General features: G+C 73.3%; 49 protein-coding genes (1 of these 49 cut by a window edge). 23 read left to right on the forward strand and 26 right to left on the reverse strand.

What is annotated here, in order from left to right:
• Positions 1 to 242, forward strand: the end of a protein-coding gene (locus IE295_RS10540) for a multifunctional oxoglutarate decarboxylase/oxoglutarate dehydrogenase thiamine pyrophosphate-binding subunit/dihydrolipoyllysine-residue succinyltransferase subunit (RefSeq protein WP_190063290.1). Its footprint begins 3,550 nt before the window's first position; the window shows 242 of its 3,792 coding nt (coding positions 3,551-3,792); its start codon lies off the left edge, out of view; it ends in the stop codon at positions 240 to 242.
• A 69-nt stretch (positions 243 to 311) separates the two neighbouring features.
• Here IE295_RS10540 and IE295_RS10545 read toward each other — a convergent pair whose 3' ends face one another.
• Both IE295_RS10545 and IE295_RS10550 read right to left on the reverse strand, forming a co-directional pair.
• A complete protein-coding gene (locus IE295_RS10545; RefSeq protein ID WP_190063291.1) occupies positions 312 to 560 on the reverse strand; it encodes a DUF6255 family natural product biosynthesis protein in 249 nt (82 codons plus the stop codon).
• Positions 557 to 877: a hypothetical protein gene (locus IE295_RS10550; protein WP_190063292.1), complete on the reverse strand. Its 321-nt coding sequence runs from the start codon at positions 875 to 877 to the stop codon at positions 557 to 559. The genes IE295_RS10545 and IE295_RS10550 overlap by 4 nt, the downstream gene beginning before the upstream one ends.
• A 138-nt stretch (positions 878 to 1,015) precedes the next feature.
• On the opposite strand from IE295_RS10550, the gene IE295_RS10555 reads away from it, so the two are divergent.
• Positions 1,016 to 1,315, forward strand: a complete 300-nt coding sequence (locus tag IE295_RS10555) for a DUF397 domain-containing protein (protein WP_190063473.1) — start codon at positions 1,016 to 1,018, stop codon at positions 1,313 to 1,315.
• Here the strand turns inward: IE295_RS10555 and fxsT are convergent.
• The 7 genes from fxsT to IE295_RS10590 all read right to left on the reverse strand — a co-directional run bounded on the left by fxsT (position 1,285) and on the right by IE295_RS10590 (position 12,883).
• Complete coding sequence (fxsT, locus tag IE295_RS10560; RefSeq protein WP_190063293.1) at positions 1,285 to 4,275, reverse strand: FxSxx-COOH system tetratricopeptide repeat protein; 2,991 nt, start codon at positions 4,273 to 4,275, stop codon at positions 1,285 to 1,287. The genes IE295_RS10555 and fxsT overlap by 31 nt on opposite strands.
• Before the next feature lie 61 nt (positions 4,276 to 4,336).
• Entirely contained in the window at positions 4,337 to 5,650 is a 1,314-nt protein-coding gene (locus IE295_RS10565) for an aKG-HExxH-type peptide beta-hydroxylase (RefSeq protein WP_190063294.1), read from the reverse strand.
• Positions 5,651 to 5,712: 62 nt separating this feature from the next.
• Positions 5,713 to 5,931: an FxSxx-COOH-like cyclophane-containing RiPP peptide gene (locus tag IE295_RS10570; protein ID WP_190063295.1), complete on the reverse strand. Its 219-nt coding sequence runs from the start codon at positions 5,929 to 5,931 to the stop codon at positions 5,713 to 5,715.
• Between the two features lie 100 nt (positions 5,932 to 6,031).
• Positions 6,032 to 9,193, reverse strand: coding sequence for a tetratricopeptide repeat protein (locus tag IE295_RS10575; protein WP_190063296.1), 3,162 nt, complete (start codon positions 9,191 to 9,193; stop codon positions 6,032 to 6,034).
• A 6-nt stretch (positions 9,194 to 9,199) separates the two neighbouring features.
• Positions 9,200 to 10,204 carry an AAA family ATPase gene (locus IE295_RS10580; protein WP_190063297.1) on the reverse strand — a complete coding sequence of 335 codons (1,005 nt, stop codon included), beginning with the start codon at positions 10,202 to 10,204 and terminating at the stop codon, positions 9,200 to 9,202.
• A gap of 157 nt (positions 10,205 to 10,361) precedes the next feature.
• Entirely contained in the window at positions 10,362 to 12,518 is a 2,157-nt protein-coding gene (locus tag IE295_RS10585) for a VMAP-C domain-containing protein (RefSeq protein ID WP_190063298.1), read from the reverse strand.
• Positions 12,515 to 12,883: a CU044_2847 family protein gene (locus tag IE295_RS10590; protein ID WP_190063299.1), complete on the reverse strand. Its 369-nt coding sequence runs from the start codon at positions 12,881 to 12,883 to the stop codon at positions 12,515 to 12,517. Before IE295_RS10590 ends, IE295_RS10585 begins: the two co-directional genes overlap by 4 nt.
• A gap of 237 nt (positions 12,884 to 13,120) precedes the next feature.
• On the opposite strand from IE295_RS10590, the gene IE295_RS10595 reads away from it, so the two are divergent.
• The gene (locus IE295_RS10595; RefSeq protein WP_086567929.1) at positions 13,121 to 13,300 is read left to right on the forward strand and encodes a DUF6104 family protein; all 180 of its coding nucleotides are present in this window, start codon (positions 13,121 to 13,123) and stop codon (positions 13,298 to 13,300) included.
• A 90-nt stretch (positions 13,301 to 13,390) separates the two neighbouring features.
• Here IE295_RS10595 and IE295_RS10600 read toward each other — a convergent pair whose 3' ends face one another.
• Positions 13,391 to 14,233: a hypothetical protein gene (locus IE295_RS10600; protein WP_190063300.1), complete on the reverse strand. Its 843-nt coding sequence runs from the start codon at positions 14,231 to 14,233 to the stop codon at positions 13,391 to 13,393.
• 111 nt (positions 14,234 to 14,344) lie between these two features.
• Here IE295_RS10600 and IE295_RS10605 point away from each other — a divergent pair, with 111 nt between their 5' ends.
• Both IE295_RS10605 and IE295_RS10610 read left to right on the forward strand, forming a co-directional pair.
• A complete protein-coding gene (locus IE295_RS10605) occupies positions 14,345 to 15,208 on the forward strand; it encodes a DUF4097 family beta strand repeat-containing protein (RefSeq protein WP_190063301.1) in 864 nt (287 codons plus the stop codon).
• Positions 15,208 to 16,191: a PadR family transcriptional regulator gene (locus IE295_RS10610; protein WP_190063302.1), complete on the forward strand. Its 984-nt coding sequence runs from the start codon at positions 15,208 to 15,210 to the stop codon at positions 16,189 to 16,191. The genes IE295_RS10605 and IE295_RS10610 overlap by 1 nt, the downstream gene beginning before the upstream one ends.
• A gap of 42 nt (positions 16,192 to 16,233) precedes the next feature.
• Here the strand turns inward: IE295_RS10610 and IE295_RS10615 are convergent, their stop codons facing one another.
• On the reverse strand, positions 16,234 to 17,010 hold the full coding sequence (locus IE295_RS10615; RefSeq protein WP_229922948.1) for a VC0807 family protein: 777 nt from the start codon (positions 17,008 to 17,010) through the stop codon (positions 16,234 to 16,236).
• Between the two features lie 207 nt (positions 17,011 to 17,217).
• A complete protein-coding gene (gene sodN / locus IE295_RS10620) occupies positions 17,218 to 17,613 on the reverse strand; it encodes a superoxide dismutase, Ni (protein ID WP_190063303.1) in 396 nt (131 codons plus the stop codon).
• A gap of 147 nt (positions 17,614 to 17,760) precedes the next feature.
• Here sodN and sodX point away from each other — a divergent pair, with 147 nt between their 5' ends.
• Positions 17,761 to 18,228: a nickel-type superoxide dismutase maturation protease gene (gene sodX / locus IE295_RS10625; protein WP_224323050.1), complete on the forward strand. Its 468-nt coding sequence runs from the start codon at positions 17,761 to 17,763 to the stop codon at positions 18,226 to 18,228.
• On the opposite strand, the gene IE295_RS10630 is transcribed toward sodX, so the two are convergent.
• The 4 genes from IE295_RS10630 to IE295_RS10645 all read right to left on the reverse strand — a co-directional run bounded on the left by IE295_RS10630 (position 18,117) and on the right by IE295_RS10645 (position 22,042).
• Positions 18,117 to 18,761, reverse strand: a complete 645-nt coding sequence (locus IE295_RS10630; protein ID WP_190063304.1) for a CGNR zinc finger domain-containing protein — start codon at positions 18,759 to 18,761, stop codon at positions 18,117 to 18,119. The genes sodX and IE295_RS10630 overlap by 112 nt on opposite strands.
• A 141-nt stretch (positions 18,762 to 18,902) precedes the next feature.
• Positions 18,903 to 19,664, reverse strand: coding sequence for an amino acid ABC transporter ATP-binding protein (locus tag IE295_RS10635; protein WP_308013106.1), 762 nt, complete (start codon positions 19,662 to 19,664; stop codon positions 18,903 to 18,905).
• Entirely contained in the window at positions 19,661 to 20,545 is an 885-nt protein-coding gene (locus IE295_RS10640; RefSeq protein ID WP_190063477.1) for an amino acid ABC transporter permease, read from the reverse strand. Before IE295_RS10640 ends, IE295_RS10635 begins: the two co-directional genes overlap by 4 nt.
• A 528-nt stretch (positions 20,546 to 21,073) precedes the next feature.
• Entirely contained in the window at positions 21,074 to 22,042 is a 969-nt protein-coding gene (locus IE295_RS10645) for an ABC transporter substrate-binding protein (protein WP_190063305.1), read from the reverse strand.
• A 575-nt stretch (positions 22,043 to 22,617) separates the two neighbouring features.
• On the opposite strand from IE295_RS10645, the gene IE295_RS10650 reads away from it, so the two are divergent.
• The 4 genes from IE295_RS10650 to IE295_RS10665 all read left to right on the forward strand — a co-directional run bounded on the left by IE295_RS10650 (position 22,618) and on the right by IE295_RS10665 (position 27,152).
• Entirely contained in the window at positions 22,618 to 23,832 is a 1,215-nt protein-coding gene (locus tag IE295_RS10650; protein ID WP_190063306.1) for an NAD(P)-dependent malic enzyme, read from the forward strand.
• Between the two features lie 187 nt (positions 23,833 to 24,019).
• Positions 24,020 to 24,982 carry a zinc-binding dehydrogenase gene (locus tag IE295_RS10655; protein ID WP_190063307.1) on the forward strand — a complete coding sequence of 321 codons (963 nt, stop codon included), beginning with the start codon at positions 24,020 to 24,022 and terminating at the stop codon, positions 24,980 to 24,982.
• A gap of 7 nt (positions 24,983 to 24,989) precedes the next feature.
• Positions 24,990 to 26,399: a cellulase family glycosylhydrolase gene (locus tag IE295_RS10660; protein ID WP_190063308.1), complete on the forward strand. Its 1,410-nt coding sequence runs from the start codon at positions 24,990 to 24,992 to the stop codon at positions 26,397 to 26,399.
• A 96-nt stretch (positions 26,400 to 26,495) separates the two neighbouring features.
• Positions 26,496 to 27,152, forward strand: coding sequence for an HAD family acid phosphatase (locus IE295_RS10665; protein WP_190063309.1), 657 nt, complete (start codon positions 26,496 to 26,498; stop codon positions 27,150 to 27,152).
• A 40-nt stretch (positions 27,153 to 27,192) separates the two neighbouring features.
• Here IE295_RS10665 and IE295_RS10670 read toward each other — a convergent pair whose 3' ends face one another.
• Positions 27,193 to 27,456, reverse strand: a complete 264-nt coding sequence (locus IE295_RS10670) for a GlsB/YeaQ/YmgE family stress response membrane protein (RefSeq protein ID WP_190063310.1) — start codon at positions 27,454 to 27,456, stop codon at positions 27,193 to 27,195.
• Between the two features lie 232 nt (positions 27,457 to 27,688).
• Between IE295_RS10670 and IE295_RS10675 the strand changes: the two genes are divergently transcribed.
• A complete protein-coding gene (locus IE295_RS10675) occupies positions 27,689 to 28,018 on the forward strand; it encodes an ArsR/SmtB family transcription factor (RefSeq protein ID WP_224323070.1) in 330 nt (109 codons plus the stop codon).
• Positions 28,002 to 30,617, forward strand: a complete 2,616-nt coding sequence (gene mgtA / locus IE295_RS10680; RefSeq protein WP_190063312.1) for a magnesium-translocating P-type ATPase — start codon at positions 28,002 to 28,004, stop codon at positions 30,615 to 30,617. Before IE295_RS10675 ends, mgtA begins: the two co-directional genes overlap by 17 nt.
• On the opposite strand, the gene IE295_RS10685 is transcribed toward mgtA, so the two are convergent.
• Positions 30,512 to 31,903, reverse strand: coding sequence for a hypothetical protein (locus IE295_RS10685; RefSeq protein WP_190063313.1), 1,392 nt, complete (start codon positions 31,901 to 31,903; stop codon positions 30,512 to 30,514). The two genes, mgtA and IE295_RS10685, sit on opposite strands and share 106 nt — an antisense overlap.
• An 88-nt stretch (positions 31,904 to 31,991) precedes the next feature.
• Entirely contained in the window at positions 31,992 to 33,191 is a 1,200-nt protein-coding gene (locus IE295_RS10690; RefSeq protein WP_190063314.1) for an LCP family protein, read from the reverse strand.
• Positions 33,192 to 33,348: 157 nt separating this feature from the next.
• Here IE295_RS10690 and tatA point away from each other — a divergent pair, with 157 nt between their 5' ends.
• The 3 genes from tatA (at position 33,349) to IE295_RS10705 (ending at position 36,168) form a co-directional block, all read left to right on the forward strand.
• Complete coding sequence (tatA, locus tag IE295_RS10695; RefSeq protein ID WP_190063315.1) at positions 33,349 to 33,534, forward strand: Sec-independent protein translocase subunit TatA; 186 nt, start codon at positions 33,349 to 33,351, stop codon at positions 33,532 to 33,534.
• Positions 33,535 to 33,631: 97 nt separating this feature from the next.
• Complete coding sequence (locus tag IE295_RS10700; RefSeq protein WP_190063316.1) at positions 33,632 to 35,002, forward strand: alkaline phosphatase; 1,371 nt, start codon at positions 33,632 to 33,634, stop codon at positions 35,000 to 35,002.
• A gap of 227 nt (positions 35,003 to 35,229) precedes the next feature.
• Positions 35,230 to 36,168, forward strand: coding sequence for a beta-ketoacyl-ACP synthase III (locus tag IE295_RS10705; protein WP_190063317.1), 939 nt, complete (start codon positions 35,230 to 35,232; stop codon positions 36,166 to 36,168).
• 316 nt (positions 36,169 to 36,484) lie between these two features.
• Here IE295_RS10705 and IE295_RS10710 read toward each other — a convergent pair whose 3' ends face one another.
• On the reverse strand, positions 36,485 to 37,396 hold the full coding sequence (locus tag IE295_RS10710) for a glutaminase (protein ID WP_190063318.1): 912 nt from the start codon (positions 37,394 to 37,396) through the stop codon (positions 36,485 to 36,487).
• Between the two features lie 50 nt (positions 37,397 to 37,446).
• Between IE295_RS10710 and IE295_RS10715 the strand changes: the two genes are divergently transcribed.
• Positions 37,447 to 38,385, forward strand: coding sequence for a 1-aminocyclopropane-1-carboxylate deaminase/D-cysteine desulfhydrase (locus tag IE295_RS10715; RefSeq protein ID WP_190063319.1), 939 nt, complete (start codon positions 37,447 to 37,449; stop codon positions 38,383 to 38,385).
• A 149-nt stretch (positions 38,386 to 38,534) separates the two neighbouring features.
• Here IE295_RS10715 and IE295_RS10720 read toward each other — a convergent pair whose 3' ends face one another.
• The gene (locus IE295_RS10720; RefSeq protein ID WP_190063320.1) at positions 38,535 to 40,139 is read right to left on the reverse strand and encodes a Na+/H+ antiporter; all 1,605 of its coding nucleotides are present in this window, start codon (positions 40,137 to 40,139) and stop codon (positions 38,535 to 38,537) included.
• 64 nt (positions 40,140 to 40,203) lie between these two features.
• Between IE295_RS10720 and IE295_RS10725 the strand changes: the two genes are divergently transcribed.
• From IE295_RS10725 to IE295_RS10740, 4 genes are all read left to right on the forward strand, one after another.
• The gene (locus tag IE295_RS10725; RefSeq protein WP_190063321.1) at positions 40,204 to 40,464 is read left to right on the forward strand and encodes a UBP-type zinc finger domain-containing protein; all 261 of its coding nucleotides are present in this window, start codon (positions 40,204 to 40,206) and stop codon (positions 40,462 to 40,464) included.
• Between the two features lie 52 nt (positions 40,465 to 40,516).
• The gene (locus IE295_RS10730; protein ID WP_190063322.1) at positions 40,517 to 41,062 is read left to right on the forward strand and encodes a GNAT family N-acetyltransferase; all 546 of its coding nucleotides are present in this window, start codon (positions 40,517 to 40,519) and stop codon (positions 41,060 to 41,062) included.
• Between the two features lie 199 nt (positions 41,063 to 41,261).
• Positions 41,262 to 41,678: an ATP-binding protein gene (locus IE295_RS10735; protein ID WP_126915983.1), complete on the forward strand. Its 417-nt coding sequence runs from the start codon at positions 41,262 to 41,264 to the stop codon at positions 41,676 to 41,678.
• Positions 41,679 to 41,694: 16 nt separating this feature from the next.
• Positions 41,695 to 42,633, forward strand: a complete 939-nt coding sequence (locus IE295_RS10740; protein WP_224323049.1) for an RNA polymerase sigma factor SigF — start codon at positions 41,695 to 41,697, stop codon at positions 42,631 to 42,633.
• 34 nt (positions 42,634 to 42,667) lie between these two features.
• Here IE295_RS10740 and IE295_RS10745 read toward each other — a convergent pair whose 3' ends face one another.
• Positions 42,668 to 43,144 carry a hypothetical protein gene (locus IE295_RS10745; RefSeq protein WP_190063323.1) on the reverse strand — a complete coding sequence of 159 codons (477 nt, stop codon included), beginning with the start codon at positions 43,142 to 43,144 and terminating at the stop codon, positions 42,668 to 42,670.
• A gap of 82 nt (positions 43,145 to 43,226) precedes the next feature.
• On the opposite strand from IE295_RS10745, the gene IE295_RS10750 reads away from it, so the two are divergent.
• Together IE295_RS10750 and IE295_RS10755 are read left to right on the forward strand one after the other, a co-directional pair.
• The gene (locus IE295_RS10750; RefSeq protein ID WP_190063324.1) at positions 43,227 to 44,195 is read left to right on the forward strand and encodes a diacylglycerol/lipid kinase family protein; all 969 of its coding nucleotides are present in this window, start codon (positions 43,227 to 43,229) and stop codon (positions 44,193 to 44,195) included.
• 321 nt (positions 44,196 to 44,516) lie between these two features.
• Positions 44,517 to 44,774, forward strand: coding sequence for a WhiB family transcriptional regulator (locus IE295_RS10755; protein WP_004937597.1), 258 nt, complete (start codon positions 44,517 to 44,519; stop codon positions 44,772 to 44,774).
• A 137-nt stretch (positions 44,775 to 44,911) separates the two neighbouring features.
• Here IE295_RS10755 and IE295_RS10760 read toward each other — a convergent pair whose 3' ends face one another.
• The gene (locus IE295_RS10760; RefSeq protein ID WP_190063479.1) at positions 44,912 to 46,381 is read right to left on the reverse strand and encodes a sensor histidine kinase; all 1,470 of its coding nucleotides are present in this window, start codon (positions 46,379 to 46,381) and stop codon (positions 44,912 to 44,914) included.
• Positions 46,382 to 46,756: 375 nt separating this feature from the next.
• Here IE295_RS10760 and nagB point away from each other — a divergent pair, with 375 nt between their 5' ends.
• A complete protein-coding gene (nagB, locus tag IE295_RS10765) occupies positions 46,757 to 47,542 on the forward strand; it encodes a glucosamine-6-phosphate deaminase (RefSeq protein WP_190063325.1) in 786 nt (261 codons plus the stop codon).
• Positions 47,543 to 47,625: 83 nt separating this feature from the next.
• Here nagB and IE295_RS10770 read toward each other — a convergent pair whose 3' ends face one another.
• From IE295_RS10770 to IE295_RS10780, 3 genes are read right to left on the reverse strand one after another with little or no spacing between them, the layout of a single operon-like run.
• Positions 47,626 to 49,128, reverse strand: coding sequence for a glycoside hydrolase family 3 protein (locus IE295_RS10770; protein WP_190063326.1), 1,503 nt, complete (start codon positions 49,126 to 49,128; stop codon positions 47,626 to 47,628).
• A gap of 10 nt (positions 49,129 to 49,138) precedes the next feature.
• Entirely contained in the window at positions 49,139 to 49,999 is an 861-nt protein-coding gene (locus IE295_RS10775) for a carbohydrate ABC transporter permease (protein ID WP_190063327.1), read from the reverse strand.
• Complete coding sequence (locus tag IE295_RS10780) at positions 49,996 to 50,976, reverse strand: carbohydrate ABC transporter permease (protein WP_190063328.1); 981 nt, start codon at positions 50,974 to 50,976, stop codon at positions 49,996 to 49,998. Before IE295_RS10780 ends, IE295_RS10775 begins: the two co-directional genes overlap by 4 nt.
• Positions 50,977 to 51,023 lie beyond the last annotated feature (47 nt).

A 51,023-nucleotide genomic window follows, 5' to 3' on the forward strand; every position in this document is an offset into this window, starting at 1 on the left:
CCAAGTTCCCCAACGCCGAGAAGTACATCTGGGCGCAGGAGGAGCCGGCGAACCAGGGTGCGTGGCCGTTCATCGCGCTCAACCTGATCGACCACCTGGACCTGGCGGTCGGCGCCGACGTCCCGGCCCGCGAGCGACTGCGCCGGATCTCCCGTCCGCACTCCTCCTCCCCGGCCGTCGGCTCCGCCAAGCGCCACCAGGCGGAGCAGCAGGCCCTGGTCGCCGAGGTCTTCGACGCCTGACCTGATGTGACCCGGTAGCACGACACCACTGGGCCCCCACCGCGCGAGCGGCGGGGGCCCGGTGGCGTTTCAGGCGACGGCGCCCCGGCGCCAGGGGCGGTAAGCCGTCCGCGAGATGAGCCGGGCGGCGTCACGGTCGGCCCTGGCACGGTCCCTGGGTGAGGGGACCGTGCGCTCCGGCAGCCCCGGGGGCCTCAGGGCCCCGTAGCCGGTGAAGCGGCGGGTGCCGCAGTCGTCGCAGCGCTGCTCACCCTCGGCGGTGACGACCCAGCCCCTACGGTGCGCGCAGTGGTTCACCAGGCGCCCGACGGCCCTCACCGGCGAGCCTCCGCCGCCGAGTGCTCCACGATCCAGCGCGTACGCGCGGCGGCGGTGGCCCGAGGACGCTCGCCGGGACCCGCCTTCTGCCGGGCCGCCTCGAGCTCCACGCACTCGGCGCACCCACTGAGATAGGGCCGCAGCCCGGCCGCCTCCCGCTCCTCACGAGTCGCCAGCCGCAGCGCGGACGCGGGCACCTCCCACTGCAGGCCACCGCCCGGCGTCCGGACCTGCACCATGGTGTCGGTGCGCCCGATGGCCTGGGCGATTCTGTCCTCGCGGGTGTCCATCACGTAGGCACCGTTCCGGTACGTCACGTCACTACGCCTTTCACTGGTTCCTCACCACCTCCCCTGCATGACTGTCCGTGCCGGGGTCCTTACAGCGTGACGGCGCCGGTCTATCTGAGCCTGCTGTGGGAGCTGGCCAAGGCAAGTGATGGAGGACAGCTCGAAATGCGGCCCCCGCGAGCAGACCTGAGCAGCGTTCGATGGCGCAAGTCGTCCTACAGCAATTCCGACGGGGGCGACTGCGTCGAGGTCGCCGAGTGGCGAAAGTCTTCCTACAGCAACCCCGACGGCGGCAACTGCCTGGAGGTCGCCGACAACATACCCACCGCCGTCCCGGTCCGTGACAGCAAGAACCCGGACGGCCCCGCGCTCGTCTTCGGGGCCGCCGCGTGGGCCGCCTTCGTGTCCGGCCTCAAGGGAACGACCGCGCAGGCTCACCCCATATACGGCTCGAAGTCCCAGTAAGGCCGCATCCGCTGGCGTGCTGCCAGCGTGTGGGGGTGTTGGGCGCCCAGGGTGCGGGTGAGGCGTTGGAGGGCGCCCTCTTCGACCTTGCCGGCTTCTTCGTGTTCGCGGAGGCCGCGTAGGTCCATGGCGAGGGCGACCTCGCAGGAGAGGGTGAAGGGGTGGTCCTCGCCCAGGGCGTGGCGGGCGCGGCGGAGGGTGTCGCGGCTGAGGTCCTGGGCGCTGTCGAGGCGGCCGGTGAAGTTGCGGCCGGCGGCGGCGTTGAGGGCGCAGCCGAGGACCCAGGGGTGGTCGGGGCCGAGGGTGGCGGTGAGGCCGGCGAGGGCGGCCTCGAACATGGTGAGGGCCTCGGCGCGTTCGCCGGCGGCCTGCAGGACGAGGCCGGTGTTGGAGAGCATGCCGGTGCTGATGGGGTGGGCGGGGCCGAGGAGTTCGCGGAGGCCGTTCTCGCCCTCGGCGATGAGGGCGCGGGCCTGGCCTAGGTCGCCGTGTTCGCGGGCGTAGTTGCCGTAGTCGACGACGAGGCAGATGGTGGCGTAGTGGCGGCGGCCGTGGACCTGTTCGGTCTGTTCGAGGAGGCTGGCCATGACGCCGCCGACGTCCTGCAGGGCGCCGGCGCGGCGCTCGCACAGGACGAGGTTGTGCCGGGCGCGCAGGGTCTGGGGGTGCTGGGGGCCGAGGACCTGGACGTGGAGGCGCATGCCCAGCTCCTGGCGGGCCAGGGCGTCGCGGTAGCGGCCCATCAGGCGCAGGTCGCGGGCGCAGGCGATGCCCGAGACCAGGGTGGTGGCGTGGCGGGCGCGCAGCAGGGACTCGCGTTTGCGCAGGGTCTCCAGGTCGACCTCGTAGGCCTCGGCGTAGCGGCCCAGCAGGCGCAGGCCGGCGCCGAGGTTGTGCTGGGCTAGGAGGGTCAGGTAGTCGTCGGGGCCGAGGAGTTCGAGGGCGGTCTCCAGGACCTCGCGCTGGGCCTGGAGGGCCTCGGAGAACTGGCCGAGGTAGCGCTGGTCGGCCGCCAGGCAGCTGGTGGCGGTCATCAGGTGGGTGGGGTCGGTGGCGGGGGCGGCGCGCAGCCGGTCCAGGAGCTCGCGGTCGAGTTCGTAGGCGGCGCGGAAGCCTCCGTAGGCGCGCAGGATGTTGCCCTGCTGGGTGGTGAGCTCGACCATGCGCGGGTGCTCCGGGGGGAAGAGCTCCGACCAGTGCTCGCGCACCTGGTCGGCCAGCTCGACGCCGGTGCGGAACTCGCCGCTGCGGAAGCAGTAGCGCAGCAGGTTGAGGATGGTCTCCTGGACGCGGTCGTCGCGGCTGCCGAGCGCGCCCGAGGGCTCCAGGTGCGGCAGCAGCTCGGCGTAGCGGGGCCACAGGCGGGAGTCCTGGGGGTTGCCGGGGTCGGCGGCGACGAGCATGCGGCGGACGACCTCGCGGTGCCGCTTGCGGTCCTCGGGTGAGGTGAGGCGGCCGACGATGTCGTGGACGATCCGGTGCATGTGCACGGACTCCTGCTCGGGGCCCGGCTCCTCGCCCGCGAGGGCGCTGCGGGTGTCGCGGGTGAAGACCGAGTAGTTGACCAGGGTGTCCAGGGCCCGGGTCCAGCCGGCCAGGTCGGTGGCGAGCCAGCCGAGGCCCTCCGGCAGGTCGGCGGCCGCGAGGTGGCGGACCAGGCCGATGGGGATGCGGCCGGGGGCGAAGGAGGTGCACAGGGAGAGCAGCTCCACGGCGTGGGGCTGGGACTCGCGGAGCCGGTTGATCAGTATCGACCAGGAGGTGAGGGAGGAGCGGGGGACGCCGTCGAAGCCGCCCTGGTCGGCGAGTTCGGACAGCTCGCCGTCGCGCACCATGCGGAGGTAGTCGGCGACGTCCATGTCCGACTCGCCCAGCCAGGCGGCGGCCTGGACGAGGGCGAGGGGGATGTCGCCGAGCTCGGCGGCGACCTCGTCGGCCTGGTCGGCGGTGATGCGGGGCGCGCGGCGCATCAGGTAGCCGGTGCTCTCGTGGCGGTCGAAGCCGGGCACCTCCACCAGGGTGGTGCGGTTGTCGTTCCAGCTGCGGTTGCGGGAGGTGATCAGGACGTGGCCGGGGCCCTCGGGCAGCAGGTCGTCGGCGCCGTCGATGTCGTCCCAGCCGTCGAAGACGATCAGCCAGCGGCCGTAGGGGTCGCCGCGGCGCAGTGCCTCCCCCACGGCCCGGATGCGCTCGCCGGGTTCGGAGCCGCTGGCCAGGCCCAGCTCGGGGGCCAGCTCGCCGAGGCGTTCGCGCAGGGTGCCGCGGGTGTCGGAGTTGACCCACCAGACGACGTCGTAGTCGGAGCTGAAGCGGTGGGCGTACTCGGCGGCCATCTGGGTCTTGCCGATGCCGGACATGCCCAGGAGCGTGACGACGGCGGTGCCCTGTTCGGCGTCCATCAGGTGCTGCTGGAGGCTGTTGAGGAGGTCGTCGCGGCCGGTGAAGCGGACGTTGCGGCGGGGGACTTCGCCCCAGACGGCCGGGGGGTCGTTGGGGAAGCGGGAGCCGGGCGCGGCGGGCAGGGCGCGGCGGCCGGAGGCCGGCGGCAGGCCGAGGCGGCTGAGCAGGCGGCGCTCGGCCTCCGCCGCGCCCACGCTCCACAGGTCCACGGGCTCCAGGACGGCGGTGGCGGGCAGCAGCGTGCGGTTGGTGAGGTTGACGGCGGCGAAGCGGTGGGCGTTGGCGGCGACGATGCCGCGCAGGGCCTCGCTCCACTCGCCCTCGCGGCGCGGCCCGAGCTGGAAGAACCAGTCGCTGAGGACGAGCAGTATCCGCCCGGAGGCCAGCAGCAGGTCGCCGAGGGCGCTCTCCAGGGGGACCTCCCGCCTGGGGTCCCAGCGCTGCAGGGTGACCCGGTGGCCGTGGCTCTCCAGCCGGTGGCCGATCCAGGTGGCCCAGGGCCGGTGGTACCCGGCGAAGACGACGACGAAATGCTCGCTGCCCTGCCCTTGCGTGGCCATCCGCACGTCTCCCTCTGTTCCTTCGCCCTGCGTCGGCCGAGGGGCCGGCACGGACACGAGATTACCGTACGTCACCAGACGGTGACGCGCTGCCCATCGCCGCGGACGGATCGCGGAACCGCTCCAGGTCCGCGAGGTGCCGCTCCATGCCTTCGGTGAACTCCCGGCCTGCAGACGTCAGTTCACCCGATTCAAGCAGGATGGGCAGGGCCTGCGCGACCTGCCGGAGGTAGGAATCGCGGCGCGCCCGGGCCTCGCGCCGGACGGCTTGTGTGCTGGTGCGACCGCCGGCCGCGCGGGCCCAGAAGTCGGCCAGGGCCAGGTGCGCGTACGTGCCCTGCAGCACCCCGGCGAAGGGCCGGGGGTCGGCGCGCCAGGCCACGCGGTGCACGGCGTGCGGCCCGGCCCGGTGCAGCGGTACGAGGTCGTGGAGCACCGAGAGCTTGCCGTGCTGCGTCTCGTGGACGAGGACCTCGGCCAGGTCCTCGGCGGTGTCCGGGGCGGAGGTGAGGACGGCGCCGGGTGCCACCCGGTAGGTGGCGCTCACGCGGGTGACGGCGCGTCCGTACGGGCCGGAGCGGGCGAGCGGCACCAGGCAGCGCAGCAGCGCCGTCACCTCCGCGGCGCGGGCCCCGTCGGTGGCGCGCAGCAGGTCCAGCGCCGCCCGCCAGTGCCGGGTCCAGGGCTCGCGGCCGGTCTCGGAGCGGGGGGCGGCGGGCAGGGCGGCGCGGCTGACGCCCTCGGGCGGGGCACGGTAGGGGTCGAGGTCGTCGACGAGGGCGTCGCTGCCGGGCAGGGTGCTCAGTCCGCGCCAGCCGGGGCCGAGGCCGCCGACGCGGCCGGGGACGCGCAGCAGCACGGGCCCGGCGCGGCGGCCGGCGGCGGTCAGGCGGGCGGTGCGGCCGTGGGCGGTCAGCCGGACGGCGTCGGTGCCGGTCTCGGCGAGGCCGGCGCCGGGGAGGACGAGGACGCCGCCGGGGGTGGGCGTCTCGAGGGTGAAGGAGCCGCCCGCGCGCAGGGCGGCGGCCGCGACGACGGCGCCGAAGTGGCCGAGGCCGGCCGCCAGGGCGTCGCCGTCGGGGGACGTCAGGGTGCGGGCCAGCCAGTGGCCGACGGAGGGGTAGTCCAGGGTGTCGCGCACCGAGCGCCGGTCGCGGGCCTCGGTGCGCTCGAGTAACCGCCAGTGCTCCTCGAAGCGTTCGCGGACGGGGCCGGGCACGGCGCCGGGGCGCCGTTCCAGCCGGGTCAGCAGGGACTTCAGGAGCACCAGCCGCAGGCTGTGCGCGCCGTCGCGCAGGGCGGCGTGGTCGCCGGGGGCGGACCGGGTCCGGGCCAGGCGGGCCAGGGCCCCGGGGGGCAGGCGTTCGACGGTCATGCGGGCCACCTCATTCCGCCGCCCCGGCGCTTGTTGTCCGGAACCGGCATGTCGCGGCGGGGTCAGCGCGCGGCGCCCGTCGCGCCCGCCTCGCTGCCGCCGGAGTACCAGGTCTCGGCCAGCTCCGCCGGGCGGGAGAGCGCGCGCTCCACGGCGGCCGCGAGAGCGCGGTCCCCCGCCTCGCGCAAGGCCCGCAGGCCGAGACCGGTGAGGTCGGGCAGCGGCGGCACCCGCGGGACGTCGTCCCGCGCGACCGTAGCGGCGTTCTCGTGCTCAGGCACCTTCTTCTCCTCCCTGCCGCCCTCCGCCGGGAGCGGCCCCCGCGGCTGCACGGTTCTTCCCAGGGCCCATGGCGCAGAAACACGCCCGGACCACCTCCGGTCATCCGTCGCTGAGGCGTGCCACGCTCTCCCGGGTCGCCCGGACCTCGTCCCAGGGCACCTCGGCCAGCCGGCCGGTGAGGTGCTGCCATTCGCGCCGCGCCTCGCGGTAGGCGTCCAGCGCCGCCCGCGGCATGCCCATGCGCTCGAGGGCCAGGCCGCGGCGGTGCAGGGCGCGCGCGGCGGTCACCGAGCCCGGCTCGCCGTCGGCGGTCAGCCGCCGGGCCTCCTTGGCGGCGGTGTCGAAGGCGGCGGCCGCGTCGTCCACGGGCAGGCCGGCGGAGTGGTGGCTCAGCGTCAGCCGGGCGGTGCCCAGCGCCAGCCAGGCCTCGGCGCGGGTGTGGCCGTCGGGGGCCTGGCGGGCCGCCTGTTCCAGCAGGTGGCAGCTCTCGTAGAGGTCGGGCAGGAAGCCCTGCCGGCCGAAGCGCAGCACCAGGGCGCGGCCCAGCATCAGCTGGGTCCGCGCGCGCAGGGGCGAGCGGCCGGGGCTGACCGCGAAGGCCTCGCGCAGCACCGCCTCGGCCCGGCCGACGACCTCCACGGGGCCGTCCTCGCCGGCCGCCTCGGCCCGGTCCAGCAGCGACGCGCCCCACTCGGCGAGCAGGTCGCAGCGCCGGGTGCTGTGCCGGCCGGTGAGGGCGACGGCGGCGGCGTAGGCGTCGTCGGCCTCGGGCCAGGACCGGGCGTCCGCGTGGGCGCGGGCCTGTTCGGTGCGGCAGCTCAGCCGCTGGAGGTCGTCGACGGCGCGTGCGGCGGCGCGTTCGAGGACGGCGAGCGTGCCGGCGGCGGGCGCGCCGGACAGCCGCAGGGCCCGGGCGAGGTCCAGCAGGGCGGCGCAGCGCCGGATGTCCGGGGCGTCGGCGGCCTCGAGCAGGGCGTGGCCCTCGCGGAGTTCGGCGGCCGCCTCGGCGGCGCGCCCGGCCGTGTCGTGAGCGGACGGGTCGTGGCCGGACGGGTCGTGTACGGACGTGTCGTGTACGGACAGGCCGCGGCCGGTCGGCTCGTGGCCGGCCCGGGCGAGGTCCAGCAGCACCCGCCCCAGGCGCAGGTGGCGTTCGGGTGTGCCGCCGGGCAGGGCGCGCAGGGTCCGTTCGGCGGCGAGCAGCCGCTCGCGGTCGCCGTCGGCCAGCCAGGCGGTGTGCTGGGTGGCGGCGAGCTCCAGGGCGGCCTCGGTGTGCCGCTCGCTCGCCGGGTCGGTGTGGTCGTGGGCCTCGGTGAGCAGGGCGACGGCCTCCGTCAGCATCGTGTGCCGCTGGGTGGGGTCATGGCGTACGGACTCGGTGCCGGCCAGGGCGCGCAGGACCCGGCCGAGGACGAGCCGGGCCCGTATCCCCTCGGCGGAACCCGGGCCTTCGGCGGGAGGGGCCGTCGCGGCGGGTGCGGCGCGTTCGCGGGCCTCGTGGAGCAGGGTGGGGTCGGCCTGGACGTCCCACAGGCGCAGCAGGCGTTCCGCCTCGGCCACGGGCCCGCTGCCCACGGCGGACGGCTGGTACCAGCGCACCACGCGGGCGGGGACCTCGGCGAAGAGCTCCGGCTCGGCCGGGGCGTCCGGGCGCGGGGGGCCGGCGAGGTGGGCGTCGTCGTGGAGGGGGCGGCCGGAGAGCTGGGCGGCGGCGAGGGCGGAGAAGTTGCGGGCGCCCTTGCCGAAGTGGCGCTCGACGTAGTCGGAGCAGTGCTTGAGGACGAGGGCGGCGGCGCTGCGGTCGAGGGACTGCAGCAGCATCTCCCGCACCCCGTCGGCGAATTCGTAGCGGTGCCCGGCGCCGGGGTCCGGGCCGGGGCCGGGCAGCCGCCACAGCAGCCCGCTGAGCAGCACCTCGGCCAGCTCCATGGGTCCGGTGTCGGGCAGCATCGCGCGCTGGACGACCTGCATGACCGGCAGCGTCAGCGGCACGGCCGCCAGGTGCACGGCCAGGCGCAGGGCGCCCGGGGAGGCGCCGGCGCGGAAGGCGCGCAGCAGTTCGCCGGCGTCGTGCGCCGCGCGCTCGCCGGGTCCGGGCACCGGCACCTCGCGGGGCGGGTGGTCCGGCAGCAGCCAGGCGGCGGCGCCGCGCACGGCCGGCCGGCCGGGGCCGGACAGCAGCCGGGCCCAGGTGCCCAGCGCGTCGCGGGTGGGCGGCAGGACGGGTACGGGCAGCGCGGCGGCGGGGGGCGGCGGGCCGTAGCCGTCGGGCTCGAAGTGCGGCCTGCCGCCCGTGGCGGGGTCGCGGGTGAGCGTTCCGGGCTCGGCGGGCAGGGCGGTGCGCGGCCACAGGCGGGGCGGCAGGGGCTGGACGACGGCCAGCGGGGCGGTGCGGGCCCAGTCGTGCAGCAGGCGCTGGGCGCGGCCCTCCTGCCACAGCCGGCCCACGCAGTCGCTGACGACCAGGGTGAGGCTGCGTCCGGTGGGGTCGCGGAACTGCTGGGCGGCGCGCGGGTGGGGGCGGCCGGCGGCGCCGGGCTGGGCGGTGGTGCCGATCAGGGGGTCGCCGTCGGCCCCCCGGTGCAGATAGCGCACCTGGACGTCCCGGAAGACCCCGAGCTGGGCGCAGGTCTGGCGCAGTTCCTCCAGCATGCGTTCCCAGACGGCCATCGAGGCGGAGGCGTCCATGAGCAGCTGCATGGTGGCCGCCCGCCGCTCCCCCGGGCGGTAGACGGGCTCCAGTACGCCGGAGGAGGCGCCGGCCTCGGCGGTGGCGTCCTCGTCGAGCGGGCCGCGGGGGCGGGCGCCGGGGACGCGGTAGCCGCGCAGGGGCCGCAGGGCGCGCTGGAGGCCGAGCAGGCCGGGCAGGGACGCGGCCATCGGTATGCGGATCGGGAAGGTCTCGCCCCGGCCCTCGGCGGGGTCCGTCTCCGGGCCGCCGTGGGCGTAGAGGGACACCGGACCGGACCGCTCCGCGCGGCCGGGGCCCGTGTGGTCCGCCCGTCCGCCGGGCCCGGTCCGGCCGGGCCCGTGCCGGGCGTCCGGCGGGGCGGTGCGGCCCTCCCCGGCGGGGCGGGCGGCCGAGGCGGGTGCCTCACCCGCCGGGCGCTCCCCGTCCGCCGCCGGCCCGGGCCGGGTGTCCGGGGTGACCCACTGGGCCAGCCACACGGCGTCCGCGAGCTCCCGCGCGGTGAGGTCCCAGTGCGCGGACCGCAGCCGGGCGACCAACTGCCCCAGCCGATGGTCGGGGGGCGCCGTCATCTCTCATCACCTCGGACGGTCCAGTGGCTGCATGAGCATGTTCGCGAGCCGCTCGCGCGTGACGCGTTCGGTGCGGGGCGCGTGCTGGGTGAGGAAGAGGGCGTTGAGCAGCTGGTCGGCGGCGATCACCTCGCCGGGCTCCCGTTCGAGGAAGCGCTGGATGAGGGCGTCGCCCTCGGCCACCGCGTCGTCGCCCAGGTGGGCCCTGATCATGGCCGTGACCTGATCCTCGCGCGGTGGCTCGAGGTCGAGCTGGATGCAGCGGCGCAGCAGCGCGGCGGGGAAGTCGCGCTCGCCGTTGGAGGTGAGGACGATCAGCGGGAACGTGGTGCAGCGCACCCGGCCGCCGTGGATGACGGCCCGCTCGCTGTCGTCGGTGAGGACCTCGACCTCGGGTTCGCGGTCGGCGATCCGCTCCAGCTCCGGAAGGCGGAACTCCCCTTCCTCCAGGGCGTTGAGGAGGTCGTTGGGCAGGTCGAGGTCGCCCTTGTCCAGCTCGTCGATCAGCAGCACCCTCGGCCGCGACACGGGCAGCAGGGCCGTGCCGAGCGGGCCGAGCCGGACGTACGAGCCGATGGAGCGCCGTCCGTCGCCGTCGCCGCCCGCGCGCTCGAGCTGGACGTCCTGCAGGCGGGCTATGGCGTCGTAGTGGTAGAGGCCGTCGCGCAGGGTGCTGCGGCTGACGATGGGCCAGCGCAGCACGCGCCCCAGGCGCAATTCGTGGGCGACGGCGTGGGCCAGAGTGGACTTACCCGTTCCGGGGGTGCCCGTCACCAGGAGCGGACGGCGCAGGTAGAGCGCGGCGTTGACGGCCTCCACCTCTTCGGGGCGCGGGTGGTGGTTCTCCACCAGGCGGCGCAGCACGCCGAGCCGGCGGGCGGCGCTGGGGTCGCTGCCGGCGCCGGTGTCGGGCCCGGCGGAGGCGAAGTCGCGCCAGGGCGGGGGCGGCGGCAGCCGCCGGATCTCGTCGTGCGGCAGGCCGGCTCCCCGATAGATGCGCCAATCGTTCACACTGGGCTCCTCGTAGCTGGTGATGACCTTGAGGCCTGCCGTGCCCGGGGCCCCGCGTCCCTGCCGCGACCCGCTGCCGTCCCCCGCTCGACGGTACCGTCAGGACACTGCCCTGCCGAGTCCTCCGGGACTCTCCTGGCACGTACTTGACGTGGCGTCATGGCGCGCTCCCGGGCCGGACGCCGGGGGCGTACAACGGCGTGTCGGGCCCCGGCGGACGGTCCGGATCGTCGAACAGGAGCGCGATGGAGCGCGCCCACAAGGCCTCCGGATCGGGGAATTCGGGGTCGCCGCAGCGGATCCGGAGGTTGCGGATGCGCCGGTGGAGCCCCTCGGCGTTCCCGGCCTCGCACACGAGCGCGGCCGCCTGCTCGTGGAATTCGGCGCAATCCGTATGGCCGGTGGCGCATCTGCGCCAGATCACCACCCCGTGCCCGGCGGCCAGGGCGGCGTCCAACGCCGTCGCGCCCGCGCCCCGGGCGACCTCGCCGCAGTACACCGGCACGGCCGCGCCGGGCGCCTCGGACAGCCGCCCGTACGCCGCGTGGCCGCCCTCCCGGCGCGGGCCGTCGTGGCCCAGCTCCGGCGCCTCGCGGCGCAGCGGTACGGCGGTCATCGGGCCGCAACTCGCCCGTTTGAAGCGCTTCTTCCACTCGGGGGTGGCGGGGTGGTCGCGGCGCTTGCGGTCCTTGAGGATCACCACGCGGCGCAGGCCGAGGGGCATGGTGCGGGGGTCGAAGCCGTCCTCGGCGGCGCCGGGCGGCGCCAGCCGCCAGTCGTCGAGCGGCTCGTCGAACAGCTCGCGCGGCAGCACCACGTGCAGCTCGGCCAGGTGTTCGCCGACGTCGCCCTGGTCGAGCGCGGCGGCGACGGGCTCGCGCAGCTTCTCTCGCAGCAGGGCCCGGGGGACGCCCTCGTCGTCGGCGTGCAGCGGGGTGACCACCCCGTCCTCGAGCAGGAGTTTGACGCGCCAGGGGTAGCGGTCGCCGTAGAGCACGGGGTCGATCTCGACGATCACATCGCCCCGGCGGCGGGTGGCGGCCCCGGCCGGGCCGGGCTCGACGTCCCGGCGCTCGGGCTTGCGCAGCTCGACCGTCCCCGGCGGGGCCGCCGCGCGCGGCGCGGCGGGCGTCATGGAACCGCCGTGCAGGATCTGCCGTATCTCCTCGCGGATGACGTACGACAGGGGCTCGGCCTCGTCGGTCAGCCATCCGCTCAGGTCGCGCAGGTGGGCCACGTCCCGGTCGTGGCCCCGGCGGCTGACGGCCGCCGCCACCCGGGCGGCGTAGAGCAGCACCGCCTCCAGCTCCAGGTCCCGCCCGCCGCCCGGCTCCCGGGCCCGGCCGGCGCCGTCGCGCAGGTCGTACAGCAGGCCCACGCCCTCCCGCCAGGTGCGCGGGTCGTGCTCGACGCCCGGGTGGTACGGCTCCTGGATCACCCGGCGCTTGGTGTCCCCGACCAGCTGCATCACCTCGCCGGGCGTGCCGGGCGGGGTCAGTTCGGCGAGGCGGGCGAAGAGGTGGGTGCGCAGCCGGGGGGTGAAGCCGCCGGCCGGGGCCCGCAGCGCCGCCTCGCGCAGGCGCTGTTGCAGGCCGGGCCAGCTGCCGCCGGTGCCCAGGGCGCGGTAGCGGTCGTAGTGGTGGCGGTCGTGGGCGCGGACGATCGCGTGCAGCCGGTCCCGGCCGGGCCGGTCGTCGGCGATGCGGCGCAGGGCGGTGATCGGCACGGCCAGTCCGGCGGTGTCCTTGCCGCGCCCCTTGCTGACGCCGATGACCGCTCCCCTGCCGGTGTCCACGACGGGACCGCCGGAGCAGCCGGCGACGGGGATCTCGCCGCGCAGCAGCAGGGCGCTGCCGTCGCGGCCGTCGCCGCCGCTGGCGGTGCCGAGGCCGTGGCGGGGGGCGAGCTCGCCGGTGTCCCGCGACCAGCCGTGCAGGCTGATGTCGGCGGGCACGATCGTCGAACGGTCGCTCAGCCACAGGCATTCGGCGTCGTCCGCGCCGTCCACCTCCACCAGCGCCAGGTCCGGCATGGGCCAGGGCCGGGGCGGGCGGTCGAGGTCGCCGGGGGACGGCAGGGCGAGCGCGACCCGGCCCGCGGTGGTGCGGTCCCGCCAGTCGGTGACGTCGATGACGCTCCTGCCGCGGAGCACGTCGCCACCCCCGTTCCCCACGACATGGGCACAGGTCAGGACCCAGCCGGGGGCGATGAAGAAGCCACTGCCCCAGAACCGGGCGCCGCTTCGGTCATACCCGCCGTCGCGCTCCGAGATGCGTACGACCGCACGGCGCGCGGTCCCCTCCAGGGCGCTCAAGGAGCGCCGGGGGCGGCGGGCGCCCCCTGCTCGGCCCGCTCCGTCCAGCGGAGCGAGACGGTGACCGACGCCTTGCCGCTGCCGTCCGCGATGAGGCTGATCACCTGGCCCGCCTGAGCGGCCAGTTCGATGCCGAACTGCACCGTGACCTCGTGCGGCCGCGCCGCCACGAGGCCCATGCGCAGGGATCCGACGACGCCGCGCACGACCTCGGCGAGACCGCCCGCCATATCGGCCACGCGCCGGGCGGCGCTCGAGTCTTCGTACGCGCCCCCGGACGATTCCGCGAGCTCCTGTGCCTCCGTGATCCGCGCCCAGACGACCGTGCCGTCGTCGAGCCTGACCTGAGTGATGCCCTCGGCCACGCGCCACCCCCGTTACCGCGTCCGCGGCCGGTCGCCGCGGATGTCCCCGTCGCTGCCGTTGTCGCCGGTGCCGCCGCTGCGGGCGGTGTCGCCGTTGCCGGCGTTACCGGCGCGAGTGAGGCAGCAGGCTAGTCCTCTGATCGCACCGGCGCGAGAGGTCGTGGCCAAGGCCGGGGGGACCGCCGCCTATCCTGGGCTGAACCGCAGACCCGCCCACCATCCCCAACGGAGATCACGTTGTACTTCACCGACCGCGGCATCGAGGAGCTGGAGAACCGGCGCGGCGAGGAGGAGGTCTCGCTCGGCTGGGTGGCCGAGCGCCTGCGCGAGTTCGTCGACCTCAACCCCGACTTCGAGGTCCCGGTCGAGCGCCTCGCGACGTGGCTGGCCCGGCTGGACGACGAGGACGACGAGTAGTCCGTCCCCCGGGCGCCGAGCCCGTCCCCTCGGACGAACGGTCCGTCCCTTTGGCCGGACCGTCCCCACTTCTCCCGGGCGCGCGGGGCGCTACACCCCACTCCCCCGCGTCCCGCGCGAGCGCCACGCGTCGTAGGCGATCGTCAGCGCCCCGTCCGCGACGAGCAACGCGCCCGCCGCCGACCAGCGCCGCCGTGAGCGGGCACCCCGCCGGGCGAGGACCAGCAGCGAGACGCCCGCCGCGATCTCGGCGGCCCCCAGGGCCCGCGCCTTGGGACCCCGTATCCACTCCCCCATGAACCCCTGCTCGGACGCGTCGAGCCCGCCACGCACCGCCTCCCGCCAGCCGGGCCACTCGACCGCCTCGGCCTCCGGCGCCGTCTCGGCCGCCGTGCGCAGCGCCTCCGCGCCCGCACCGGGGGCGAGCCCGGGCGGCAGGTGCAGGCCCGAGCGCGCCAGCACCGCGATCACCCCGAGCACGCGCGCCGCCGCGTCGGCGTCGGAGTCCGGCCGGGTCAGCCGGTCGAATGCCTCGGCGTCCAGCACCGGGTCCAGGCCCAGCCGGGCGCGCAGGGCGGTCATCGCGCCCTCCTCGCCCACCGGCGCGCCGTCGGCGAGCCAGGTGTAGCCGACCGTGCGGCGGAAGCCCGCCGCCACCACGAAGCCCGCGCCCTCCTCGTCCCACCACAGCCCCACCGCCGGCCAGGACTCGGCGACCGTCAGGGCGTGCGCCCACTCGGCCGTGACGGCGGCGAGGTGGCTGCCCTCCTGCCGCCAGGCCTCCTCCGCCGGCACCAGCACGCTCCAGTCCTCGCCGGCGGGGGCGAGGAGCAGCGGCTCGCGCAGGAGCTGCGCGGACGGACGGACACGGTCGGGCTCGGCCCGGCAGAGCAGCAGTACCCCCGCCGCCCGGCTGTGATCAGTAGCGGACATGCGTCAACGCTAAGCCACCCGGACGACGCTTGACTTCCCGAGGACGCGATATATCGTGTTTAGCGACAGACGCGATATGTTGCGTCCCGTCCACCCGCAGAGGAGCCCGGAATGTCGGACCGGTCCGAGTGGTCACTCACCGCGCCGCAGAAGCTCACCTTCGAGGAGCCCGTCACGGCCCTGAACGTGCGCGTCGTCGGCGGCACCGTCAACGTCGTCGGCACGGACGGCGGGCCGGCCGGCCTGGAGCTGTCCGCGATCGACGGCCCGCCCCTGATCGTCACCCGCCAGGGCGGCACGCTCACCGTCGCGTACGAGGACCTGCCCTGGCAGAACTTCCTCAAGTGGTTCGACCGCAAGGGGTGGAAGCGCAGCGTCACGGTGACGCTCACCGTGCCGACCGCCACCCGGGTCGAGCTCGGCGTCGTCGGCGCGAACGCCGTGGTCTCCGGGATCACCGGCGCCACGGACGTACGCGGCGTCACCGGTGACACCACGCTCGTCGGCGTGCGCGGGGACGTCCGCGCGGAGACCGTCTCGGGCCACCTCCAGGCCCAGGCGCTCGGCGGCGGCCTGCGCTTCAACTCCGTCTCCGGCGACCTCACCCTCATCGAGAGCGCGAGCGCCTCGGTCAAGGCCGAGACCGTCAGCGGCGACATGACGGTCGACCTGTCCGCCGGCGCCCCGGCCCACCCCACGCTGGAGCTGACCAGCGTCTCCGGCGAGGTCGCCGTCCGGCTGCCGCACCCGGTGGACGCCGAGGTGAACGCCAACACCACCAGCGGCCGGCTCTCCTGCGCCTTCGACGACCTGCGGGTCAGCGGCCAGTGGGGCGCCAAGCGCATCACCGGCCGGCTCGGCGCGGGCCACGGCCGGCTCAAGGTCACCACCATCTCGGGCGCGGTGGCGCTGCTGCGGCGGCCCCCGTCCCCGGAGGACGTCGCCGACGTCCCCGTCCAGGGAAAGGTCCTCTGATGCCTCCCGTCTTCGCCCACGGCCGGCTGCGGCTGTACCTGCTCAAGCTCCTCGACGAGTCCCCGCGCCACGGCTACGAGGTCATCCGGCTGCTGGAGGAGCGCTTCCAGGGGCTGTACGCACCCTCGGCCGGCACCGTCTACCCGCGCCTGGCCAAGCTGGAGGCCGAGGGGCTCGTCACCCACACCAGTGAAGGCGGGCGCAAGGTCTACTCCCTCACCGACGCCGGGCGCGCCGAACTGGCCGAGCGCCAGGGCGAACTGGCCGACCTCGAGCTCGAGATCCGCGAGTCCGTCGCCGCGCTCGCCGCCGACATCCGCGAGGACGTCCGGGGCGCGGCGGGCGACCTGCGGCGGGAGATGCGCGAGGCCGCGCGCCAGGCCCGCGCCGGCACCACTGCCGACGGCCACCCCGGTGACTACTTCGCGACGGCGAAGGAAGAGCTGCGCAAGGCCAAGGAGGAGTGGAAGGAGCAGGCCCGCCGGGCGAAGGAGGACAGTCACCGCGCCCGCGAGGAGGCCCACAGCGCCCGCCGCCAGGCCCGCGCCGCCCAGGAGCACGCCCGCGAGGAGATGCTGCGCATCCAGGAGCGCGTACGCGAGCAGATGCGCGAGCACGCCCGCAAGGGCGACTGGCCCGCCGGCCTGGTCGAGGGCTTCGGCGCCCTGGCCCGGGAGCTCGGGGCGCTGGCCGGCCAGGCCGCCCGCACGGAACCCTCCCCCGTGACCGTCACGGTCGAGCGCACCGACCGCGACGAGCCGGCCGCGGACGGGATCCCGCTGCCCGACTGGGCCACGGCCGACGACGCGTTCTCCAAGGACCCGGCCCGCGACCTCGACCGTCTGCTGGATCGTTTCCGCGACGAGGTGCGCGACGCGGCCCGCGACCACGGGGTGACGGCCGATCAGCTGGCCGAGGCCCGCCGCCACCTGGCGGCCGCCGCCGCCCGCGTCGGGGCGCTGCTGCGGGAGCCGCGGGGCTGAGGGAGCGGCGGGCCCGAGGCGGGACCGAAGGAGTGGGAGCGGTCAGGCGGCGAGCTCGGCCGCGACCATCTTCTCCATGGGGTCGGCCGCCGCGCCGCCCGCGACGACCATCGCGCCGACGACCGCGACGCCCATGATGACGCTCCCCAGCCACACCATCGTGTCGGCCGGCAGCGTGTAGGCGCCGACGACCCGGGCGACGGACTCGGCCAGCAGGGCACCGCCCCACACCGCCGAGAAGGTCCGCTCGGCACGCCGGAAACGGGCGGACCGGACCATCAGCCGGTCCCAGGCGGCGCTCTTGGCGGCGTCCCCGCGCGTGACCCACGGCCGCAGGCCCGCGGTCATCAGCGGCCGCCCGGCCAGGACGGACAGCAGCACCGCCACGCCGACCACACCGCTCCCGGCGCTCTCCTTGGCGAGCATCAGGCGGACGTCACCGGTGACCGTGGTGAGCAGCAGGCCCAGGGCATTGACGGTCAGGATCAGGGCCGCGAGACCGTTGAGCCGGCGGTCCCTGACGAGCCCCCAGACGGTGCGCAGGGCCGGCAGCGCACTGCTCCAGGCCAGCGCGGCGAAGGTGCTCATGCCGAAGCCCTCGCGCAGCGCGTAGTACGCCGCCATGGGCAGGAGCGCGTCCACGACCAGCGGCGCCAGGCTCTGCACCACCGCCCGGCGCCGGTCGGCCGCGCTCGCCGCGGCCGGCGCGTGGTCCGTCGCCGTGGCCGCAGCCGGAGCCGCGACCGCATTCGTGGCCGCGTCCGTGGCCGCCGTGGCCTGTGCCGCAAAGGTGTCCGTCGTCGCCGTGACCGTCCGCATGGTGGGCCTCCCCCGTGAGTCGTACGGGCCCCTTTCCGGAGCCACGTACAGCATCACGACAAAGGCCCCCGCCGCGGCAGAGCAGACCGTCCACTGCTCGGCATGACTTTTGTCAGGCCCCGGGCCATGACCGAACGCCACCTGCCCGCACGAACGACCGCGCCCGGACCATCGTGCGATGGTCCGGGCGCGGTCGCGTGGCCTGCGTCAGGCCTTCTTCGTCTCCCAGAAGATCCGGTCGATCTCGGCGATGAGCTCCAGCGCCTTCTCGCCCGTCTTCGGGTCCGTCGACGCCTTGGCGGCGCTCAGGGCCTTCAGGGTGTCGTTGACCAGCTGGTGCAGCTGGGGGTACTTCTCGAAGTGCGGCGGCTTGAAGTAGTCGCTCCACAGCACCGAGACGTGGTGCTTGGCCAGCTCCGCGCGCTGCTCCTTGATGATCGTGGCGCGGGCGCGGAAGTGCGCGTCCTCGTTGGCCAGGTACTTCTCCTGGACGGCCTTGACCGACTCGGCCTCGATGCGGGCCTGGGCCGGGTCGTACACACCGCAGGGCAGGTCGCAGTGGGCGCTGACCTTCACCTTGGGGGCGAACAGGCGGGAGAGCATGTGCTGTCCTTCCTCGTGATCGTCTTCTCAGGTGCGAGATTACTCGGTGTGGGAAGGCTTTTCTCGGGTGCCCCGGGGGGCTTAGGACAAAAGTCCAGTGTCAGTCTGGGACTGGGTGGTGGAAGGAACGGACACGGAGGTGCCGCGGTGCAGGAGCAGGTGGACGAACGCGGGCACGAGCTGGACCGTGAGCGTCGCGGACTGCTGCGGATCGGGATGGCGGAGGTCTACAACCCGTCGATGGTCCCGACGCTGACCCCCGGGGACCAGTTGGTCGTGCGGTACGGGGCGGTGGTGCGACCGGGTGACGTGGTGGTGATGCGGCATCCGTTCCGCCAGGACCTGCTGATCGTCAAGCGCGCGGTGGAGCGGCGCGCGGGCGGCTGGTGGGTGACGGGCGACAACCCGTTGGTGGAGAACGACAGCCGCGAGTTCGGCACGGTGCCGGACGAGTTCGTGGTGGCCCGCGCCTGGGTGCGGCTGCGCCGGCCGCCGGAGCGCGGTCAGCGGTCGGCGGCGGCGCTGCTGTCGTGGGCGGCGTCGGCGGTGCGGCCCGTACGGTCCTCCGTGCGCTCCTCCGAGCGGCCGTTCCCCAGGCGCTTGCGGGCGCGGTAGGCGGCGACGTTGGCGCGGGTGGCGCAGCGGTCGGAGCAGTAGCGGCGGGAGCGGTTGGTCGAGGTGTCGAGGTAGGCGTTCCGGCAGGGCGCTGCCTGGCAGATGCCCAGCCGGTCGACGCCCAGCTCGGTGAGATGGACGGCCAGGCCCATGCAGGCGGTGGCGGTGTAGGCCGCGGCGGCGCTGGGGGCGTGGTCGGCGATGTGCAGGTGCCACTTGGGGCGGCCGTCCTCGTCCCGGTACTCGTGGCCCGAGACCTGCGGGCTGACCGGGAACTCCATCAGCAGCGCGTTGAGCAGGTCCACGGCCCGGACCTCCTCGCCCTCGGCGGCCGCCTCGAACACGGCCCGCAGCCGGGTCCGGACGGCCCGCAGCCGGGTGAGGTCGCCGTCGGTCAGGCGGCGGGCGGACTGGGACTCGGGGCCCACGAGCTCCCGTACGGCGTCGAGCGAGGTGAGCGCGTCGGCGCCGCGCGCGGGCTCCTCGGTGTTGACCAGCCGCACGGCGAAGTCCGAGTAGGAGGCAAGTTCCACGTCCGGTCCTTTTGTGGCGCATGTCTGTAATGGATGTTCTCCTGCCGAGGGTATTACAGACATCGGCCGCCCACGCGGAAGGGGCGGCACGGGCCGCCGCCCGTACCGCCCCTCGTCTCTGCGTGCCGGCTACAGCACCCGCTACAGCACCTTCGAAAGGAAGGACTTGGTGCGCTCGTGCTGCGGGTTCGTCAGCACGTCACGCGGGTTGCCGGACTCCACGACGACGCCCTGGTCCATGAAGACGACCGAGTCGCCGACCTCGCGGGCGAAGCCCATCTCGTGCGTGACCACGATCATCGTCATGCCGTCCTCGGCGAGGCCGCGCATGACGTCGAGGACGTCGCCCACCAGCTCCGGGTCGAGGGCCGAGGTCGGCTCGTCGAAGAGCATCAGCTTCGGCTCCATCGCCAGCGCCCGCGCGATCGCGACCCGCTGCTGCTGGCCGCCGGAGAGCTGGGTGGGGTAGTTGCCGGCCTTGTCGGCCAGGCCGACGCGGTCGAGCAGCTTCAGGGCGCGCTCCCGGGCCACGGCCTTGGTCTCGCCCTTGACCTGGATCGGCGCCTCCATGACGTTGGCCAGCGCCGTCATGTGCGGGAAGAGGTTGAAGCGCTGGAACACCATGCCGATGTCCCGGCGGTTGCGGGCCACCTCGCTGTCCTTGAGCTCGTAGAGCTTGTTGCCCTGCTCGCGGTAGCCGACGAGCTGGCCGTCGACGTACAGCTTGCCCGCGTTGACCTGCTCGAGGTGGTTGATGCACCGCAGGAAGGTGGACTTGCCGGACCCGGAGGGACCGATGAGGCAGAACACCTCGCGCGGGGCGACCTCGAGGTCGATGCCCTTGAGGACCTGGACGGCGCCGTAGGACTTGTGGACGCCCTCGGCCTTCACCATGGCGTTCATGCGGTGACGCCTCCCTTGGAACGGTTGCTGAAGGAGGACAGGTTCGCCTTGACCTTCTGCCACGGGGTGAGCGGCAGGGTGCGCAGCGAGCCACGGGCGTAACGCCGCTCCAGGTAGAACTGTCCGACGCTGAAGACGCTGGTGAGGATCAGGTACCAGGTGGCCGCGAGGAAGAGCATCTCCACCGTGGCGCCGGTGGTCTGGCCGATGTCCGAGGTGGACCGCAGCAGCTCGAGGTACTGGGCGGCGCTCGCCGCCAGCGACGAGGTCTTCAGCATGTTGATGAACTCGTTGCCGGTCGGCGGCACGATCACGCGCATCGCCTGCGGCAGCACGATCCGGCGCAGCGTCTTGGACTGACTCATGCCGAGCGCGTGGGCGGCCTCGGTCTGGCCCTCGTCGACCGACTGGATGCCGGCCCGCACGATCTCCGACATGTACGCGGCCTCGTTGAGCCCCAGGCCGAGCAGCGCGGCCATGAAGGGGGTCATGAAGTCGCTCATCTCGTCCCGGTAGATCGGGCCGAGGTTGATGTACGGGAAGATCAGCGCGAGGTTGAACCACAGCAGCAGCTGGACGTAGACCGGGGTGCCCCGGAAGAACCAGATGTAGAGCCAGGAGACGGACGACGTCACCGGATTCTTCGACAGCCGCATGACGGCCAGCAGGATGCCGAGCACCAGGCCCAGCACCATGGAGAGCACCGAGATCAGGACCGTCTTGCCCAGGCCCGAGAGGACCGTGGAGTCGAAGAGGTAGTCCGGGATGGCGCTGTAGTGGACGTTCGCGGAGGCGAAGGCGTTGACCAGCAGGGCCAGCAGGGCGAGCACCAGGACGGCCGAGATCCACCGGCCGTAGTGCCGGACCGGGATGGCCTTGATCGCCTCGGGGAGGGTCGCGGTGGCCGTGGCGCCGGCGACGTCCTTCTTGGCGAGGTCCGCCTTGGCGGGCTTGCCGCCCGCGTCGGGCTTGTCACCCTTGGGGGCCGCGGAGCCCTTGTCACCCTTGGGAGCCTTGGAGTCCTTGGGCTCCTTGGGGTCCTCCGGGGCCTTGTCGCCCTTGGGGTCCTTGTCGCCCTCGGTTTCCGGGGCGGGGTCGGCCTTGGCGGGCTCTTCGGCCTTGGCCGGCTCGGCCTGCTCGTCGGAGGCGGGCTCGTCGGAGGCGGGCTCGTCGGAGGCGGGCTCGGCCTTGTCGGAGGCGGCCGGCTTCTCGGCCGCCTCCTTCTCAGCGGCGGCCTTCTCAGCAGGCGCCTTCTCAGCGGCGGCCTTGTCGGCGGCCGCCTTCTCGGCAGGCGCCTTCCCGGTTTCCGGCGTCTCGGGCTCGGATCCCGTCGTCCCGGGCTCCGGCTTGTCGGGGGAGTCAGTCACGGATGATGCCTTTCAGCGTTGCCGTACGAGGTCGGGGAGGGGTCAGGAACCGCCGTTGATCTTGGCTTCCTTGATGGCGCCCGCGTCGACGCCCCAGGTCTTGATGACCTTCTCGTACGCACCGTTCTTGATGATCGCTTCGAGCGCCTCCCGGAGGGCGTCCCGCAGCTGGGAGTTCTGCTTCGCGACGGCGATGCCGTACGGAGCGGCCTCCACCTGGTCGCCGACCAGCTCGAAGTCGTTGCCGCCGCCCGAGGTCTTCACCGCGAAGGCGGCGACGGGGAAGTCGCTGGAGACGGCGTCGACGCCGCCGGCCTTCAGGCGGGTCTGCGCCTCGAGGTCGGTGTCGAACGCCTCCATCTCGATGGCGTCCTTGTCGTCCTTCTCGCACTTCTCCGACTCGGACTTGGCCAGGTCGTGCGAGACGGTGCCGCGCTGCACTCCGATCTTCTTGCCGCACAGGTCGGACCAGCCGCCGATGCCCTTGGTCTCGCCCTTCTTGGTGTAGAGCGAGACACCGGCGTTGAAGTAGTCGACGAAGTCGACGCCCTCGGCAACCTTCTTCTTGGTCTTGGGGTCGATTCCCTCCTGGCGGTCCTTGGTGTCGGTCATCGCGGACATCGCGATGTCGTAACGCTTGGATCGCAGACCGGTCAGCAGGGCGTCGAAGGTGCCGTTCTCGAACTGCACCTTCACCCCGAGCTCCTTGCCCAGGGCGGCGGCGATGTCGGGGTCGATGCCCACGACCTTGCCGTTCTTCTTGAATTCGACGGGCGGGTAGGCGATGTCGGAGCCCACCTTGATCACTCCGGCGTCCTGGATCTTCTTCGGCAGCTTGCCGAAGAGGGGGGCGTTGGAGTTGGCGGAGGTCCCGGCGCCGTTGCCGGTGGTCGTCTTGTCACGCTGGTCGCCACAGCCGGTCAGCAGCAGGGTGCCGGCGACCGCGATCGCGCCGACGGCGGCCAAACGACTCCTGGCAGCTGCCGGGCGGGGGGTGGTGCTTGCGGTCATTGCTCGTTCCTCCTGCGGTAGAGGGGGTATCCGACTGGTCACTCGGCAATCACGCAAAAACACGGCCGATCTCGCAGCACACTTCTTCGTGCGCCGCGACCTCGTGCGGTCTGCGCATCTTGCCATCCGGACTGCCCCATTCGGGGGGCCAGCGATGTCAAAATCGGATAACGGGTGATCGCCAAGTGGTACCGGACGGTTCACACCCGTTTGAGCCCCGATATCCGTTCTGATCGGCTTCCGGGCGCGAGACCCACATCACGCCCGCTCTGTCTCACTGTGTGGACACCTCGGCCCGTCGAATCCAGTTCACACGTTTCCGGCCGGATCGCACAGCCCCGTCGGCGCTCACCGGGCCGGAACTCACTCGTCGGCCGTAGCGCTCTTCCGGTAGAAAGACCAGTTACACCCCTCACCCGGGGCTCAGGGCGCGTGTGTGCGGCGCGCCCGATGTCCGCAGCGCTTCCGTCGCACGGTGGTCATCCGCCGTCCGGTCCGCGGGCAGGTGCCCGACCCGCTCCGCAAACCAAGGGGCGGTTACCCTCGATGGCAATCTGACAAAGGGGTCAAGAAAAGTGGCAGCGGAGATCGTGAATCCTCGCAGCGCCGGCGGCCCGGACGGGGGAGCTCAGGGTGAGCTCACCGATCCGGCCTTCGCGCTGCACCAAGGCGGCAAGATGGCGGTCCAGGCGACCGTCCCCGTGCGCGACAGGGACGACCTGTCCCTCGCGTACACGCCGGGGGTCGCCAAGGTGTGCAGCGCCATCGCCGAACAACCGGAACTCGTCCACGACTACACCTGGAAGTCCCAGGTCGTCGCGGTCGTGACGGACGGCAGCGCGGTACTCGGCCTCGGCGACATCGGTCCCGAGGCCTCCCTGCCCGTGATGGAGGGCAAGGCCATCCTGTTCAAGCAGTTCGGCGGCGTGGACGCGGTGCCGATCGCGCTGGACTGCCGGGGCGTCGACGAGATCGTCGAGACCGTCGCCCGGCTCGCGCCGTCCTTCGGCGGCATCAACCTGGAGGACATCTCCGCTCCCCGCTGCTTCGAGGTCGAGCGCAAGCTCCAGGAGCGCGTGGACATCCCCGTCTTCCACGACGACCAGCACGGCACCGCCGTCGTCACCCTCGCCGCGCTGCGCAACGCCGCGCGCCTGACCGGTCGTACGCTCGGCGAGCTGCGCGCCGTGATCTCGGGTGCGGGCGCCGCCGGCGTCGCCATCGCCCGGATCCTGGTCGAGGCCGGCATCGGCGACGTGGCCGTGTGCGACCGCAAGGGCATCGTCTCCCGGGACCGCACGGACCTCACCGACGTCAAGCGCGAGCTCGCCGGGTTCACCAACACGGCCGGCCTGTCCGGCCCGTTGGAGACCGCCCTGGACGGCGCCGACGTCTTCATCGGCGTCTCCGGCGGCACGGTCGCCGAGGCGGCGGTCGCCAAGATGGCGAAGAACGCGCTGATCTTCGCGATGGCCAACCCGAACCCGGAGATCCACCCGGACGTCGCCCACAAGTACGCGGCCGTCGTGGCCACGGGCCGCAGCGACTTCCCCAACCAGATCAACAACGTGCTCGCCTTCCCCGGCATCTTCGCCGGCGCCCTGCAGGTGCGGGCCTCGCGCGTCACGGAGGGCATGAAGCTCGCCGCGGCCGAGGCGCTCGCCGCGGTGGTGGCGGACGAGCTGAGCGCGGAGTGCGTGATCCCCTCGCCGTTCGACGAGCGGGTCGCCCCGGCGGTGACCGCCGCGGTGGCCGCGGCTGCGCGCGCCGAGGGCGTGGCGCGGCGCTAGTGCGACACCGCTGACGCGGAAGCACGCAGCAGTACGCGGAAGCACGCAGAAGGCCGGCCCGGACGTCGACAGTCCGGGCCGGCCTTCCGCCGTCCGGGGGCCTCGGTGGCCTCGGGCCGGACGGACGCGGCGCGTGTCACATCGCCGCGTGGTTCCGCCGCGCGCACCCCGGCACTAGGTTCGGCACATGTTCGCCGCCTACGCCGCACGCATCGACCGTGACCAGCCGCTGAACGGCCTCGAGTTGGGGGAGCGCCCCGAGCCGGAGGCGCGCCCCGGCTGGAGGACCGTGCACGTCAGGGCCGCCTCCCTCAACCACCACGACCTGTGGTCGCTGCGCGGCGTCGGGCTGGGCGAGGAGTCGCTGCCGATGATCCTGGGCTGTGACGCCGCCGGCGTCGACGAGGACGGCAACGAGGTCGTCCTCCACTCGGTCATCGGCCAGACCGGCCACGGCGTGGGCCCCGACGAGCCCCGCTCGATCCTCACCGAGCGGTACCAGGGCACCTTCGCCGAACGCGTCGCGGTCCCGGCCTGGAACGTCCTGCCCAAGCCGAAGGAGCTGTCCTTCGAGGAGGCCGCCTGCCTGCCCACGGCCTGGCTGACCGCGTACCGGATGCTGTTCACCAAGGCGGGCGTGCGGCCCGGTCAGAGCGTCCTGGTCCAGGGGGCCGGCGGCGGGGTGGCCACGGCGGCGATCGTGCTGGCCGCCGCGGCCGGGCTGCGGGTCTTCGCGACCAGCCGTGACGAGGCCAAGCGCAAGCGCGCGGTGGAGCTGGGGGCCGGGGCGGCGTTCGAGCCGGGGGCGCGCCTGCCGCACCGCGTGGACGCGGTCCTCGAGACCGTGGGCGCGGCCACGTGGTCGCACTCGGTCAAGTCCCTCAAGCCCGGCGGCACCCTGGTGATCTCCGGCGCGACCAGCGGCGACAGGCCGCCGGCGGCCGAGCTGACCCGCATCTTCTTCCTGGAGCTGAACGTCGTCGGCGCGACCATGGGCACCAAGGACGAACTCGCCGACCTGCTGAACTTCTGCGTGACGACGGGCGTCCGGCCCGTGATCGACACGGTGCTGCCCCTGGACCGGGCGCGTGAGGGCTTCGAAAAGATGTCCAGCGGCGACCTGTTCGGCAAAGTGGTGCTGACGGTATGAACGACGGATGCCGAAGAGACGCTTGCGCACGGCGGCGTTCCTCGCCGTAACCGCTGTCCTGGCCCTGCTCGTTCCCGCGACCGGGGCCACTGCCCGTACTACGGAAGACGGCATCCCCCGCCTCACCGACGACCACGGCCGCGTCCTGACCCTGCGCGGCTGGAACCTCGCGGACAAGGACCACCGCGGCGAGCGGGCCCTGGAGAACATCACCGAGCGGTCCCTGCGCGACATGGCCGCGCGGGGCTTCGACTTCGCACGGCTCGCGGTGTTCTGGGACGATCTGGAGCCGCGGCGCGGGCAGTACAGCGAGCGCTACCTCCGCAAGATCGAACGGATCCTGGACTGGGCGCACACCCACCGCGTCCGCGTCGTCATCGACGCCCACCAGGACGTCTACGGTCCCGCCTTCGGCGGCCACCGCGGCATCCCCGAGTGGGCCACGCGCACGGACGGGCTGTCCTACCGGCCGCACCCGGACGACTGGTTCGCCGAGTACTTCGAGCCCGCCGTGCAGGCCGCGTTCGAGCACCTCTACGAGGACCCCGACCTGCGCCGGGCGCAGACGCGCATGTGGCGCACGCTGGCCGCCCGGTTCGCCGGCCACCCGGCCGTGTTCGGCTACGACCTGATCAACGAGCCGATGGGGCGCATGCGCCCCGGCGAGGACCTCTTCGACGCCGCCCGCCGCATCGAGGCCACCCAGGTCACTCCGATGTACAACCGCATCGCCGACGCGATCCGCCAGGTCGACCGGAAGCACTGGCTGTTCGTCGAGCCCACCCCGGCCGCGGGCGAGGGCAAGCGCACGGGCCTGGGCCGGGTGGACGATGCGAAGGTGGTCTACGCGCCGCACTTCTACAACGCGGTCATGGAGGCGGGCGGGGACTACGACCCCGCCTCCGGCTGGCTGGAGGCCTACGAGCGCGAGATCGTGCGCTATCCGAGGGAGCACCGGGTGCCGGTCGTCGTGGGCGAGTGGGGCCCGCGCGACAGCTCGCTGCCGAACATGGGCCGGTTCTACGAGGAGGCCGTCGCCTCCATCGGGCGGTACGCGTCGGGGTGGGCGAGCTGGGAGTGGTGCTACGGGGGAGGCTACTGCGCGCTCGCGGCGGACGGGCGCTTCCAGCCCAACAAGGAGCGCACGGTGAGGCCGTACGCCCCCGCCGTGGCCGGCACGCCGCGCACCGAGGCGTATGACCAGGGCACCCGCGCCTACCGGCTGACCTACGCGCCCCACCCGTCGGGCGTCACGGAGCTGTCCCTGCCGCCGGCACCGCGCGGCTGGCGCGTCGCGGTCGGCGGTCCGGCGTGGACGGCGACCGGGACCGTACCGCCCGGCGAGCGCGGCACGGTGTACGTCCGCGCCACGCAGCGGGCCGGAGCACCGGTGACGGTGACGGCCACGGCGAAGTGAGCACAGGCCCGGGCGGGGAGAAGGTCCGCCGCCCGGCCACCCCCGCGTAACCGGCGCGTCCCCGGCCGGTCACCACCGGCCATGAGCATGCCAGCCATGACCGATTCGATCATGGGCCGTCGCGCCGCCGCGGCCGTCGTGGCCACCGCCTCCCTGGCCATGGTGGCCGCCGCCACCCCCTCCGCGGACGCCGCGACGCCGCACCCGGCCCAGGAGTCGCGAACGGCCCGGGCGACGAGCGGCACGGCCGGCCTCAAGGGCGTCGACTACGCCACCTGGCTGCGCGACGTCCAGGCCGTCGTCGACCAGGCGACCCCGTACGTCACCGCGCGCACCGCCGAGGCCGGGACGCGGAAGCAGGCCATCGTCCTCGACATCGACAACAGCTCGCTCGAGACGGACTTCCACTGGACCACGTTCCCCACCCCGGCGATCAAGCCGGTCCTGGAGCTCACCCGGTACGCGCACTCCCGCGGTGCCGCGGTCTTCTTCGTCACCGCCCGCCCCGGCATCCTGGACTCCGTGACGGACTGGAACCTGCGGCAGGTGGGCTACCCCGTCAGCGGCCTGTACGTGCGCCACCTCCCCGACCTCTTCCAGGGCGTGAGCACGTACAAGACCGCCAAGCGGGCGGAGATCGAGGCGAAGGGCTACACGATCATCGCCAACATAGGGAACAACTCCACCGACCTCGTGGGCGGCCACGCGGAGCGGACCTTCAAGCTGCCGGACTACGACGGAAAGCTCTCGTAGGCCCCCTGCCCGTGGGCCCCTGCCGCGCGGCCCCGGGCGGTCAGTGCCGCGTCTTGAACCGCTCGAGCGCGGCGATGCCCAGCGCCGCCAGCCCGATCTGGATGAGCCACTGGATCCAGTCGACGCCCTTGGTGTGGTCCACGTGCAGCGCGTGGGCGATGAGCGCGCCGATGAAGGCCGCCGCGATGCCCACGCCGATGGTCGCCAGCACCCCGATGTGCTGGCGGCCCGGAACGAGCAGCCGGCCCAGCAGGCCGATGATCGCGCCGATCACGATCGCACTGATAATTCCTGAGATACCCATGCCCTCCCCCTTGCGACCGATTCCTGCCGATACATCTGCCCATCCCACGGCGCGGGCATGTCAGGCCACCCGGCCCGGCCGGGGTGCCTAGACTGGGGCCTTCCCGGGCGTAGGGACGCCCGCTGGGGACGGGAGAGCGACAGTGACGGCAGGCGTCGGAGGCTTCGAGAGTTTCGAAGGGGCGTTCGACGACCCACGCGGCTCCCTCGACCGGTCCGACCCCTCGCCGGAGGTGCTGGGCGAGGCGGCCGCCGCGTTCGGACTGCTCGCCTCCGCCGCCCGGCTGCACCTGGTCTGGGCGCTGGCCCAGGGCGAGAGCGACGTGAGCGGCCTGGCCGAGCGGGTGGGCGGCGCCCTGCCCGCGATCAGCCAGCACCTGGCGAAGCTGAAGCTCGCGGGGCTCGTGCGCTCCCGGCGCGAGGGGCGCCGGGTGGTCTACCTCGTCGACGACCCCGACGTGGTGACCATCGTGCGGCTCATGGTCGGCCAGCTCGCCGACCGCAGGACGGACGGCGGCCGCGACACCGCCGCCGCCGGACGCCTCCGTGGCCTGGGCGCCTGAGGCCCGTACGGCCCCCGCGCCGGGCGGTGGCGGCACCACGCTGGAGGTGCTGCGCGCCCTGGAGAGCGGGCCGCGCGGCCTGACGGAGACGGAAGCCGAGGCGCGGCTGGCCCGGTACGGCGAGAACGTCCTCCCCGGCCGCCGCCCCCTCTCCTGGCCCCGCCGCCTCGCCCGCGGCACGCGCGACCCCTTCACGGCCCTCCTCCTCGGCCTCGGCGTCCTCTCGGCGGCCCTGGCCGCCTGGGGCACGGCCTGCGTGATCGCGGTCCTGGTCGCGGTCAGCTGCGTGCTGCGCGCCACCGGCGAGCACCGCGCCGACCGCTCGACGGCCGCCTTGCGCGAACTGGTCGCCGCCACGGCGACCGTCCGCCGCCGCACGGGCCGGGCCGCCGTGCCCACCACCCGCGAGGTGCCGGTCGACCAGCTGGTCCCCGGCGACGTCGTGCTGCTCGCCGCGGGCGACCTCGTCCCGGCGGACCTGCGGCTGCTGCGCTCGACCGGACTGACGGTGCACGAGGCCGCCGTCACCGGCGAGTCGGCCCCCGCCGCGAAGTCGGCGGCGACCGGCGGGATGTGCTTCCAGGGCAGCAGCGTCGTCTCCGGCACCGCGAGCGCCGTCGTCGTCGCCACCGGCCCCCGCACCCTGCTCTCGGGCGCGCTCCCCCTCGAGGTCCCGCGCACCCGCCCGCCCGGCCCCTTCGACCGGTCCGTGGGCGGCATCGCCTGGACGCTCATCCGCTGCACGCTGCTCACCGCCCCGCTCGTGCTGATCGCCGGCGCGCTGCTGCGCGGGCGCGGCCTGGAGACGCTGCCGTTCGCCGTCGCCGTGGCCGTCGGACTGACGCCCGAGATGCTGCCGGTGATCGTGACGACCGCGCTGGCGCGCGGCGCCGCGCTGCTCGCCCGCGACGGCGAGGTGATCGTCAGGCGGCTGCCCGCCCTGCACGACCTCGGCGCGATGGACGTGCTGTGCGTGGACAAGACCGGCACCCTCACCGAGGACCGGCCCGTCCTCGTCCGGTCCGAGGACGGGCACGGCCACGACGACCCCGGCGTGCTGCGCTGGGCCGCCGTCAACGCCCTGTGGACGCTGCACCTCGCCGAGCCGCCCGTGCCGGACCCGCTGGACGAGGCGGTCCTTGACGCCGGCGACGACGACCCGCGCTACGAGGGCGTCGAGGCGCTCCCCTGCGGGCCCGGCCGCCCCCTGTCCACCGCCGTCGTCCGCCGCCCCGGCGACTCCCGCTTCGCCCTCGCGCGCACCCACACGCTCGTCGTCAAGGGCGCCCCCGAGGACGTCCTGGACCGCTGCGCGCTGGACCCCTCGGAGCGGGAGCGCCTGGCCCGCCGCGCCGGGGCGCTGGCCGGCGAGGGGCTGCGCGTCCTCGCCGTCGCCCGCGCCGAACGCCCCGCGCGCGAGGGCCCGTACTCCCCCGCCGACGAGCGCGACCTGACCTTCACCGGCTTCGTCGCCCTCGGCGACCCGCCCGCACCCACCGCCGCCGCGGCCCTGGCGGCCCTCGGGCGGCACGGGGTCACGGTGAAGGTGCTCACCGGCGACCACCCCGGCACCGCAGCCCGGGTCTGCCGCGAGCTCGGCCTGGAGCCCGGCACGCCCGTCACCGGCCGGGAGATCGACGGCCTGGACGACGCCGCACTGGCCGCCCTCGCCGCGCGGACCACCGTCTTCGCCCGCTGCGCGCCCGGGCACAAGGCCCGCGTCGTACGGGCGCTGCGCGCCGGCGGGCACACCACCGGCTTCCTGGGCGACGGGGTCAACGACCTGGCCGCCCTGCACGCCGCCGACGTCGGCGTCTGCCCCCGCGCCGGGGTGGACGTGGCCCGCGAGGCGGCGGACGTCGTGCTGGCCTCGAAGGACCTCACCACCCTGGACCGGGCGATCGTCACCGGCCGGCGCGCCACCGCCAACATCGGCACGTACCTGCGGATCACGCTGTCGTCGAACTCCGGCAACGTCATCGCGATGCTGGTGGCCGGCCTGGCGCTGCCGTTCCTGCCGATGCTGCCCGCCCAGGTCCTCGCCCAGAACCTCTTCTTCGACGCGGCCCAGCTCGCCCTCGCCTTCGACCGGCCGGCCCCGGGGGCCGACGCCCGGCCGGCGGTGCTGCGCCCGCGCGCGCTGCTGCGCTTCGTGACGGGCTTCGGCCTGCTGAACGCCGCGGCGGACCTCGCGACGTTCGCGGTGCTGTGCACGGCCCTGCGCTCGGTGGGCGAGGACGCCTTCCACGCCGGCTGGTTCACCGAGAACCTGCTGACGCAGGCGCTGGTGATGCTGCTGCTGCGCTCGGGACGGGCGCCGGGCCCGGTGCGCGCGGCGGTCGCGGGCCTGGCGGCGGCGGGCCTGCTGCTACCGGTCTCCCCGCTGGGGCCGGCGCTGGGGATGTCCCCGCTGCCGCCGCTGTACTACGGCCTGCTGGCACTGGTGCTCGGGCTGTACGGGGCGGGCCTGGCGGCCCTGCGGGCGAGGGCGGCTCACCAGCCGCCGCCCCCGAAGTCGCCACCGCCTCCGCCGCCGCCGTCGCCGAAGCCGCCGCCCCCGTCGCCCCAGCCACCGCCGCCGAAGTCGTCGGGGTTGTAGTCGGAGCCGGTGTAGTCGCCGCCGTCCGGGCCGGCCGTCTCGGAGGACGCCCCGTAGGCGGGCCCGTACATCATGCCGCCCAGCAGCGTGCCCACCAGCAGACCGGGCAGCAGCCCGCCGCCGAAGTAGCCGCCCGCCCAGGGGGCGTAGGCGGGCCCGGCGTTCCAGTACGGCTGGGGGCCGTACGCCGTCTGCACCTGGCGGGACATCGGCTCCTGGCCGTCCGCCAGCCGCGCCGCGTCGGCGGCGCACGCCGGCACGGTGCGCGGGGCGCCGCCGGGCGGGGCCCACTCCACGTCCTTCACCGACGGCCCGTGCCGGGGGTCGAAGAAGCACGGGAGCCGGCGCTCGGGCAGCGGGGTGCCGGCGCGCCGGGCGGCGAGCGTGGCCAGGGCGAACCGGCCGTTGTCCAGCGCCTCGGTGACCCCGCGCACGTCCTCCGGGCGGGCGGCCGCCGCGATCTTCGTCTTGGCCTCCTCGTAGGAGTCCAGGGCCCGCTCGTAGTCCGTGCGCATCTCGTCGGTGGCGCCGGCCTCGGAGGGCGAGAAGTCCAGCCGGTCGAGCTCCTCGCCGAAGGCCGTGATGTCCTCGTCGACCACGACGCGCAGCGCGTCCAGCTCGGCGCGCTCGCGCTCCTCCCGCTTGCGCCGGGCGCGGCGGTAGACGGCGTACGCACCGGCACCGCCGGCCACCAGGACCGCCCCGCCGGTGATCAGGCCGGTGGCGCCGACGCCCTCGCCCGTGTCGCCGCCCCAGGAGCCGGGGGCGTGGCCCCTGGAGATCCGGCCGGCCTGGTCGACGAAGGCGTTGACCTGGGACGCGGTGTCGCCGCCGGAGCGCTGGACGGATCCGACGAGGTTGGCGACGGCGTTGCGGGACATCACCGAGCGGTCGGCGGCCGCGTTGAAGCCGTCGCCGAGGTGGACGGCGTAGACACCGGCGAGCCCGACCTTGGTGCGCAGGTCCCGCAGGACCGTGGAGCGGGGGTATTCGGGGGCGGCGGGCAGCACGGCGACGAAGACCGGCTTGTCCGCGTCCTTGATCTTCTTCGCCAGCGCCTCGGCGTCGGCGGGCGGGAGCTGCGCGGAGGCCGCGGGGTCGACGTAGACGGGGTTCTTGCGCAGCGCCTCGGCGACGGTGTCGAGCCCGGCCGCGGCGGTGGTGCCGGCGCGGGTGGCCGCGGGGGCGCCGGCCGCGGCGCCCGCCGGAGCGAGGAGCGCGAAGAGGGCGACGACCAGGGCCAGGAGCAGCCTGGGCAGTCCCCGGGGGACGGCGATGGCGGACATGACGGGCTCCTTGCGTTCACGGCGTACTCTGCACCTACCACGAAAACGGACTATTCAGGCATTGGCGTTCCCGTTCACCGGCACGTTCTCAGCCGTACGAGAGGTTGGCGCAGGGATCGTCGTCCGCCGAGCGGGCCCCGCTCACCACACCGGAGGACAACGTCCCAGGTGGCGTGGGGGTCACCGTCGAGGGCGCCGGGGAGGAGGCGGCCGGGACCGAGGGCGACGGTTTCGCCGCACCCGCCGCTCCCGCCCTGCCCGCGTTCTTGCCGTCGACCGTGCGGTCCGCCCGCAGCGCCGCCCACAGCGCGTCCGCGTCGGGCTGGACGACGGCGACGCGGTTGCCGTCGTAGCGCCAGGGCAGCGTCACGAACTTCATGTCGTGCAGCCCGATGTCCTTGAGCGACATCGCGAACGACAGCATCTTGTCGGCCGAGCCGAGCCCGGGGTCCACGGTCATCGACTTGGTGGCCGCGTCCGCGAGCGGCAGCAGCGTGGTGGGGTTGAAGCCCTGCGACCGGACCTTCCTGACCATCGCCGAGAGGAAGGCCTGCTGCCGCTGTATGCGGCCTATGTCGGAGCCGTCGCCGAGGCCGTGCCGTACGCGCACGTAGTCCAGCGCCTTGCGGCCCGAGACGCTCTGCCGCCCCTTGGCGAAGATCAGGTCGCCGCGCGAGCCGCGGTGCGGGTCGAGGTCACCCTGGTGGACGTCGGCGGGAACGCACACGTCGACCCCGCCCACCGCAGAGGTCATCGCGGCGAAGCCCGCGAAGTCGACGACCACGGTGTGGTCGACGCGCAGCCCGGTGAGCCTCTCGATGGTGTTCTGCGTGCAGGCGGGGTTGCCCTTGGGGGATCCGCCCACCGAGAAGGCGGAGTTGAACATCACGTGCTGCTGCTCCTCGGTCCAACTGCCGTCGGGATTGCGGCAGGGCGGGATGTCCACGAGCGTGTCCCGGGGGATGGAGACCGCGACGGCGTGTTCGCCGTCGCCGTAGACGTGGAGCAGGAAGGCCGTGTCCGACCGGCCGACGTCACCCTCGCCGCCGCCCAGTGAGCTGTTGTCACCGGAGCGCGAGTCCGAGCCGATGACCAGGACGTTCTGTCCGGCGGCGCTCGCCCGGGGCCGGTTCTTGGACAGCCCGTCGGCGTCGAAGGTGCTGATGTTGCCGTTGAGTTTGAGGTAGACCCACCCCGCCCCGGCCGTCAGCAGCACCACGAACGACACCACGACGACGGTGACGACCCGTGTGCGCCGGCGCCTGGGCTTCCTCCGCCTGCCAGTCATGTGCGCACCCTCATCCGCTCCCCCGGCCCGTACCTGTCTCCGGGTGAGACGGCTTGCCAGGCACTTTGGTTGTCCAGTTGCGCAATCTAGCAAGTATGGTGGGGGCCGCCGTTACGGCATCGCACTCAAGCGTCGGACGAGAGGTGGTGGGGCAGCCGTGCTCCGCAACGCCCTGGAACCCTGGCACGTCCTCGTGGTCGTGCTCGTCGTGGTCGTCCTCTTCGGGTCGAAGAGGCTTCCCGACACCGCCCGCGCGCTGGGCAGGTCCCTGCGCATCCTCAGGAGCGAGGCGGCGGCGCTGCGCACCGACAGCCCGCCCGCCCCTGTCGACAACACCCGGTGACCCGCACGTCATCTGGACGTCCCCTGCGGTACACCCGCCCCTGGTGAGCTTCTCCCGCCGGGCACTCAAGCCCCGGCCCAGCTAGGAGGAATAGACCATGGGTTCTCGTCCGTACCGACGCCGTCTCGCCTGGGGTGCCGCCGCACTGCTCGCCGCCGGCGTGGCGGTGCCCGCCGCGGCTTCCGCCTCGGACCAGGGCGGACAGTCGGACGTCGCGTCGATCCTGGGCCACGGCTCGGCCGGCAAGAAGGCCAAGAACGTGATCCTGCTCATCGGCGACGGCATGGGCGACTCGGAGATCACGCTGGCCCGCGACTACACCGTGGGCGCGGCCGGCCGGCTCAACATGGACAAGTTCCCGCTGACCGGGTCGTACACCACGTACTCGGTCGACAAGGACGGCAAGCCGGACTACGTCACGGACTCCGCCGCCAGCGGCAGCGGCTGGGCCACCGGCCACAAGACCGTCAACGGCCGGATATCCAAGACGCCCGACACCGACAAGGCGCTCCCGACGATCCTCGAGCTGGCGCAGAAGAAGGGCCTGGCCACCGGCAGCGTCACCACGGCCGAGCTCACCGACGCCACCCCGGCCGTCCTCGCCTCCCACGCCACCGACCGCAGCTGCGCGGGCCCGGCCGACATGAAGGCCTGCCCGAACGACACCGTCGCCAAGGGCGGCCCGGGCTCGATCGCCGAGCAGAGCGTCAACCACAAGGTGGACGTCCTCCTCGGCGGCGGCAAGGCCCGCTTCGACCAGAAGATCACCGAGGGCCGCTACCGGGGCCTGACCGTCACCCAGCAGGCCGAGAAGCTCGGCTACCAGGTCGTGACCGACTCCAAGGGCCTGACCTCGGCGAAGTCCGGCAAGCCCGTCCTCGGCCTCTTCGCCGACGGCAACGTCCCCGTCGAGTGGACCGGCAAGGCCGCCGCCGTCGGCGGCACGGACGCCCAGCGCTGCGTGACCAACAACCCCGAGCGCAAGGCGGGCACCCCCGCCCTCGAGGAGCAGGCGCGCAAGGCGCTGGCGCTCCTGAACACGCCCAAGGCCAAGAAGAATGGTTTCTTCCTGCAGATCGAGGGCGCCTCCATCGACAAGCGCGACCACGCCGCCGACCCCTGCGGCCAGATCGGCGAGACCGCCGCTTTCGACCGTGCGGTCAAGGTCGCCCGCGACTACGCCGCCAAGCACCCCGACACGCTCGTCGTCACCACCGCCGACCACGGCCACACCAGCCAGATCGTGCCGCTGGAGGCCACCCCGCCCGGCCTGTCCTCCACCCTGGTCACCAACGAGGGCCAGAAGCTCAAGGTGAACTACTCCACCAACACCCCGGGCAAGGCCCAGGAGCACACCGGCACCCAGGTCCGCATCGCCGCCCAGGGCCCGCAGGCCCACCGCGTCCTCGGCATCACCGACCAGACCGAGCTCTTCACCACCATCCGCACGGCGCTCTCCCTGCGCTGACCGCCTTCGCCGTAGGATCGAGGGGCCCGGCCGGACGGCCGGGCCCCTTCCGTCCCCGCCCTCCGCTTCGCCCTCGGCTTCCGCCCTCCGCGGGGTTCCGCTTTCCCGCCCTCTGTCGGGACCGGCCACTGAACCCGCCCGAACATTGGCGGATCACATACCCGCTCCGGGCCCTCCAGCGTCAAGACTGTTGCTTCCGCTTCACTCGCGCGCAGGAGGAACCGCCGATGTCCGGGTCGCGTGTACTGGCCCTCGGCCACTATCAGCCCGCCAGGGTGCTCACCAACGACGAGCTGGCCGCCATGGTCGACACCAGCGACGAATGGATCCGCTCCCGGGTCGGCATCCGCACCCGGCGCATCGCCGCGCCCGACGAGACCGTCGCCTCCATGGCCGCGCAGGCCGCCGCCAAGGCCCTCGCGAACAGCGGGCTCACCCCCGCCGACATCGACCTCGTGCTCGTCGCCACCTGCACCGCCGTCGACCGCAGCCCCAACACCGCCGCGCGCGTCGCCGCCGAGCTCGGCCTCGCCGCGCCCGCCGTCATGGACGTCAACGTCGTCTGCGCCGGCTTCACCCACGCCCTGGCCACCGCCGACCACGCCATCCGCGCCGGGTCGGCGCGCCACGCCCTGGTCGTCGGCGTGGAGAAGTTCACCGACGTCACCGACTGGACCGACCGCACCACCTGCGTCCTGGTCGGCGACGGCGCCGGCGCGGCCGTGATCGGCGCGGCGGACGAACCCGAGATCGGCCCGGTCGTCTGGGGCTCCGTGCCCGAGATGGGCCACGCCGTCCGCATCGAGGGCACGCCCTCGCGCTTCGCGCAGGAGGGCCAGTCCGTCTACCGCTGGGCCACGACCCAGCTGCCGCCGATCGCCCGTACGGTCTGCGAGCGCGCCGGGGTGCGCCCGGAGGACCTGGCGGCGGTCGTCCTGCACCAGGCGAACCTGCGCATCATCGAACCTGTCGCGCGGAAGCTGGGCGCGGTCAACGCGATCGTCGCCAGCGACGTGACGGAGTCGGGGAACACGTCGGCGGCGAGCATTCCGCTGGCGCTGTCGAAGCTGGTGGCTTCCGGGCGGGTGGAGCCGGGGGCGCCGGTGCTGCTGTTCGGCTTCGGGGGGAATCTGTCGTATGCGGGGCAGGTCATTCGCTGCCCGTAGTTTGTGGCTGTTGGTCCGTTGCGGGTGGGGCCGGAGGGGCCGGGGTGGGACGTGCCCTTCTGGGGCTGGATTATTTACGGCCCCCCTCTTGCGTCACGGGAACCCCGAACGTCGCCGCAAATAACCCTTACGCCCCTGCCAGGGCCCGTCCCACCCCGTCCCCTCCGGCCGGTCGTATCCCGTCTGCCGCCCCGTCTCGAGAACCGCACCGGCTCTCAGAAGACGGACCACCCGGTCAGCGTCGTGCTGCATTCCCCGGGGACAACCCTCGGACCCCCGGACCCCCGGCCCGGGCCGGCCCCGACCGCACCGGCTCTCAGAAAACGGACCATCCCGTCAGAGTGGTGAAGTGGTCCAGGGCCGCCACGCCTGCCACGGAGTTGCCGCGGGCGTCCAGGCCGGGGCTCCATACGCACAGGGTGCAGCGTCCCGGTATTACGGCGACGATGCCGCCGCCGACGCCGCTCTTGCCCGGCAGGCCGACCCGGTAGGCGAAGTCGCCGGCGGCGTCGTAGGTGCCGCAGGTCAGCATCACCGCGTTGATCTGCTTGGCCTCGCGGCGGGGAAGGAGGCGGCTGCCGTCCGTTCGCAGGCCGTGGCGTGCCAGGAAGCCGCTGGCCAGGGCCAGGTCGCGGCAGCTCATCTCGATGGAGCACTGCCAGAAGTAGTGCTCCAGAACCGTCGGCACCGGATTGTCGAGGTTGCCGTAGCTGGCCATGAAGTGGGCCAGCGCCGCGTTGCGGTCGCCGTGCTCGGACTCGGATTTGGCGACGGACGCGTCGAACGAGACCCCCGGGTTCCCGCTCTCCGCCCGCAGGAACTCCAGCATCGTCGTGCTGGCGTCACCGGTCAGCGTCTGCAGCCGGTCGGTCACCACCAGCGCACCCGCGTTGATGAAGGGATTGCGCGGGATGCCGTGCTCGTACTCGAGCTGCACCAGCGAGTTGAAGGGGTTGCCCGACGGCTCCGTACCGACCCGTTCCCAGATCCTGTCGCCGCCCTCGGCCAGCACCAGGGCGAGGCCGAACGCCTTGGAGATGGACTGCACGGAGAAGGACCGCTCCCAGTCGCCCACGCCGTACACGCCTCCGTCGACGTCGGCGACGGCCATCCCGAACTGCGCGACGTCCACCTCGGCGAGCGCCGGAATGTAGTCGGCGACCTGGCCGCGGCCGACCAGCGGCCGCGCGAACGCGGCGACCTCTTCGAGTACGGCCTGGTAGTCCACTGCAGTGCTGCGCTTTCCTAGCTTCGTTGCTGGCCGGGCAAGAGTACAAAATGGGCGGTGTGACCAGCGACAATCCCCCCGGTACGGCGGATCCCTCCGCGTTGCGGCCGCTGCTGCCGTCGCCGCTCGCCGAGGTGACGGACGAGCGCTTCGCGCGGCGCGGCCTGCGGCTGCTGCTCAAGCGGGACGACCTCATACATCCCGACCTGCCGGGCAACAAGTGGCGCAAGCTGGAGCCGAACCTGCGGGAGGCCGCCGCGTCCGGCAAGGGCACGCTGCTGACGTTCGGCGGCGCGTACTCCAACCACCTCCGGGCGACGGCCGCGGCGGGCCGCCTGCTGGGCTTCAAAACGATCGGCATCGTGCGGGGCGACGAGCTGGCGGATCGCCCCCTGAACCCGTCCCTGGCGCAGTGCGCGGCGGACGGCATGCAGCTGAGTTTCGTCACCCGCTCGCTGTACCGCCGCAAGGCGGAACCGGAGGTCCTGGCCCAGCTGACCGATGACGACTGCTTCATCGTGCCGGAGGGGGGCAGCAACGCGGCCGCGGCGCGCGGCTGCGCGGAGCTGGGCCGCGAGCTGCGGGGCATGGCGGACGTGGTGGGCGTGGCCTGCGGGACGGGCGGGACGCTGGCGGGTCTGGCGGCGGGGCTGGCCGAGGGGCAGCGGGCCATCGGCTTCCCCGTCCTCAAGGGCGGCTTCCTGGAAGCGGAAGTACAACAGCTGCAAGAGGCGGCATTCGGGGGACGCCGGGGCTCTTGGACGCTGGACGACCGCTTCCACTTCGGCGGTTACGCGAAGCGCACCCCGGAGCTGGACGCGTTCGCGGAGGACTTCGCGGCCCGGCACGGGCTGCCGGTCGAGCGTCTGTACGTGGCGAAGATGCTGTACGGGCTGACGACGCTGGCGGAGGAGGGCGCGTTCGCCCCCGGCACGACGGTGGTGGCCGTGATCACGGGAGGGGCCGGGGCGGGATGGGCCGGGACCTGAGAGGGACGTCAGGGTTATTTGCGGCCCATGTGCGGGCCGACCGACCCCGGGGACGGCTCCGGGCCGTAAATAATCCAGTCCCGTAAGGTCCCGGCCCATCCCGCCCCGGCCCCGGCCCGACCACCGGCCCCGCCCCCAGCGAGACGGCCTCAGCCCGCGCCCCCCTCTTCCCGGTACGCCGCCGCCTCCTCCAGGTCCAGCCTCCGCAGCAGCGTCCGCAGCATCTCGTCGTCGATGCGCCGAGCGTCCCGCAGCGCGACGAACACCGCCCGCTCCGCCCCGATCACCTCGCGCGACAGCCGCCGGTAGGTGTCGTCCACCGACTCGCCCGTCCGTTCGTCGACCGCTCCCAGCCGCTCCCACACCGCGTTGCGCCGTCGCTCGAGCACCGCCCGCAGCCGGTCGGCGAGCGGTTCGGGCAGCGCGTTGTGCTCGTCGGCCAGCAGTTCCTCCAGCCGGGCCTCGGCCGCCGCGGAGGCCTCGCTCTGGGCCTGGGCCTCCGCCAGCGTGACCTCCCCGGGGTCCCGCCGCGGCAGCCGCAGCCGCCGGATCAGCGGCGGGAGGGTGAGCCCTTGGACCACCAGCGTCCCGATGACGGTCGTGAACGTCAGGAAGAGGATCAGGTTCCGGGCGGGGAACGGCGAGCCGTCGTGCGTGGTCTCGGGGATCGAGAAGGCGATGGCCAGCGAGACGACGCCGCGCATCCCGGCCCAGCCGACGATCACCGGTGCCTTCCAGGTGGTGTCGGGTTCCCGCTCCCGGATGCGGGGGGACAGCAGGCGGGGCAGGAACGTGGCGGGGAAGACCCAGAGGTAGCGGACGGCGACCACGGCGACGAAGACGATCACGGCGTAGCCGGCGGCCGAGCCCATCCCGTACGCGTCCAGGCCGCGCAGCACCACCGGCAGCTGCAGTCCGATGAGCGCGAACACGGTGGATTCCAGGACGAAGGAGACCATCCGCCACACCGCCGCCTCCTGCAGCCGGGTGGCGAAGTCGACCTGCCAGGAGCGGTGCCCGAGGTAGAGGGCGACCACCACCACGGCCAGCACGCCGGACGCCTCGACCTCCTCCGCGGCCGCGTAGGCGGCGAAGGGGATGAGGAGCGAGAGGGTGTTCTGCAGCAGCGGCTCGCGCAGGTGCTTGCGCAGCCAGTGGATCGGCACCATCAGGATCAGACCGACCCCGATGCCGCCGGCCGCGGCGACCACGAACTCCCGGGCGCCCTCGGCCCACCCCACGCCCTCGCCGACGGCGGCGGCCACCGCGACCCGGTAGGCGGTGATGGCGGTCGCGTCGTTCACCAGGGACTCGCCCTGCAGGATCGTGGTGATCCGCGAGGGCAGGCCCAGCCGCCGGGCGATGGCGGTGGCGGCCACGGCGTCGGGCGGCGCGATCACCGCGCCGAGCACGAGCGCGGCGGCGGGCGGCAGGCCCGGCACTGCGTGCGAGGCGACGTATCCGACGGCGAGGGTCGCAAAAAGCACGTACCCGACCGACAGCAGCGCCACGGGCCGCCAGTTCGCGCGCAGGTCGAGGTAGGAGCTGTCGAGCGCGGCGGTGTGCAGCAGCGGGGGCAGCAGCAGGGGGAGCACGATGGAGGGGTCGAGCGCGTACGACGGCACTCCCGGCACGTACGAGGCCACGAGCCCGGCGGCGACGAGCAGCAGCGGCGCGGGCACGGGCGTGCGGCGGGCCGCCCCCGCGACGGCGGCGGCAACCGCCACGAGCATCAGCAGTGGCATGACGTCCATCGGTCCCGCTCCAGGTCGACGTTCCGGCAGGTCGGCGTTCCGGCGACGCTCTAACCTGGCCATCATGATCGACTGTTCGCACCTGACGGCGCTGCCGCGCCCCGAGCCGCGGCCGCTGACCTCCACCTGCCCGGAGTGCGAGGTGAGGGGCAGCAATCCCGTGCAACTGCGGCTGTGCCTGGTGTGCGGGCACGTCGGCTGCTGCGACTCCTCGCCGTACCGCCACGCCACAGGTCACTTCGAGGAGACGGGCCACGCGGTGATGCGCAGCTTCGAGCCGGGCCAGAGCTGGCGCTGGTGCTACGTGGACCGGCACATCGTGTGAGAGGGCCTTCACGGCCCCCGGGTCTGTCGGTGGGGCCCGCTAGCATGCACGCATGATCCGACCCGCGACGCAGGACGACGTCCCCCTCCTCCACGCGATGATCCGCGAACTGGCGGACTACGAACGGGCACTGGACGAGGCCCGGGCCACCGAGGAACAGCTGCGCGAGGCGCTCTTCGGGGAACACCCGGCGGTCTTCGCGCTGATAGCGGAGAGTGACGAATCCTCGGGCGAGGGAGATCGTTCCGGCGGCGAGCCGGTCGGCTTCGCGCTCTGGTTCCGCAACTTCTCGACGTGGACGGGCACGCACGGTATCTACCTCGAGGACGTCTACGTCCGCCCGCACGCCCGTGGCGGCGGTCACGGCAAGGCGCTCCTGGCGGAGCTGGCGCGGATCTGCGTCGACCGCGGCTACGGACGTTTCGAGTGGTCAGTGCTGGACTGGAACGCACCGTCGATCGCGTTCTACAAGTCCCTCGGCGCGGAGCCCATGGACGAGTGGACGGTTCAGCGGTTGTCCGGCGATTCGCTCCGGGCTCTTGCCGCGCTCGCGCACAGTGACGAAAATCCCAACAGGGCGACTGCTCTTTCGAATTGAGACCGCAGACCCCTAGCCACTGTCCGTACTCATGGGTTTACCATGAGTGACAGTCGCGGGGCTGCGGCGCTCAGCCCCGGATCGCGATAGCGTCTCAGCCGGACCATGTGCCGCGCCGGCCCGCGCCGCCCTTCACCGGAAGGCGGCGGACCGACGCTCCTCAACAGCTCAAGAAGCTTGTGCCACCTTGGAGGTGAGGGTGTCCCCAATCGCAGGCGAGCCTGGGACGACCCAGGACTTCGTGGAAGTCCGGCTGCCCGCTGCGGGTGCCTACCTGTCGGTGCTGCGGACGGCGACAGCCGGCCTCGCGGCCCGCTTGGACTTCACCCTCGACGAGATCGAGGACTTGCGCATCGCCGTCGACGAGGCGTGCGCGATCCTGCTGCAACAGGCCGTGCCCGGCTCCGTGCTGAGCTGTGTCTTCCGCCTGGTCGGCGACGCGCTGCGGGTGACCGTCTCCGCTCCCACCACGGACGGCCGCGCGCCCGAGCGCGACACCTTCGCCTGGACGGTGCTCTCCGCCCTGGCCGGTGAGGTCGACTCCACGGTCGCCGAGGACCGGACGGTCAGCATCAGCCTGCACAAGAAGCGCGGCGCCGGCCCCGGGCAGCCGTGACGGAAGAGGGGGCTCCGTGAGTACTGCGTCATCGCGGGGAGTGCGTACCCCGGCCATCCCGCAGCAGCCTGCCCGGCCGCACCCGGAGGAAGTCGAACCGGACCGCACGGGTCCGGAGCCGGACCAGGCGGGCGACCCATCAGAGCGGGCGGACCACATGGATCAGCACCAGCACCAGCAGCGGCCCCAGCACCACGATCCGCACGACCGCAGCGGTGCCCGGGCCCTGTTCATCGAGCTGCGGACGCTTCCGGACGGCTCGCCGGAGCGGGCCGAGCTGCGCAACCACCTGGTGCGGATGCACCTGCCCCTGGTGGAGCACCTGGCGCGGCGCTTCCGCAACCGCGGTGAGCCGCTCGACGACCTCACCCAGGTGGCCACGATCGGCCTGATCAAGTCGGTCGACCGCTTCGACCCGGACCGCGGCGTGGAATTCTCCACGTACGCGACGCCCACGGTCGTCGGCGAGATCAAGCGGCACTTCCGCGACAAGGGCTGGGCGGTGCGGGTGCCGCGCCGGCTGCAGGAGCTGCGCCTGGCGCTGACCACGGCCACGGCCGAGCTGTCGCAGCGGCACGGCCGCGCCCCGACGGTCCACGAGCTGGCCGAGCACCTGGGGATCTCGGAGGAGGAGGTGCTGGAGGGGCTGGAGTCCGCCAACGCCTACAGCACGCTCTCGCTGGACGTGCCCGACACCGACGACGAGTCGCCGGCGGTCGCCGACACCCTGGGCGCGGAGGACGAGGCGCTGGAGGGCGTGGAGTACCGCGAGTCCCTCAAGCCGCTGCTGGAGGACCTGCCGCCGCGCGAGAAGAAGATCCTGCTGCTGCGGTTCTTCGGCAACATGACCCAGTCGCAGATCGCCCAGGAGGTGGGCATCTCGCAGATGCACGTCTCGCGGCTGCTGGCGCGCACGCTCGCCCAGCTCCGGGACCGGCTGCTGATCGAGGAGTAGCCGGGACGTCCGGCGGACGGCCGCGCGAGCCGCTTCAGGACTCGCGGGGCCCGATCCCCAGCGCCTCGGTCGCCGTGGGGTTGACCACCAGCGCCAGGGTGACCACGGCGACCAGCGTCAGCACCACGGCGGCCGCGGTCATCGGCGCGCCGCCGGCGGTGAAGAGAGTCCAGGCGACCGGCAGCGCCATGATCTGGGTGATCATGGCCGGGCCGCGGCTCCAGCGCCGGAGCAGCCACAGGCCGCGCGCGGCCAGCAGCGGCAGTGCGGCCAGCGCGAGGACGGTCAGCCCGCCGGTCTCGGCCTGCTGCGGGCTGTCGGGCTTGCCGAGCAGGCCCATCACCAGCAGGTAGATGCCCGAGGCGGCGAGCGCCAGGCCCTGCAGGCCGGTCAGCACGGCGGCCGCCGTCAGCCGGGCCGGGCGGGGCCCGGCGGGCTCGGGGGCCGGGGCGGCGGTGCTCCCCCGTGCGCTCTTCCGGGCGGTCTTCGACGCGGACTGCTTGCTGCTCACCCCTGCAGGGTATCGGTACGCAAACCATCGGAAGCCGGGCCTGGGACGGATGGTGTACCGACAGGTAGGTAGGCTGGCGCGCATGCGTGCGCTTCTCGTGGTCAATCCTTCGGCCACCACCACCAGTGCCCGTACCCGCGATGTCCTGGTGCACGCCCTGGCCAGCGACCTCAAACTGGACGTCGCCACCACGGAGTACCGGGGACACGCCCGCGACCTGGCCCGCAGGGCGGCCGAGAGCGGGAACATCGAGCTGGTGGTCGCGCTCGGCGGGGACGGCACGGTCAACGAGGTCGTCAACGGCCTGCTGCACTCCGGCCCCGACCCGGCGGCCCTGCCCCGGCTCGCCGTGGTGCCCGGCGGCTCCACCAACGTCTTCGCCCGCGCCCTGGGGCTGCCCAACGACGTCGTGGAGGCCACCGGCGCCCTGCTGGACGCCCTGCGCGAGGGCTCCGAGCGGACGGTCGGCCTCGGACTCGCGGCCGGCACCCCGGGCACGGAGGACGAGGGGGTGCCCTCGCGCTGGTTCACCTTCTGCGCCGGCTTCGGGTTCGACGCGGGCGTCGTGGGCCGGGTGGAGCAGCAGCGCGAGCGCGGCAAGCGTTCGACGCACTCCCTGTACGTGCGACAGGTGGTGCGGCAGTTCCTGGGAGAAACGAACCGCCGGCACGGCACGATCACCCTCGAACGGCCTGGCGAGGAGCCACTCGCGAATCTCGTCATGTCGATAATCTGCAACACCGTGCCGTGGACCTACCTGGGCAACCGGCCGGTCTACGCGCTGCCCGACGCATCCTTCGACACCGCCCTTGACGTGCTGGGATTCACCAAGCTGTCGACCGTGACGGCCACCCGGTACGCCACCCAGCTGCTGACGTCGACGCCGGAGCGCGGCCCCCAGGGCAAACACGCAGTGTCACTGCATGACCAGGACTCGTTCACCTTGCATTCGCAGGCTCCCCTCCCCTTCCAGATGGACGGCGACCACCTCGGACTGCGCAGAAGCGTGACGTTCACAGGCGTTCGCCGTGCACTGCGTGTGATTGTGTGAGTGCTAGGGCCTAAAGTCCTTCCACTCGAACGTTTAGACTGGGTTCCACCCCCTGGAATGACGGCTGTGACCTAGCCGACACCGAGGAATCAAAAAAAACTTTCCGGAAGGGGTTGTATCCGTCGCCGAGGTTTGCGAGTCTCTTCATGGCGATCGGGACAGCCCGCCATCAAGGCTTCCCGGATAGCCCGAATCCCCTCCTTACCTTCCTTGGACCACACCGGTCTGCGACTGGGCGTCGGCCCTTCCCTTGCGGGGGGATTCGTGAAAGCGTTCACATTCACAAGCCACGTAGCCGTAACACGAGGAGATGGAGCAGCCATGGACTGGCGTCACAACGCCGTTTGCCGCGAGGAAGACCCCGAGCTGTTCTTCCCCATCGGCAACACCGGTCCTGCGCTGCTGCAGATCGAGGAAGCCAAGGCCGTCTGCCGCCGCTGCCCCGTCATGGAGCAGTGCCTGCAGTGGGCGCTCGAGTCCGGCCAGGACTCCGGCGTCTGGGGTGGCCTCAGCGAGGACGAGCGCCGCGCGATGAAGCGCCGCGCCGCTCGCAACCGGGCTCGCAACGCGACCGCCTGACACCCCTCGGCCCCCGAGCCGCAGCGCGCAGCACCCCCCACAGTGCGCTAAGCACCTAAAAGCTTTGAGCCCCGGACCTCACGCAAGAGGTCCGGGGCTCAGTGCTGTGCCCCGGGAGCCGGAGGCCGGGGCGTCGGTTACGGCTTCTCCGCGCGCACCGGAATGTCGAGCACTACCCGCGTTCCCTGCCCGGAAGCGGGCACCATGTCGAACTTTCCGCCCAACTCCCCCTCCACCAGGGTCCGTACGATCTGCAGGCCCAGGTTGCCGGCCCGGTGCGGGTCGAAGCCCTCGGGCAGGCCCCGGCCGTCGTCCTGCACGGAGATGAGCAGCCGGGCGTCCCGGCGCGTACCGCCGCGCACGGCGGTGACCTCGACCATGCCCTGCTCCCCCGGTCCGAAGCCGTGCTCGAGCGCGTTCTGCAGCAGCTCGGTGAGCACCATCGCGAGGGGGGTCGCGACCTCGGCGTCGAGTATCCCGAAGCGGCCGGTGCGGCGGGCGGCGACCCGGCCCGGGGAGATCTCGGCGACCATGGCGAGCACCCGGTCGGCGATCTCGTCGAATTCGACCCGTTCGTCGAGGTTCTGCGACAGCGTCTCGTGGACGATCGCGATGGACCCCACCCGGCGCACCGCCTCCTCCAGGGCCTCGCGCCCCTCGGCGGAGACGATGCGGCGGGCCTGCAGGCGCAGGAGGGCCGCCACGGTCTGGAGGTTGTTCTTCACCCGGTGGTGGATCTCCCGGATGGTGGCGTCCTTGGTGATCAACTCGCGCTCGCGACGTCGCAGTTCGGTAACGTCGCGCAGCAGTACGAGCGAACCGATGTGGCTGCCCTTGGGTTTGAGCGGGATCGCGCGCAGATGAATGACCCCGTCGTTGGCCTCGACCTCGAACTCCCGGGGGGCCCAGCCGCTGGCCAGCTTGGCCAGGCCCTCGTCGACCGGGGTGCGCGAGGGTGCCAACTGAGCGGTGGTCTCGCCCAGATGATGCCCGACGAGGTCGGCGGCGAGCCCGAGCCGGTGGTAGGCGGAGAGCGCGTTGGGGCTGGCGTACTGCACGATCCCGTCGGCGTCGAGCCTGATCAGGCCGTCGCCGGCGCGCGGCGAGGCGTCCATGTCGACCTGCTGGCCGGGGAAGGGGAAGGCCCCGACGGCGATCATCTGCGCGAGGTCGGAGGCGCTCTGCAGATAGGTGAGCTCCAGCCGGCTGGGGGTGCGCACGGTGAGCAGGTTGGTGTTCCGGGCGATGACCCCCAGGACCCGCCCCTCGCGCCGGACCGGGATGGACTCGACCCGCACCGGCACCTCCTCGCGCCACTCCGGGTCGCCCTCGCGGACGATCCGGCCCTCGTCGAGGGCGGCGTCCAGCATGGGCCGGCGGCCGCGCGGGACGAGGTGGCCGACCATGTCGTCCTGGTAGGAGGTGGGCCCGGTGTTGGGCCGCATCTGGGCGACGGACACGTAGCGGGTGCCGTCGAGGGTGGGCACCCACAGGACGAGGTCGGCGAAGGAGAGGTCGGAGAGCAGCTGCCACTCCGAGACCAGCAGGTGCAGCCACTCCAGGTCGGAGTCGTCGAGGGCGGTGTGCTGGCGTACGAGATCGTTCATGGAGGGCACGGCCCGAGCCTACCCGCGGGCCCGGCGGGCGGGGATTTTCCCCGGCCGGGTGAAGGGCGTGGACATCGACGAATGGTCTAGTCCACAATGAGAAGGCAAAGTCTCGCCCCCGCAGCACAAGGGGGCGAAGTCGGCCTGCGCCGGCCGCGGGGCCCGCACACCCCGTGGCATTCCGGGGCGGTCGATGTCGCTCCGGGCTGCGGTGCCGGTCGGGTTGAGGGTCCCGGCCAGGCGCCGCGGCCCGTAGTTCGTTCCGGCCCCCACACCGCCCCGGCCCCCGCCCCGTCCGGCCCCGGAGGCCTCGCCCCACCTCTGCTAGATTGGTCTATACCACCGAGTTTTTCCTTGAGATCGGCAGGCCCCAGCGTGGAAATTGTCATCGTTCCGGACGCCAAGGCAGGCGGCGAACTGATCGCGGAGGCAATCGGCGCCCTGCTGAGCCGCAAGCCCGACGCCCTGCTCGGCGTGGCCACCGGCTCCACCCCGCTGCCCATCTACGAGGCCCTCGAGGCCAAGGTCCGCTCCGGCGCCGTGGACCCCTCGCGCGCCCGCATCTGCCAGCTCGACGAGTACGTCGGGCTGCCCGCCGACCACCCCGAGTCCTACCGCTCCACGGTGCTGCGCCAGGTCGTCCGGCCGCTCGGCCTGACCGAGGGGTCCTTCATGGGCCCCGACGGCACCGCCGACGACGTCCAGGCCGCCTGCGAGGCCTACGACCGCGCCCTGCGCGAGGCCGGCGGCGTGGACCTGCAGATCCTCGGCATCGGCACCGACGGCCACATCGGCTTCAACGAGCCGTGCTCCTCGCTCGCCTCCCGCACCCGCATCAAGACCCTGACCCAGCAGACGCGCATCGACAACGCGCGCTTCTTCGACGGCGACATCGAGCAGGTGCCGCACCACGTCATCACCCAGGGCATCGGCACCATCCTCGAGGCCCGCCACCTGGTCCTGCTGGCCACCGGCGAGGGCAAGGCCGACGCCGTCGCGGCCACCGTCGAGGGCCCGGTCGCCGCGCTGGTACCGGCCTCGGCGCTGCAGCTGCACCCCCACGCGACCGTCGTCGTGGACGAGGCGGCGGCCTCGAAGCTGAAGCTGGCGGACTACTTCCGCCACACGTACGCCAACAAGCCGGTCTGGCAGGGGCTGTAAGCCCTTGGCGTCAAACGCCGGCCGGGCTGATTTCAGCCCGGCCGGCGTTTGAGGCCGCCGCGCGCAGCGCGGTCCCGGGGCGACTACGCCCCCGCGATGACCTCCGCGGCAGCGGCACCGCAGACCCGGGCCGCGCCGTGCGTGGCGATGTGCAGGGCGCCGCTCGGCGGGGCCTCGTTCAGGCCCATCTCGACCACGATCGTGTCCGGGCGGGCCGCCACCAGCGTGCCCAGGGCTGCGGCCATCCACGGGTGGCGGTGGACGTCGCGGACGACGGCGACGATCCGCCGGCCCCCCGCCGCCCCGAGCACCCGGTCGGCACCGGCCGTCTCACGGCCGTACGCGTGGGTCTCGGTCCCCGGCAGCAGCCGGGCCAGCTCGGCGCCGACGCCCCAGGGCGTCTCGTCGCCCACCGCGAAGTTCGCCAGCGGCGTGAACGCGGCGACGTACACGGGCCCGGTCAGCGGCTCGTGTCCCGCCGGGGCGGTCACCCGCAGCGCGCGGCGCGCCGCGACCAGGCCGATCTCCGGGGCGGGCGAGGTCCCCTCCTGCTCACCGCCCGCCCCCGAGGTCCAGCGCGCCAGGGCGCGCACCCGCGCGGCGGCGTCGGCGAGCCGCTCCTCGGGCAGTTCGCCGGACCGTACGGCCTCGACCAGCGCGTCGCGCAGCCGCAGCACGGTGTCCTCGTCGGCCAGGCCGCCGCCGACGCAGATGGCGTCGGCGCCCGCCGCGATCGCCATGACGCTGCCGCGTGCGATGCCGTACGTGGCGGAGATCGCCCTCATCTCCATGCCGTCGGTGACGACGAGGCCGTCGAAGCCGAGGCCGCCGTCGGTGACGGGCGCGCGCAGCAGACCGTGCAGGGCGGCCGGGCTGAGGGTGGCGGGCAGGGCGGCGTCGAGCGCGGGCAGCAGGATGTGGGCGCTCATCACGGCCTTGGTGCCGGCGGCGACCGCGGCGCGGAAGGGCACCAGCTCGCGTTCGCGCAGGGTGGCCAGGTCCGCGTCGATGCGCGGCAGGTCGTGGTGGGAGTCGACGGCGGTGTCGCCGTGGCCGGGGAAGTGCTTGGTGCAGGCGGCCACCCCGGCGGCCTGCAGCCCCTCGACGTAGGCGGCGGTGTGCCGGGCGACCAGGGCGGGGTCGGCGCCGAAGGACCGTACGCCGATGACCGGGTTGTCCGGGTCGGAGTTGACGTCGGCGGAGGGCGCCCAGTTGAGGTTGACGCCGCAGGCGGCGAGGCGGCGGCCGAGCTCGTGGGCGACGTCCCGGGTCAGCGCGGTGTCGTCGACGGCGCCGAGCGCGAGGTTGCCGGGGAAGGAGGATCCCGTGCGCACCTCCAGGCGGGTGACGTCGCCGCCCTCCTCGTCGATGGCGACGAGGACGTCGCCGCGCTCGGCGCGCAGCTGGGCGGTGAGGGCGGCGAGCTGCTCGGGCGAGGCGATGTTGCGGCCGAACAGCCCGACGGAGGAGAGGCCTTCGCCGAGCCGGCGCAGCAGCCAGTCGGGGGCGGTGGTGCCCGTGAAGCCGGGCTGGAGGACGGTGAGGGCATCGCGGGTGAGCGTGCCCTGCGGGGTCAGCGTCGTCATGTCGGTAGGGCTAGCCCTTCACTGCGCCGGACGTAAGACCACCCACGGCCTTGCGCTGGAGGATGACGAAGAGGATGAGGATCGGCACGGCGAACAGCGAGGAGGCGGCCATGGTGGCGCCCCAGTCGTCGCCGAAGGTGGTGCGGAAGCTCGTGAGCCACAGCGGCAGGGTCTGCGCGCCCGTCTCCTTGTTGAGGATCAGGACCATCGGGAACTCGTTCCAGACGGTGATGAAGCCGAAGAGCGAGGTGGCCATGACGCCGGGGGCGAGCAGGGGGAAGATCACCCGGACGAAGGCCTGGAAGCGGGTGCAGCCGTCGACCATCGCGGACTCCTCCAGCTCCTTGGGCACGGCGGCGACGTAGCCGCGCAGCGTCAGGACGGTGAAGGGCAGCACCATGACGGTGTATATGGCGGCCAGCGGTGCGAGGCTGTTGAGCATGTCCGCGTCGCGCACGATCATGTAGTAGGCGATGACCATGACCTCCCAGGGGGCCATCTGGGCCATCATCATCACCAGGATGAAGCTCTTGCGGCCCCGGAAGCGCATGCGGGCGACGGCGAACGACGCCAGCAGCGCGATGACCAGGGACAGGCCGACCGCGATCACGGTGACGGTCAGGGAGTTGCCGACGAAGGTCCAGAAGCCGTCCGCCTCGACGGCCCGGGTGAAGTGGTCGAGGGTGGGGCTGGTGGGGAACCACACCGGGGTGTCGCTGACGATGTCGCGGTTGGCCTTGAAGGCCGTGGCGAACATCCAGTAGACGGGGAACGCGAAGACGATGAAGAGAACGACCGCGGTCGCCCCCGGCCAGACGCGACCGAGCAGCGAGCCGGAGCCCGTCCGGCGGTCGAGGGCGGAACGCCTCACAGCTCGTCCTCCTCTTGCTTGAGAACCAGGCGCAGGTAGTACGCGGTCAGGGCCAGCAGGATCACGATGGTCAGGATGGAGATCGCGGCGCCCATGCCGAAGTGCTGGCTGCCCATGCCCTCCTGGAAGGCGTAGACGGGCAGGGTCTCGGTGAGCCGGTCCGGGCCGCCCTCGTTGATCGCGAAGACCTGGGTGAAGGACTTGAAGACCCAGATGACCTCGAGGAACGCGGTGGCGAGGAAGAAGGGCCGCAGGAAGGGGAAGGTCACCGAGGTGAACTGCTTCCAGCTGCCCGCGCCGTCCAGCGCGGCCGCCTCGTAGAGCTCCTTGGGGATCGTGGTCGTGGCGGCGTAGAGGTTGATCGCCACGAAGGGCACCGACTGCCAGACGATCAGCACCGTGATCACGAAGAACGTCGACAGCTGGTCGCCGGTCCAGCTGTAGCCGGCCATGGAGTGCCAGCCGAGCGCGTCGAGGAGGTAGTTGACGACGCCGAACCGCTGGTCGAACAGCCACTGGAAGACGGTGGTCGCGGCGACGACGGGCATGGCCCAGGCCAGGACCAGGCCGAGTGAGAGCAGCAGCCGGAGCTTGGTGCCGAGCCGGGCGAGCAGCAGCCCGGTCAGACAGCCGGCCGTCATGATCAGTACGACGTTGACCGCGGTGAAGACGACCGAGCGGCCGGTGACCGACCAGAACTCGGAGCTGCCCAGGACCTCGGAGTAGTTGTCGAAGCCGATCCACTCGGTGACGTGGCGGATCAGCTGGCGCCGGTTGAGCTCCTGGAACGACAGCAGGCCGTTCTTGACCATCGTCCAGCCGAGCAGCAGCACGGTGAGGGCGACGGTGGGGAGGATCAGCAGATAGGGGACGGCCGTGCCGGCCCGTCGCCGGCCGCCCGCGAGCGGCGGGGCGCCGCCCTTGCCGGTCCGGGGTGCCGGCACGGCGGCCGTCACCTCTTCGGTCTGCGCTGACATCGTCGTCCGCCTTCTCCCCTGTGCAACGGTCTTACGTCTGGCGCGGC

This window comes from Streptomyces griseocarneus, assembly GCF_014655595.1.
Classification (GTDB): Bacteria; Actinomycetota; Actinomycetes; order Streptomycetales; family Streptomycetaceae; genus Streptomyces; species Streptomyces griseocarneus.

Coding starts and splice junctions, on each gene's coding strand:
- IE295_RS10750 (WP_190063324.1), top strand. CDS start 43,227: ATGCGTGCGCTTCTCGTGGTCAATCCTTCGGCCACCACCACCAGTGCC.
- IE295_RS10670 (WP_190063310.1), bottom strand. CDS start 27,456: ATGGGTATCTCAGGAATTATCAGTGCGATCGTGATCGGCGCGATCATC.
- IE295_RS10780 (WP_190063328.1), bottom strand. CDS start 50,976: ATGTCAGCGCAGACCGAAGAGGTGACGGCCGCCGTGCCGGCACCCCGG.
- sodN (WP_190063303.1), bottom strand. CDS start 17,613: ATGCTCTCCCGCCTGTTCGCCCCCAAGGTGAAGGTCAGCGCCCACTGC.
- IE295_RS10665 (WP_190063309.1), top strand. CDS start 26,496: ATGACCGATTCGATCATGGGCCGTCGCGCCGCCGCGGCCGTCGTGGCC.
- IE295_RS10645 (WP_190063305.1), bottom strand. CDS start 22,042: ATGACCGCAAGCACCACCCCCCGCCCGGCAGCTGCCAGGAGTCGTTTG.
- IE295_RS10725 (WP_190063321.1), top strand. CDS start 40,204: ATGATCGACTGTTCGCACCTGACGGCGCTGCCGCGCCCCGAGCCGCGG.
- IE295_RS10730 (WP_190063322.1), top strand. CDS start 40,517: ATGATCCGACCCGCGACGCAGGACGACGTCCCCCTCCTCCACGCGATG.
- IE295_RS10575 (WP_190063296.1), bottom strand. CDS start 9,193: ATGACGGCGCCCCCCGACCATCGGCTGGGGCAGTTGGTCGCCCGGCTG.
- IE295_RS10770 (WP_190063326.1), bottom strand. CDS start 49,128: ATGACGACGCTGACCCCGCAGGGCACGCTCACCCGCGATGCCCTCACC.
- fxsT (WP_190063293.1), bottom strand. CDS start 4,275: ATGGCCACGCAAGGGCAGGGCAGCGAGCATTTCGTCGTCGTCTTCGCC.
- IE295_RS10555 (WP_190063473.1), top strand. CDS start 1,016: ATGCGGCCCCCGCGAGCAGACCTGAGCAGCGTTCGATGGCGCAAGTCG.
- IE295_RS10685 (WP_190063313.1), bottom strand. CDS start 31,903: ATGTCCGCCATCGCCGTCCCCCGGGGACTGCCCAGGCTGCTCCTGGCC.
- IE295_RS10755 (WP_004937597.1), top strand. CDS start 44,517: ATGGACTGGCGTCACAACGCCGTTTGCCGCGAGGAAGACCCCGAGCTG.
- IE295_RS10615 (WP_229922948.1), bottom strand. CDS start 17,010: ATGCGGACGGTCACGGCGACGACGGACACCTTTGCGGCACAGGCCACG.
- IE295_RS10760 (WP_190063479.1), bottom strand. CDS start 46,381: ATGAACGATCTCGTACGCCAGCACACCGCCCTCGACGACTCCGACCTG.
- IE295_RS10610 (WP_190063302.1), top strand. CDS start 15,208: ATGCCTCCCGTCTTCGCCCACGGCCGGCTGCGGCTGTACCTGCTCAAG.
- IE295_RS10565 (WP_190063294.1), bottom strand. CDS start 5,650: ATGACCGTCGAACGCCTGCCCCCCGGGGCCCTGGCCCGCCTGGCCCGG.
- IE295_RS10690 (WP_190063314.1), bottom strand. CDS start 33,191: ATGACTGGCAGGCGGAGGAAGCCCAGGCGCCGGCGCACACGGGTCGTC.
- IE295_RS10655 (WP_190063307.1), top strand. CDS start 24,020: ATGTTCGCCGCCTACGCCGCACGCATCGACCGTGACCAGCCGCTGAAC.
- IE295_RS10715 (WP_190063319.1), top strand. CDS start 37,447: ATGGGCGGTGTGACCAGCGACAATCCCCCCGGTACGGCGGATCCCTCC.
- IE295_RS10700 (WP_190063316.1), top strand. CDS start 33,632: ATGGGTTCTCGTCCGTACCGACGCCGTCTCGCCTGGGGTGCCGCCGCA.
- IE295_RS10635 (WP_308013106.1), bottom strand. CDS start 19,664: ATGAACGCCATGGTGAAGGCCGAGGGCGTCCACAAGTCCTACGGCGCC.
- IE295_RS10600 (WP_190063300.1), bottom strand. CDS start 14,233: ATGTCCGCTACTGATCACAGCCGGGCGGCGGGGGTACTGCTGCTCTGC.
- IE295_RS10660 (WP_190063308.1), top strand. CDS start 24,990: ATGCCGAAGAGACGCTTGCGCACGGCGGCGTTCCTCGCCGTAACCGCT.
- IE295_RS10720 (WP_190063320.1), bottom strand. CDS start 40,139: ATGGACGTCATGCCACTGCTGATGCTCGTGGCGGTTGCCGCCGCCGTC.
- IE295_RS10605 (WP_190063301.1), top strand. CDS start 14,345: ATGTCGGACCGGTCCGAGTGGTCACTCACCGCGCCGCAGAAGCTCACC.
- IE295_RS10705 (WP_190063317.1), top strand. CDS start 35,230: ATGTCCGGGTCGCGTGTACTGGCCCTCGGCCACTATCAGCCCGCCAGG.